The following is a 57,671-nucleotide window of genomic DNA, read 5'->3' on the forward strand; positions in this document are numbered from 1 at the left end:
AAAGACCGAGCAGCTTCCGTTTGTCCCTTATCAACCGATTCAATTCCAGAACGGATGATTTCAGCAACGTAGGCAGCGGAATTCAGGCCCATCGCCAGCGAACCAGCTACGAAAGCCGACAAGTGCAAGCCAATCGCCTGTGTTCCGAAGAAGACCATAAAGGCCTGGACCAGCAAAGGTGTTCCCCGGACATATTCAACGTAAATGTTTCCAATCGCCTTGAGGATAAAGACGGATGAAAGCTTCAAGAGGGCAAAGAAAGTTCCCAAAGTGGTTCCAATCAAGACACCGACCACAGCTAAGGCCAACGTAATGCCAGTCCCTTCAACGAAGTAGTGACCATACTTTTGCCAGTAGGACTTGTCCTTTGAGGCAAACATCTGCTTTTGGGCCTGCTTCTTCCAGTTATTGAACTGACCATTGGTCGTCACCTTATCAATGACCTGGTTGACTTGAGCCACCAAGGCTGGTGAATTCTTAGGAACAGCAATCGATGTCTGTCCGGTTGAATCCGCTGAGAACTTTGGCTCAACCACCGCAAACTTCGGATTCTGATCTGCATAGGCTTGGGCAATCGTCTTTTCAGCCACGACCCCGGCTACAACCCCTTGTGACAACTGAGAAATCAGGTTGGGATACTTTTGCAATGAAACAACCGTCGCCCCAGGAATCGTCTTAGCAGCATCTTCCTGGATGGTTTGGGTTTGTGCCCCAATCTTTTGACCAGAGAAGGCTGACAATTCACCGCTTTCATACTTGGCTTTGTTTGTTTTCAACACAATCATTGTCTGGGGTGATTTCAGATAAACATGGGAAAAGTCGACTTGTGACTCTCGCTCTGGTGTTGCTGAGAAGCCAGAAGCAATCATATCAATCTTGCCAGTTTTCAAAGCCCCCAAAAGGGCATCAAAGCCCATGTCTTCAATTTGAATTTTAACGCCTAATTTCTTAGCAATCGCCTTTGCTAAGGAGACATCGAAACCAACGATTTGATCCTTACCATCGATTTGACTATGAAATTCGTAAGGTGCATAGTCGGCTGACAAGCCAACGACCAATGTCCCCTTCTTTTGAATCCGCTCCAAAGTTGGATCTGTTTCAGCTGCACTGGCCTTGGTCGTGAAGGCTGTCGCAGATGCTAGTACAAGGGGCAAAACCAAGATGGCCAAGGTCATCCAGGTCAGCATTTTTTTGCTAATTTTTTTGAACATATTCAATCCTTTTGTTAGTCAGGGACCAACATTTTTTATTATTTTTGTTATCCGACCATTCATTTTGCAATGTCTGACATCAAAAAAGAGCTCGCAAAGTAACCAGCTCTTTTCGCACTTACCTATTCTACCAATAATAAGCCATAAAAAAAAGCCCACACAAAGTGTGGACTCCCTGAAACAGGTACCTGTAGGCCATGTTTTGTTCCAGTACTTAACAGGGATTAAGCACCTTCAGTAATCATCTATCTAAGCGTTACCGCCATACCGACCATCGTTTCATTTCACTAGGTCAGCCGCCCCTACCAAAGTTTGGGTTGCCCGCTTGTGGGGTTTACCTCGTCTCAAGTCCTAGACTTTCACCTAGGAATCCGTTTCTATGGCACTTTCAGACCTATTTTGACATAGCAAAGCCTTAGCCATTTCAGTCGCCGTCGTGGTTTGCACCACGCCTGGGTTTATTCTTTATCCCAGCACAAACACTACACCCATCGCAGAGTGTGCGAGCATGGACCTTCCTCACATGAGAAGTATCATGCGCAATTACTCAGTACCTGCCATTAAACAATTAAACCATCGTTAATCGCAATAGAAAGTTTACCACTTTTTAACTTAGTTTGCACCATTTTCTGAACCAAATACGGCTCGTTCCAAATTAGCAACGCGCTTAATCAAATCCAAGTTAGTTGGTGTTGCGCTTGGTGTCTCAACTGGAGCAGGTGCTGGCACCTCTTCAATGACCGGTGCGGGTGCAACCGGTTGGGCTTCGCGAACATGATCTTCAGCAGTCAATTCTTCTTGAGTCTGCTTCAAAGCAGTCTGCAATTGACCGACTTGCGTCTGCAATTCTTCAATGCGCTTGGTGAAAACGCCGTAATCAGAAATGATGTCATCCAAGAAACCATCAACATCATTGGGGTCGTAACCGACACCAACGCGCTTTTCCTTAAAAACGCGGTTGTAAATATCTTTTTGAGTATACTTTACTTGAGCCACAAGAAACACTCCTTTAAATTCTAATTGAACTAGGCTAATAATACCAGGAAAACCTGGCAGTAGCAAGTTTTACAGTCATGCTAGTAATACTACTGTAATTGTTTCAGATTAAACAAACGTTAATTTTTTAAATTTTATCCAACTTTTTGTCGATTATTTATTTACCAAGGCAAAAGAAACGCCCGGCACTGAGATAAAGTTGTCTTCAAGCAAGTCAATCAGTTAGAGCTACCCCCTATTTTAAGGATTTTCGCCTCCTCATTGGTCATGCTGATTTTCCTGGTAATCGTTGGCAAATTCCTGTAAGTCATCCATACTAATCGTTTCCAGTGGGTATGGAGACTGTGCCTGAAAATCTAAAATCGCTTGATAATCGTACTGGGCTTTCCCCGGAAATTCGGCATCATACAGGAGCACCGCACCATCCGTGTGGTTTAGGACAAAGTCCTGATACTGGCGCAATTGATACGGCCCCTGATAGTCCTCCTTATGGACATCGGCATAGAAATCAACCTGCTGTTTTAAATCAGCCAACCGCGTCTGGCTCGCCTCCTGCCACTGAGAACCAAAATGACCGAAGGGCAAGAGCATCGCGACCCGCAAATCCGGATAGTCTGCTTTTAAATCCAACGCCACTTCAATCGCCCAGGTCTCCACTCCGAGTTGACCGCCCGTAATTACCCATTCCAGACCTAAATCCAACTGTTCTATCATCGTTTTCTTGATAGCATACTTCAAAACCTGAACTTTGGGGTCCTTTTCCTTAAAGACACCCAATTCATATGTTCGATAACCGGTCATCCAAATCCGACTCATAATGGGTGCCACCCATCAGATTGTGATTGTTCGACTAGGTGATTACCATCTGCTGGTTGAGACTGATTTGTCTGAACCAACTTGCCCACGGTTTTCGGAAGCGCTTGTTTTGCCTGATTTTCAGCTGATTTTTTTTGATGCCGTTGTGCCCTTTGATCAGTCACCGGCTGACCAGCCCGTTTGCCAACTGACAAATCTGCCAGGTAATCGTCGAGCGCCTGCAAATAATCCAGACTGGGCATCAGGCTTGGCTTGACCAAATAACCTGCTGCCACAATATCAGCATATGGCAATGACCGATGGCCATCAAGGACCTGCCAATTGCGGACCAAATCAGGTGCTGGATAGAGGTAAGTTTCATCTAAAATCGTAAATTTGATGAGGACAAAACCAACGCCTCCTTGGGCCACCACCTCGGATAAGTGGCGCACTTGATGTTCATGGAAGTTCTTCATTGGAAACGATGTTTTGTTCTTGGTTTCCTTAGCATCAAAATCAACATAACGGCCCTGATAAACACCGTTATAATCGGTCGTTGATGGTTGCTGAAAATAAGCTTCCGTGATTTTAGCTGCTGATCGTGCCGGATAATCAACATTAACAATCGTCACCGGTGTTGGTTTCTTATAAATAACCGCAAGATGGTTGGCCAAATAGTATTCGTTGGCATCATTAATCAGGCTTTCAAGAGCCATCCCCCGTCGTCCAAAAAGGAGGCCTTTTTGCGTCTTCTTGCCGCGTTGAATTTGATTTTGCACTTGCTGCCCATCGCCATGGACACCCTTGGGATAATTCACCATCGTGTTTCCTCGAATTTCTAAGTTACACTTATTTTAACATATTACATAAATAAGGCGGATTGATGAAAATCTGATAAAATCCCTTGACTTTTTCTCATTTTATTCTAATATAAGGTTAATCATTGAGTAACAGAAGGAGAATTATTATGACGAAAGCAAAAGTAAGCGACCTCGATTTTAATAACTTGGGTTTTGGTTATCATGACTTGCCCTACCGCTATAAGGCAGAATACCACGATGGTCAGTGGCAGCCAGGCGAATTGACGACTGATTCAACCATCCATTTGAGCGAGTCAGCCGTTGCCTTGCATTATGGACAAGAAGTCTTCGAAGGTTTGAAGGCCTACCGTCGTAAGGATGGTGGCGTGAACATCTTCCGCCCCGACCGTAACGCCCATCGAATGCATAACTCAGCAGAACGCTTGTTGATGGCTCCATATCCAGAAGATAAGTTTGTTGAAGCGGTGAAGGAAGTTGTGAAGGCCAACCAAGACTTCATCCCTCCTTACGAATCTGGTGGTTCTTTGTACTTGCGACCATTGTTGATTTCAACTTCACCTGAAATCGGTGTCCACCCCGGCCACGACTTCTTGTTCACCATCTTTGCCATGCCAGTTGGTGCTTACTATCCAGGTGGTTTGGCTCCAACAGCCTTTGTGACTTCTGAATTTGACCGTGCTGCTCACGGTGGAACAGGACAAGCCAAGGTTGGTGGTAACTATGCCGCTTCCATGTTGCCTGGTGACAACGCCCACAAGGCCGGTTATTCCGATGTTGTCTACTTGGACCCACGCGAACACGAGTATATCGAGGAACTCGGTTCTGCCAACTTCTTTGGAATTACCAAGGAGGGCCAGTTCAAGACACCAAAGTCACCATCAATTCTCCCTTCCGTTACAAAATACTCACTCTTGGCCTTGGCCGAAGAAATGGGCATGAACCCAGTTGAAGAAGCCATTTCCATTCATGATTTGGATCAATTTGCTGAAGCCGGAGCCATGGGAACAGCGGCCGTGATTTCGCCCGTTGGTTCCATTACCCACGAAGGCAAGAAGCATGTCTTCTTCTCAGAAACTGAAGTTGGTCCAAAGACCCAAGCTCTCTATGACCGCTTGATTGGTATCCAATACGGTGACCAAGAAGGTCCTGAAGGTTGGGTGCAAGACGTACCTTTGGTCTAATACCCGCTTATTCAACTTATAAAATCAGGTTACCCAAATAAAACATTTGATGTCCGATTAATCAGAACGAGCCGCGAGGCTGGTTCTGATTTTTTTATGTGCAAAAATAAAAATCCCAGCCTAATGGCTGGAATTAATTTAACTTTGCTTTTGGTAGGTTGCCCCTGTTACATCACTAATGAAGGTCCGGTGGTTCTTGGTAACCGTAGCCTTTGATGTCACACCGTCGCTTCCTTCAAGGGTCAGTTTGTTATCCTTGAGCCGATACTTAACCGTCATCGTCTTTTGCCCATCCGAATAAATCGTCGCCTGATCGCCCTTAAAGGTCATTGTCACCTCAGCGTTCATATCCCGGTAACTTCCTGACAGGTGGGTTTGCTGGTAGGTAATCTTTTGGTAGGCCAGTCCAGCCAGCAAGACTGCTAATAGTCCAACCACGACCGTGACAACTCCTCGCCTTTTTTTCAAAACAAGTAAAAATTGCTTCATCCAACTCTCCTTAGGGCCAAATCAGAATTAGTTAACCCTTTCTCATCTGTTACGCTCATCTTACCACACTCCTGCAGGCCTTTTGCCGAATTTTTGTCCGAAGGAGAATCATTCTTTTCTGAAAAAATTTCAGAAAGCAATTAGTTAAGATTAGTATCGAAAAGAACCAAGTCGCGGTATCCTAGAACTAAAATCAAAACCCATTTTATGAAGGAAAGAGACAAATGGAGACCAGATTACTACTTGTCGAGGATGAGGAAGGCTTGGCCGATTCCCTCTCCACCGAATTTCAGCTAGAAGGCATCCAAGTGACCCAGGCTCACGATGGCCTGGAAGCCCTGGAAATTTTTAATGACCAACCAGATCAATTTGACGTAATCATCTTAGATTGGATGCTCCCACGCCTGGATGGCTTTAGCGTTTTACGCAAAATCCGCAAGGAAAGCGATGTCCAGATTATTATGCTGACGGCCAGGGACTACATTGGTGATAAGTTGGCCGGCCTGACCAACGGTGCCGATGACTATATCACGAAACCCTTTGAAACAGAAGAACTCCTGGCGCGCATTGAAATCGCCAAACGTCACGGCCAACGACCTCTTGAGGAAAATCAGGAATTGCGGGTTGCTGATTTAATTGTCGATATTAAGAAAAAAAGAGTTTCGAAAAACGGCATTATCATCCCCCTCACCCAAAGGGAGTTCGACCTTTTGGTTGTGCTAATGAACCATGAAAATGAGCCCTGCACCCGCGATTACCTCTTAGACACTGTCTGGGGCGTTGACTTTGAGGGCCAACCAAATATTCTTGATGTCTACATTAAAAACCTCCGCAATAAGCTTGACCAGAATGAAGACCAGCCAAAGCTGATCCATACCATTCGTGGTACGGGCTATATGCTTTCGGCCAACGTTTCTCATGGCTGATTAATCGGCACAGCAATAGCTGGCGATGCCGGCAACTGATTTGTTAGCACAGCAATAGCCGGCGGTGCCGACAGTTGTTTTGTTAGCACAGCAATAGCCAGCGGTGCCGACAGTTGATTTGTTAGTACAGCAAGCCGACGATGCCGAAAACTGATTTGCCCGTACTCATAGTGCCACGTCTCCCAACAGATGATTCGGCTGCACCCATAGCATAGCCCAAGGCGCCCAATAGCTGATTTTCCAGTATATCTGCGGCAACCAATGAAGGTACCCCACCATTGATCACAACTAAAAGACCAAAGAAAAATAAACAATCCAGCGCCAGCATCATGCTCCGCAGCCAAATCAAAATGATTATCGTCATCACCATCTCTTTTAGTCTGATGATGATTTTTGGCGTAGGCCATAAGCTCCTAAACGATGTGAAGCTCTCAACCTGGCAGATTACCGCCAGTCTGAAGAAAAATGAAATTGATAGCGACCATGATTGGGATGATTGGCGAAAAAACAGTACCGTGGACATTAACCATAGCTATATTTACGTCCATAACCTGCGCCAAGATGCCGAAGCCAGATATTACTTCTCACCGCGAGCCGATGACCTCTTGCAAAAGAAGATGATTAAAGTGCCCTTTATCAATAACTTGTATTACCGTCCCGGCTTTGGCTTCCTTTACCGACGCTTTGTTTCTTCCAATGGCATTTACTACACCTTATGGCAAAATATCGGTCCACAACTCTCCATCTTAATGCGTGTGATTGAAGTCTCAGCCATTTTACTCGCCGTCACTCTGGTTCTCGCCCCCATCTACATTCGTCGGTTAACCGCCAGATTAACGGACCCGCTCACTGACCTGTCAACTAGCACCCAAGTGGTCCATCAAGCAGAGCAATCTGGTCTAATTCAACTTCCTGTTCCCAGTCAGCCAACCGAGGTCACGGAACTTGCCCAAGACTTCAACCACCTGCTCGCTCTCCTCAACCAACGACAAGACCAGCAGAAGCTCTTTGTCATGAACGCTGCTCACGAACTGCGCACGCCGATTGCCACCATCAAGAGTCATGCACAATTAATCGACCGCCATGGTGCTGACCATCCAGAAATTATTGAAAAATCAGTGACCTACATCACCAAAGAATCACGGGCAATGCAGCAAATTATCGAAGACCTTCTGGCCATTCTGCGCGTTGAAACGCTGTCATTGGCATTAACGAGGATGAATGTCACTACGGCTGTCAGCGAAATCATGCAACCATTAGAAAAAACAATTCCTCAAAAACTGATTTTACAGCTAGAACCCAACTTGATGGCGCAGACCAACTTGGAGGCCCTCGAGCAGATTCTGCACAATTTGATTCAAAATGCTAGCAAGTATTCAAAACCCTCAGACCCAATTGTCGTTACGCTTTCGAACAAGGAAAATGGTTCTGTGGCCCTCACGGTGATGGACCAAGGCTTGGGTATTCCAGAGGCTGATAAAGCACATATTTTTGAACATTTTTACCGTAGTGACGATGTCCGTGGCTCCATCCCCGGAACCGGCCTTGGCCTGGCCATTACCAAGCAGTTCGTTGACCTGATTCACGGGCATTTGTCCGTAGCCGATAATCCGACTGGTGGAACAATCTTCACCCTTCTGTTGCCGAGTGCTATTGATACTACCGGCCAAAGCGGCCATTCGTAATCATTGATTCACATTGGCAGCATTCCTTTGCCACCCCTTTGGGTGGCTTTTTTAGTCCAATAAAAGGTTGACCTTTCTTGACCTAATTTGGAATTTAATCGATTTCACGTCATGTTACGATCTCTTACTGTCACCATCAAACCAGCCATCGCCCCATTTCACAGACTGTTTACCGACCAGCTCGCCTGTCCCATTCTGAAAAAAATTAAGCTTGGCCTTATTTTTCATAAGTAGTTCAAGATGCATATGCCAACTAAACTATTTGTTATACGTTTCGGAGGAAATACGATGAAAAATAAACAAAAAACACTCTTAAGTTTCGCCCTTATTTTAGCCTTTGCCATTCTGGCGCTCGGAGTCTTAACCAATTCAACAGCCATTACGAATTTCGATTCAACGATTAGCCAAAGCACGGCCAAATTAGTGACACCCACGAATACCGCTTTTTTTACCGTCGTAGCCGACCTGGGCAGCCCACTCGTAGCGATTACACTGACCGTCCTACTAGCTGGCTACGTTTTCTACAAAAAAGACCGCTTCCTAGCTTGTTGGATCATTTTACTCCAGTTCGGCGGTTCCGCACTGACTGAAATCATCAAGATGACTATCGCTAGGCCTAGGCCCAGCCATCAAATCATTGCCGATACCGGATTTAGCTTCCCCAGTGGCCACACTTTTTGTACGACAATTTTCGTCATTTGCCTGCTGATGGTCGTTTTGCCAAAGATTCCAGTGGACAGTCGCTACTACGTGATTATCCCTGCCTGCACTTGGATTATTTTAGTGGCCTTTTCACGTTTTTACCTGCGTGACCACTACCCATCAGACGTTGTCGCTAGCCTGCTCTTAGCAACTGGCTTTTGGTTGCGACTAGAAGGTTATCGCGACCTCCTCCACCAAGCTGCGACTGCCTTTTTAACCCGACGGCAAGCGCGTGCTTTACCAAGTAAAAACTAGTCTAAACGAAAACAGTACACTTCCTGATTTTTTATCGGTGAGCCACAGTACTAATACCAGCGTCCTGCGTATTATTTATTATTCAAGCAAGACGCTGCCCATACATAAACAAATAACTGATTGATCTCAATTCAGTCAACACGAAAGGTATCGCCAGCACCATGTCAATCACATCCAAAAGCCACAGGCCCTATTCCCTTTTGGCTGTCCTACTTGCCCTCTGCCTCATTATTAGTAGTACCGGTAGTTTTAGTTCCCAAACATCACTCGCCATTGTCAGCACCACTGTCTTGCTCCTAATAGCAAGCTACTACCTGCGGCCTTTTTTCAACCGCTTGAGCATCCGCCAAATCAGAACTATCACCTACCTAGCCCTCACGTTAATGGTTGTCGGCCAGGTGCTGATTCTGATTTTTCTACCGGTGTCCGTCTACCACGACCCTTACCGGGTCCTGTCCCAGGCCGATCAACTGGCTGCTGGTGACCACGTCTGGCAAAGTACCTATTTCTGGCGCTACCCCAACAACGTTCCGATTACCTACATCCTGTCCAAATTCTTTGCGCTGGGCCAGCTCGTCCATCTGTCCGACAACATCACGATTCACCTACTCACGATTAGCCTACTCGACACCTTTATCGTTTTAGCCTTGAAAACCTGTGCTGACCTAAAGAGTCCTCAGAGCACCTTCTTAGGCCTTCTAGCCTTTCTGACCGCAACACCCTTTGCCTACACTTATTACCTCCAGGTTTTTTATTCTGATTTGCCATCCATGTTGGCCGTCCTAGTTATTTTCCGACTTTTGTGGCGCTGGCCAAAAGCTAACACTACCAGGGCCAAGGTTAAAATCAGCCTGGATCTCACTGCCACAGCCCTACTAGGAATGCTGATGAAGCCGAATATGATTGTCCTATTACCAGCTGGATTCTTAACACTACTGATTTTAGCCATCAAGAAAGAACGGACAAAAAAGCAACTGTTACGCCCCATTCTTTTTCTCAGCTTGGAGATGACCCTAGCGATGCCAGCCACCCTATTAATTGACCGTGCTAGTTCTTATCAACCACATAGTGCCGAAGCCTTTCCTGCTAGTCATTGGGTCTTAATGGGCCTCAATAAGAGTGGGGATGGCATGTACGATGACCAAGACGTTGAAAAGGATATCAGCCTAGCGAACACCACTGCCCGTCGGCAATATGATAGCCAACAAATTGTCCATCGAATCCAAACACTCGGCCCACTGGGTCTCAGTGAACTCTGGCTCAAAAAATTAACGATTTTATTAGACGTCAGTGCCATCCAAGACTGGTATAACGGTGGCTTTGAATCGGCTCCAAAATGGTATCAAGACCATATTGCCTTTTATCAAAAAGCCATTAAAATCGGCTACGTTGTCGCTTCGATCATTCTCTTTTTCACGGTTAGCCTCCGCCTACTTTGCTGGCGACCACGCTTTCATCGTCAAAAAGACCAACTAGCTCTGCTAGCTGTTTTAACCGCCTTGGGATACCTAGCCTTCCATGTGATTTTTTGGGAAGCAGAATCACGTTATGGGCAAAATATCCTACCAGCTCTTTTCGTCCTTCTAGTCGCTTTACCAGCCCCTGTCACCCGTCGACAAAAGGTTACCGAGGTTAAAAGACAAAAACGCTGGCCTCGTGTCGCCTTTCTCATTTCGGCAACCATTGCCATCTATGCCGTTTTCCTTCAGTCCTACTCGCTATCCACCATTGTTGTGGCCGCACAACGGAGTCAGCTGTCCGTTCAATACCACGCTCAACCAACGACTATCAGCCCTGGCACAACGCTTGAGCAACAAGTTAATTTAGCCAAACCCGCTAATACTTTCTCAGTTCAAATCCAAGCCAAGTCAACCATGACTGTCACACTCCAGAACCTTCAAAGTGGGCAAGTCTGGGCCCTAACAGAAAAGGCCGATGAATTTATCCTAAACCAGCCCCTTCCCGCAGGTTCTTACCAGATTGTCATTCAAAATCAGGGACTAGTTCCTCAGTTAATTGATTTGGTTCAAACGAATAACTACACTCTGGCACCTTTTCCAGTAACGATTAACCAGGTACAAAATAAAAATGCATCACTGATTTACCTCTTTGAATGGCTCAATACGAAGCCGTCCTAATAATAGCCATTTCCCGAATAAAAAAAGACGAACCCGTCGACACTAACCTGGTCAGCATGACCGATTGTGAAGCATGGTTCGTCTTTTTGTTTTTAGTTCACGGGACATAGCAGGGCAAATAAGAAAATACTGAAAGCCATCAGCCCTAAAGCTTGGTTAATAACATGTCCAAATTTTTAAAATTCAAATCAAAATCAGTGATGACATTTGCTATTCATATCATGAATAAACTTACATAAATTCCACTTTAAGTTTCTTACCAAGCGCAGAAGCGATTTTGCTCATGGTATCAAAGCTAGTATTCTGACCATGTTCAATTCTTGCAATCGTTGATTGTGGTACATCTGCACGCTCTGCTAGTTCCCGTTGAGTCAAGCCAGCCCGTTCACGTTCGTTCATCAACGCCACTGCACTCTCAAGTTTGGCAGATTCAGCATCAAAGCCTGCCTTGAATTCAGGGTCTTTAAGTTGTTCGGCGAGATAATCGTCAAAAGAAATGTTCTTTGCCATAGTTAGTTACCTCCCAGATTATCATAGTATTCTTTTCTAAGCTCTTTGGCGTGATTAAGCTCAGAAACAGGTGTCTTCTGGGTCTTCTTCGTAAATCCGTGCGTAATCACATAATGCGAACCATCAGCATGAAAATACAAACCACGCTGAATATTCGATCATGTCGTCCGTAGCTCAAAAATACCATCTGAAATTTTTTTAATCCACATTTGGCGTGCTGCAACCTGCAACCCAAACTCTTGTGTCTTGGCAATTACGGAGACTAATTTTTGTTTTTCTACCGTCTTTAAATTGTCTAAGAATTCTTTAAATTCATTGTGTCCATTTGGCCGCGTATAGAACTCAAACTTAGGGTTTTCAATATGTTCAGTGTACAATCAACAAACTTAAATATCAATATATGCTATCAAAATATCTAGGGCACGAAATAAACAAGACTTCAGATTATTAATAACTGATTTCACATTGTCACACTGTTTTTGATTGCGTTCTCGCTCTTGCCTTTGCTGTTCCTGAGTTAACAATATCTTATACTGTTTATTTGTTTCTTAGATAGCCATTTTTTCAGCCTTCTATCAACATATTTTTATATTAACTACAAAAGCCAGTTCAGATTTCGGGTTCGTTCATAAAAAACGCCCGTATCATTCAATGACGAAGGAGGTCACGAGATGAGCTTTGTAATAACATATAACAATTATCAGGCGACAAAGTTGCACAAAGAACGAATCCAATACGAAGTTAAAAGCCCCCGGCGCGCCTTATTTCATCATTGGTAGCGAAGAAAGTTTAGATAACAATCTTGCATCCTTTGCAAAATTTTTAACTGTAAGTTTTTCAAGCACAGAGTGTTCGGTTTCGGGACTCCAGTAAATTTTTAATTTTTTCTGAGCTCGGGTAATAGCCGTATAGAGAATATTTTGTGTAATTCTCTCTTCTGTCTCCTTCGTAATTACAATCTTTACCGACTCGTATTCCAACCCTTGCGCTTTATGAATGGAGACTGCATATGCGATTTGAAATGGAATAATAGTAGAATCGTTATCTTGATCATCCTCGTCGGTACTCCGATATTTATTCACGCCAAACGAAATAATAGATTTTCCCAATGCGGATTCTCCAATAAGTTCAAAATCATACCCACTGGCCTCAAATTCATTCAATGATTCCTCGAGTTCGATTTCAAACCATATTTTTTGCTGTTCTGGTCGAATGCCAACAATTCTTCCCTTTGAGTTATTGTGAATTAACGGGGAAAAAATGTTCGATTCATTAAATAAAATCGGATCGCCCACTTTATAAGTATTTATTCCCCAAACAATACGCTTAGAAGGATTACTATTTTGCAAAAATCGGTTGATATTGTTGATTCCGTAAAGTCCATCGTAATTCAGACACAGAATAATTTCATCATCTTCGCTATGCTCATAGATAGATTCGTCCAACCTCGAGACATATCCATTCTTGACTAGCGGTTCTAGAATTGCATCATCAAGTTTGCGGACTCGATCCCAAACGGTCAGCAAATTTTTGTCATTCGTACGATATGGATGAGTTAATTCAAATATCGACGTTTTGGGTACAAATTCTTTTGCAATACTAAACCAGTTTCCGAAATAGACCGACTCAATTTGATAGATGTCACCAACAAGTACAAGCAGTTTAAAGTCAGCTTTCTCTAAAACTTTTCGCATATCTTCATTGCTGACGGTACTACACTCATCAATAAAGAGGATGTCGCAGTCCAAACGAACATTTCGACTCGAAAGAAACTTTGCAATCGTATGGTACTCACTATTTCCAGCCGTGACCTTCCTTCGCATATTATCTACAGCTGGATGCGTGTTGGCTAAGTATATCTTCGTTTTGTTGGCCCAAAAATTAGAAATATGCTTAATTAGCGTAGATTTACCAGTGCCAGCAGAGCCATATATCAATGCAACATGGGATTTGGAAAACATCTGCCGAAGAGCCTTTTGCTTGCTCTGGTCATCAATCGTATACGCTTCTCTTGATATCCACGAATCAACCGATCCTGTATATTGAGCTATGCCAGAGGCCGCCAACTGCTTTAGTGTTTTGATAATCTCCGTGGTATCGTCAACATGACTCTTGATATAGAGATGGGATTTATATTCTTCAATTTTACGGTCAGTATGCTTGTGATACAGAGAGTCATTATATTTCTTAATTAAACTATCAATATTTTCAAAACCATCAATCTTGTCTTTGGGTGTAAAAAGCTGCTCCTCTACCTCTGTATTATTTTTAATATACCTAGCAAGCAATTCGTGCTCATGCCCGGAAACGGGAATAGATTCAAACAAATCATATATTTTTGGATTGTGTCTTCGAAGAGATGTGCAATAAGGCATATCATCAAATGGGATACAGCCATAATTCAAGTAAAGATTCGATAGACGATCGCATTTTTCATTTGAATACTGCCACCTGATAACACGGTTATTCATTTTCTGAAGCAAATATCTTAATACATTGGCGCCTTGTCTATTACCGATTATAATATTTCGACACTGATCAAGCATTTCATAAATACTGACCGATTGCACACCATCTGTAATTTGCTGTTTTATAAAATCATAGTAGGTCTGATCACTGCTCACCAATTCGGTTAAGGACATCTTGACACTTGAAAGGTACCTCATCAACTCTTTGTACTCTTTGGAGTTAGTACTGTGCCTCACTCTTGGTCCAAAAATTTCAGATAGATTATCCCACTCGCACGGTCGGATAGACACCTCATATCCATCGATTACGAGAATTGACATATTCTTATCTAAGATACGAATTGTGTCATTGTGTAATGAAAATTTCACAGCATAGTTATCGACAATTTCTTGCTTTGTAAACGCAATCACTCTATCAAATTTACTTGCATTGGAATTTGCAGCAGTAAACGTGATTTCGTAGTAGATTTCTTGATTCACGAAAAAGGGCTTTACTTTTCTCACATAATACCGATCGTTATAAGTTACTGGATAACTATCTGTACTTGGATTTTCAATTTTCTCAGCAATTTTCTCAAAATAATTCGAAAGCTCGGCGTCCGTATCTATAGGAAAATCACTAATATTCTCAAGTACCTCCAAATTGAAATATTTTTTCAAGTACAATTTAATTTTTAGTAGATGCTCATAGTATTTGAGCATAAGACGTTCTGACCCATCCTTGTTAAGGGTATAATGCGACACGGACTTTTGTAGCATTTTGTGGAACCTATAAAGAAACTGTAAATCGCCCCTGCGCTGCACTTTTTTTAAGGACTCCACATTCAAATTATAGTCATTAGGATCAACATCACCACCGTTAGAACATACTTTAATTGCAACATATTCTACAAAATTACGAATCTGACCAAGTATATTCTGGCTTAAGAGGCCCCTATCAGCCACACCTAGTTGAGAAATGTTATCACATATTACACTATTTGTATCTAAAATAGCTTTATCAATTTTAAGCATTCGAATAGTTCTTCTCCTTTTCACCATAAAGATTACTCTACCACAAACAACCGGCTAATTATGACCCACACTTGCGCCGAATGCCATCTTTTCAGCTTACTCCACTACAGTTTCCACGGCGAATTTGGCAAAATCAAGCGGATACCCATATTTGCGCAACAATCTCTTAACAACATTTCGCATGCTTCCCCGAGCCAACTCACGCTGCACCCAGCTTGTCCTTTGAGCAGAGTCGTTCCTTAGATAGATTGTCAGGCGCATAGTTCTTTGACAGGACACCTTTGATACTGTCACTCTCGCTTTCAATAGAAGTCATAGCAGCATCAATGATGGTGCCGACATCTGGTATTTTGGTGGTCTCCACAATTATAGACCAACGTGCATTTTCAGGTAGCTAGAAAATATTTTCGACATCGTAAAAATCACGGTCTTCCGCATCCTCTGAATACTCGGTCGCCTCAAGTTCAGCGTGTCATTCTTCGGATGTATTGGAAACATACTTCAGAAAAATCAGTCCTAGTACAACAAGTAGACTGATCCATCGACCCGCGCAACTTGTCACAGGCTTCCCAGAGCTTATCTTAAATTTTCAGTTCATTGCTTTTGGCTGGCATCAGCTTATCCTCCAGTGGTTTCTTATTAGATTCATTTTACTCGATTTAGTCAGTGAATATTCACATTTACATAACCTTCCATTCAACAAATATTCGAGGCTGTCACGCTCTATGCCTTTACAGAACACTTAACATCCTAATTCTTGTCCCAGGACACCGGATTGCCTGGTCGTTAATGACAATTCAACGAAAATCCCCGCCAAGTTCGGTCCTATCGGCCCAAACTTGGCGGGGATTTAGCAGAGAACACATTCCCCGCCAATAATATCAATTCTATCTTTCCAAGAATGCCGTTAAATCAACATTCCGGTTTCAATTTGCATATAAGTTTTATTCCCATTCAACCGTTGCAGGTGGCTTAGCGGTAATATCGTACACGACGCGGTTGATGTGATCCACTTCGTTGACAATTCGTGAAGAAACCTTTTGCAACACATCCCATGGCAAGCGGGCAAAGTCCGCTGTCATACCATCAACAGAAGTGATGGCACGGACGGCAATCGTGTATTCGTACGTACGGTAATCACCCATGACACCAACAGACTTGTTGTTGGTCAAAACAGTGAAGTACTGCCAAACATCACCTTCCAAACCAGCCTTGGCGATTTCATCGCGCAAGATAAAGTCGGATTCACGGACAGTTTCTAAACGGTCCTCAGTGATTTCACCCATGATTCGAATACCAAGACCTGGTCCTGGGAATGGTTGACGCCAGACCAATTCGTGGTCCATTTGCAACTCTTCACCCAAGGCACGAACTTCATCCTTGAACAACTTGTTCAAAGGTTCGATCAAAGTAAAGTTCATTTCTTCAGGCAAACCACCAACGTTGTGGTGTGACTTGATTGTTTGGGCCGTATCCGTACCAGATTCAATCACATCCGTGTACAACGTTCCCTGGGCTAAGAAGTCAACGTCCTTCAACTTGATGGCTTCATCGTTGAAGACTTCGATAAATTCGTTACCGATAATCTTACGCTTTTGTTCTGGATCAGTAACACCAGCAAGCTTTGACAAGAAACGATCCTGTGCGTCAACCTTGATGATGTTCAAGCCAAACTTGCCACCCAACATGTCCATCACTTGTTGTGCTTCGTTCTTACGCAACAAACCATGATCAACAAAGATACAAGTCAATTGGTCGCCAATAGCCTTTTGCAATAAGACACCAACAACAGATGAGTCAACCCCACCTGACAAACCAAGCAAGACCTTCTTGTCACCAACTTCGGCGCGAATCTTTTCGATTTGTTCATCAATGAAACCAGCCATTGTCCAAGAAGCGTCTGCTCCAGCAATGTTGATGACAAAGTTTTTAATGATTTCCTTACCGTGTTCAGACAACGTTGTTTCGGAGTGGAATTGAACACCGTACAGACGGTCATCATCATTAGCAATCGCTGCAATTGGCGTCTTTTCAGAACCAGCAGCCACAACAAAGTTGTCAGGCAACTTTGTGACGTTGTCTGAGTGTGACATCAAGACAACTTGCTCTTCTGGTGTACCAGCAAAGAGCTTTGAAGGAGCAGTCTGCTTGATAACAGTCTGACCAAATTCCCCATTACCTGGGTTGGCTTCGACTTTACCACCCAAATGTTGGGCCATCAATTGCATCCCGTAACAAACACCCAAGACGGGAATCCCCAACTTGAATACTTCAGGGTCAATTGGATAAGCATCGTCATCATAAACTGATTTTGGACCACCCGAAAGGATAATTGCCTTAGGGTTGTATTCCTTAATTTCATCAATCGTCATCTTTGATGACTTCAATTCAGAGAAAACGCCGAGTTCTCGAACGCGTCGCGTAATCAATTGGTTGTATTGGGACCCGTAGTCCAATACTAAGATTTTGTCATTACCTGTGGTCATGGCTTAGTCTCTTTCCTGTTCAACGTAATTTGGCGCTTTTTTAGTGATTTCCACATCATGAGGATGTGATTCCTTCAAGCCGTTATCCGTGATTTGAACGAATTGTGCGGACTCTTTTAAATCAGCAACCGTATGTGAACCAGTATACCCCATTCCGGCCCGTAAACCACCATCAATTTGGAAAACAGCGTCTTCAGCAACGTCTTCTTTGGCAAGGTAATCAGAGACCATGACCAGATCAGCACCACCAGCCAAGGCCTTAACAACATCACCGGAATAATGGATACCGCCCTGAGCGATAACTGTCTTATCCAATGGGTCTGCCACTTCAGCAATGCCCATCACAGTCGTCAAGAATGGGTAATGAATGTCATCAGGCCAGTCAGAATGAACTGAACGGCCAGCGATTACGGCATCGACACCCAAGTCGAAGAGTTCCTTAGCAACTGCAGGATCTTCAATAGTTCCAACGGCCAAAGTAACCTGGCCCAATGCTGCCTTCAAATCCTTGATTTCAGCGGCAATATCAGCCGTCAAATCATCATTTAAGTAAAGGAACAAAGCAGAAACACCAGCGCCAACCAATGCTAATGCACGTTCCTTCACGTCAGCGGCCAACCAGATTTCAGCACCAACGGCCACGTGACCATCTTCAGTTACCAAAGTCTGTGGGTTCTTGTCCAAATCAACAGTTGCGGCACGCACAGCTTCAACGGCAGCTACTTGATCTGCAACAGCTTCACTAGCAGCAACCAAACCCAATCCACCAGATTGAGCCACAGCCAAAACGACTTCTTGTTGATCAGCAGCTGGATTAATTGCTGCAGCTGCCAACGGGTTATTCATAGCCAATGCGCCCAAATGCGTCTTCAAGTCGACCAAGTGTGGCAAAACATTTGAAGCTGCTGGGACCAAAAGGGTTTCGTCGTAACCCAAGCCGTGTCGTGTATTCATGTCAGTCATAATTTCTCCCGATCAAAAGTTTGTGTTCGTAAAAATTACAAAGAAGCCTGGTAGTCAAAGACGTCAGTGGTCTTCTCAACGTTTTCGGCTTGGTCAATGGCTTCTTGCACATTGTGCACGCCCATTTCGGCCATTTCCTTGCGCAAGTGGTCCAAGATTGGCATCAAAATATCAGCCAAAGTGCCCTTGTAGGCAACTCGTGCTTCAATTCCTTCTGGCACCATCTTCTTGGCTTCGTTAACTTCACCTTGGAAGTAGCGGTCCTTTGAACCATTTTCCATGGCAGCAATGGAGCCCATGCCACGGTAGAACTTAAACTTCTGGCCGTTATCTTCAAAGACTTCCCCAGGAGTTTCCTTTGTGCCTGAGAACATTGAACCGAGCATCACGGCGTTGCCACCCATGGCGATTGCCTTCATGATGTCATCAGGCGTCTTAGCACCACCATCAGCAATGATTGCCTTGCCACGGCGCTTAGCTTCCTTAGCAGCATCACGAATGGCAGACAACTGTGGTACACCGATTCCGGCAACAACACGTGTTGTACAGATAGATCCAGGTCCAATACCAACCTTCACGACGTCAGCACCAGCATCATACAAATCAGAAGCAGCGCCTTCAGTAGCAATGTTACCAGCAATGATGTTGACGTCAGGGAAGGCATCCTTGACCTCGCGCACCTTACGCAAAACACCTTCTGATTGGCCGTGAGCAGAATCCAAGATAATAGCATCGGCACCGGCATCAACCATTGCACCAGCACGGTCAACCGTGTCGTTGGTTACCCCAACGGCACCGGCAACAATCAAGCGACCCTTGGCATCCAAAGCTGCGTTAGGGAATTGATTCAAATCAACTTGGTGTTCCTTCACCTTCTTGATTTCACCTGCTTGGTCAGCAATCGTCATATTCTTATGAACAACGCCCAAGCCACCAAACTGTGCCAGGGTAATGGCAAAATTCGCTTCTGTGACAGTATCCATTGCGGCTGATAGCAAAGGAATCTTCAGCTTGAGCGTAGGCGTCAATTCCGTTTCCAAAGAAACGGCATCAACTGAAATTTCGTCTTTTCTTGGGGCGACCATTTTCATATCGTCAAAGGTCAAACCCATTGGGACGAACTTATTTTTAATCTTAAATTCTGCCATGATTCTCCTCACCATCCTGCTTACAATATAGACCAAAAAAGAGCACTTTGCAGCTACCACAGCTCCGCAAAATGCTCCGTCAAAAAACCTTTGATTCGCATTCACGGATAGTCACGACTTTTGGGGCGCGGTAGAGACTGCTGGCCATTTTCCAGCGATATATCTGTAAATTTCTCTTAAATTATTATTGATAATTGTACTCGGTTTTTTCTCATTTAGCAATAAAAATTCCCGAACATTAAATTATAAAAAGATGAGAATTTAATCCTCATCTTTTAGTTGATCCAACTGGTCAGCCAACTGTTGTTCAGCCTCCAATTGGGCGTCAATCGTGACCGCTTTTGGTCCCATTGACTTCTTCATTTGTAATTGCCGGTCGGCATCCCAAAACTCGCCTGCAACGGAAACCGTTGACAAGAAGTTAATAAAGGCCTTTGGGTCGACCTGGCGAACCGTTTCCTGCATTTCAAACAGTTCAAAACGGGATAGCACCATCATCAACGTTGTTGACTCCCGCTTCGTATAAGCCCCTTCTGATGGCAGAATGGTAATGCCACGGATCAAGTCACGGTGCAAAGCATCGATGACTTCCGGTCCCCGACTCGTCACAATCAAAGCCGTGAGCTTTTGGTAACCAGTATAAATGGCATCGATTACCCGTCCGGTTGCGTAAATCCCAATCAAAGTGTACAAAGCATTTTGCCAACCAATAAAGGAACCAGCAATCAACACAATCACAAAGTTAACTGCGTTATTAAAGGCACCAATTGATTTTCCAGTTCGCTTTTGCACAACCATCGAAATAATATCAAATCCACCCGTTGAAAAACCATAGCGCAGAGCAATTCCAACAGAAGAACCCACCAGCAGGCCACCAAAGAGTGAGGCCAGCAATGGCTGAGTCGTGAAAGGATGGACTGGCACGAAAATCAAAGCCAATGCTACCACCATCGCGTTGATAAAGGATAGGATAGTAAACTTACCACCAATTAATTTCCAACCCATAATTCCAATTGGAATATTGAAAATCAGAAAGAACAGTCCGGTTGGAATCCGTAAATGCCAAGCATCAAAGACCAACAGGGAAAGCAATTGCGAAATTCCATTAATTCCAACAGAAAAAATGCTATTGGGGATTAAGAAATAATTCAATCCAAAAACCTGTAGTCCAACGGAGATTACGAAAACAGCGCTTGTCAGCGCGGCCTTACGCCAAGATTTTGTTACAGCTTGCATGGCGAGCCTCTCTTTCAAAAAAGAATTTATCACTGTCTCTCATAATATCATAGAAAGCCTGTATCTTCAGCCTGGTAGCCAACATTTCCCAAACAAAAGAAAAGAAAACAAAAACCACGATAGATTGATTCTTGATACAAAAAAGCCAGACATTTGTCTGGCTAAGAATTCAATCATTATTTAATTTTTTCTGGCTCGTGGCCACGGTCTAGAACCTGATTTAACAGGCCAAAACGGCGATATAAGACCAGCAAAACGACAAGTCCACCAATCACCCCTAAAGCAGTTGCTAAGCCGGCACCAACCTTTGTTGCCGTCGTCAGCAAGAAAGTCTTTGAGACCCAAGTTAACAAAAAGGCAACAATGGCCATTACGGCCGCTGATAGGTAGGTCTTTAGCAAGGTATCCTGGATGGTTCTCATCGAAACTTGGTAATGCTCCTTCAGATACTTCATCATCAGATATAGCGACCAACCTAAACCAAGGGCGGTAGCAATCAAAGCCCCCATCCCCTGGAAGAGGTAAATCAATGGTGCCTGAATCACAATCTTAATTAACAAGCCATAACCAAAGGCCCGCATCACTTCTTTACCGTGTGACAAGGCCTGTAAGACAAAGGCCAACAACATAAAGAAGGACATAATAATCGTCAAAACAGCTGAGAATTGGAGCAAGTAAATCCCAGCTTGGACCGTTTGATCAATTGGATAGAAGAATCGGTACAAAGGATCCGAAACAGCGTACATACCAAGCGCAGATGGCACCAAGACTAAGGAGGTCAATCGTAAGACGGCAATTAACTGTTCCTTCAAGGCCCCCATTTGCTTAGCCGCCTTCTTGGCTGCCAAGATTGGCAAGGCCGTTGCCGCAATACTTGTGGCGAAAGAAATGACAATCATCACCAATTTATTTGGATTGGCTGAGAACAAGGCAAAGTCAATCTGTAACTGACTAAGGCTCGTATGGAAAAAGGCCTTCATCAATGGGAAGAAAGTATACTGGTCAACGAACAAGAACAAATTCGTTGACGAACCAATAACAACAAAGGGCCATGATTCCTTCAAAATATTGATGACCATCGATAGTGCTTTTGACCCGGTTGGCTGATTCTTTTGTCCTTGACTGTCATCTTGTTGATGACGACGGTGCAAAGGTTGGTCAGTGGCTGTTTGATTTTCAGCGACTGCTTGCTGGTTCGCAGCACTCATTTGTGCCAAAGCGGCTTGCTCGTCCGGCACGCCGGCAACTGGGTGAATCAACCGCGCATAGCGCACCCAGCCATAGCCCAAGACAGCCAATGAGAAGAGCGCCCCGATAAAGGCGGCAAATGTTGACTGGACAACAGCCCCAGTCCAATTACTGCTGTCATGGCTTAAGACAATCCAAGTGGCTAACAACAAGTAAATCACACGACCAACCTGTTCCCAAATATCAGACAAGGCTGAAATGTGCATTAATTGATGTCCCTGGAAGATTCCACGAACCATCGACATCACTGGGAAGACCAAAACAGCCGGTGCCAAAGAATGCAGAACTGGGACGACCTGGGCATTGCCGTTCGATAGGAGCGGCGCTGCAACGTACAACAAGGTCGAAAAGATAATCCCAAGCACTACCCCAATTTGTAGTGATCGTTTGGTAAGGGCCCATAAACCATTCTGATCCTTTTTAGCAATCAGTTGGGCCATTACCTTGGAAATGGCTGATGGAAAACCAAAGGTAGCAATTGAAAGTAAAATCGCATAGATATTATACCCTTGCGAAAAGAGGGCATTTCCCTGGTTGGCTGCCTTACCAAGCATGGCCAACCACGGCAGGATATAAACTGCTCCTAAGAGACGAGAAACAATGTTTCCCAAGGATAACCAAAAGGACCCGCGGACCAAGGCACTATTTCCGCCACCCTGACTTTGGTCAAGAGCCTGCTCATCACTGGCAGACCGTCCCAACGAAGCCACTGTTTGGTCTGCCAAAGCTGTTACGTCATCAACTGGCTGACCATCATTGCCATCTTTTTGGTTGGCCGACTGCTTTGACCGGCGCTGAAAGAAGGCTGATTTTTTAGTTGTTACTGCTGGTTGTTCTACTTTGATTTCGGATTCAGACAATGGTTTTGGATCACCTTTCGAATCGCCATTATTCAAATTCTGTTTTCGTCGCTGCGACCGTTTTGGCCAAAAAGCGACAATTTTTTCTTGCTTGGTTTTAGGGCGAAGGTTTTGCTCTAACTTGGCGAGCAACTCGTCAGCCGTTAGATGTTGGTCATCAAGCGGCGCCTGGTCTTTTTTTTCTTGACCACCCTCTTGTTCGTTATAAAAATCCTGGGTCATACCTGTATCACCTTTAATATGTATCCCATTAGGAAGGAAAATCCGTCTTCCTAACGGGCTATTCTTGGATTGTTTCGATTAAATCAGCTAAACACCAAGATAACACGTTCGCTCTTACTTCGCAACAATATTAACGAACTTACCTGGAATGGCAATAATTTTTTTGATTTCCAAGCCATCCAAGTTCTTTTGAACCTTTTCATCAGCCTTTGCTGCTGCAATCAAATCGTCCTGACTGGCATCAGCTGGTAAGACCTGCTTTGAACGGACCTTGCCGTTCACCTGGAAGATGATTTCCTTTGTATCATCGACCAAGGCTTCTTCATCATAAGTTGGCCAGGCAACATAAGTGATGGATTCCTTTGAACCCGTCAACTTTTGCCACAATTCTTCGGCCAAGTGTGGTGCAAACGGTGCTAACATTTGCACAAAGCCTTCCATGTAAGCAGCTGGAAGCTTGTCTTCCTTGTAAGCATCATTGACAAAGACCATCAACGTTGAGATGGCAGTGTTGAAATGCATGTTTTCCAAGTCTTCCGTGACCTTCTTGACCGTCAAGTTGTATTCCTTCTTGAGCGTGTCATCGGCCTTATCCGTCAACTTGTCCGTTACAGAACCATCTTCATTGATGAGCAAGCGCCAAACACGGTCTAACCAACGACGAGATCCTGTCACCCCTTCCTCAGACCATGGCTTGTTCTGAGTCAATGGGCCCATAAACATTTCATAAATTCGAAGCGTGTCAGCACCATATTCGTTGACGATATCATCCGGGTTGACCACGTTGCCCTTCGACTTTGACATCTTTTCGTGGTTAGCACCCAAAATCATTCCTTGGTTAACCAACTTTTGGAATGGTTCCTTTTCCTTCACCACGCCAAGGTCATACAAGACCTTGTTCCAGAAACGAGCATACAAGAGGTGCAAAACCGCGTGTTCTGCTCCACCGACGTACAAGTCGACGTTCTTCCAGTAAGCTAATTTCTCAGGATCGGCCAAAGCCTCGCCATTCTTCGCATCGATATAGCGTAAGAAGTACCATGATGATCCAGCCCACTGTGGCATAGTATTAGTTTCGCGACGGCCCTTCATGCCATCTGCACGAGTGACTTCCAGCCAGTCCTTGGCATTGGCCAATGGTGATTCACCAGTACCAGAAGGCTTCAATTGCTCTTCTGTCATTTCTGGCAAACGTAATGGCAATTCATCCTCTGGGACCAACGTCTGTGTGCCATCTTCCCAATGGACAACAGGAATTGGTTCACCCCAGTAACGCTGGCGAGAGAAAATCCAATCACGCAAGCGGTAGTTGACCTTCTTTTCACCGGCACCATTTTCTTCCAACCAAGCAATCATCTTGTCGATGGCCTCTTGCTTGCCCAAGCCATCTACGAAGTCTGAGTTAATGTGAACGCCCTCGCCACTATAAGCTTCCTTGTCAATGTCGCCACCTTCGATAACTGGCGTAATGCGCAAGTCGAACTTCTTAGCAAAGTCGTAATCACGCTGATCGTGCGCTGGCACACCCATCACGGCTCCGGTTCCATAAGAAGCCAAGACATAGTCGGCAATCCAGATTGGCAACAATTCACCGTTAACTGGGTTCTTTGCATAAGCCCCAGTGAAGACCCCTGACTTATCCTTATTCAAATCAGTTCGCTCCAAGTCAGACTTAGTGGCGATTTCTTCTTGATAAGCTGCCACAGCCGCCTTTTGATCAGCAGTGGTGATTTGATCAACCAAATCATGTTCTGGTGACAAAACCAGGTAAGAAGCACCAAACAACGTATCTGGACGCGTTGAGAAGACCTCAATCTTTTCACCATCATGGCCTTCGACCGCAAAGCGAATAGAGGCACCGACTGAGCGGCCAATCCAATGACGCTGCTGCTCCTTAATTGCTTCAGGCCAGTCTAAATCATCCAAGTCGTCAATCAAGCGGTCCGCATAGGCCGTAATCTTCAAAACCCATTGCTTCATTGGCTTGCGGTAAACAGGGTAACCCCCACGTTCCGTCTTGCCGTTAATCACTTCTTCGTTGGCAACAACCAAGCCACCACCTGGAAAATCAGGAGCCCAGTTGACCATGATTTCATCTTCATAAGCCAAGCCCATTTCATAGAGCTTTTCAAAGATCCACTGCGTCCATTTGTAATAGCTAGGGTCAGTTGTCTTAATTTCACGGTTCCAGTCGTAAGAGAAGCCCAATGACTTCACTTGGTTCTTAAAAGTTTGAATGTTTTGGTCCGTAAAAGTTGCGGGGTTGTGACCCGTCTTCAAAGCATACTGTTCGGCTGGCAAACCAAAAGCATCCCAACCCATAGGATGCAAAACATTAAAGCCACGAGCGCGCTTAAAACGCGATACGATATCCGTGGCCGTATACCCTTCTGGGTGACCAACATGTAATCCTTGACCAGATGGATATGGAAACATGTCTAAGGCATAAAACTTTTCCTTATCTGATTTATCTGGTGCTGCAAAGGTTTGATCCTCATCCCAAAAATTTTGCCACTTCTTCTCAATTGTTTTATGATCGTATCCCATTTTATTCCTCCATCTACTAAAAAACGCCCCATGTTAAGCCACTTGGGCCTAACATAGGGCGATTATCATCGCGGTACCACCTACGTTTTGTTCAATTTCTTGAACCTCGAAGTTGCCTTAACGCAGCAAGACGTACCGACTACTCCACTTCACCGGTAGGGGTTTCAACCGAGTTCATGATCTTAGTTGGCAAGCTTCCATCCCCGCTTACTTTCTGATGCTCCGCAATCACTACTATTGTTGAAAAGTACCTTTATTATAGCATAAATCAGTAAAAATTCGTATACTATAGATTAGAAAAGAAAAAGGAGCTCGCGATGCAAATTTCAAATCGACATTTTATTCAAAGTACACTTGAAGAAACGGTCGAACCTGGTAACCTCGTTGTGGATGGTGCTGCTGGTATCGGCTTAAACACACGCTTTCTATCGAGCCGTGTGGGCTCACAAGGCCAAGTTTTGACCTTTAGCGAAGAGAAAGAAAATGCGAATCAAATCGCTTCTTCTCTTTTTATGGCTGGTTTACAAGACCGCGTTGACGTAATCAACGGCGTTTTGACACAAGGCAAGCTGCAAGCACAAATTGGTAAAGTTTCAAAGCTTGACCTCGCCATTCTTGACTACGGCTCTGACACCGGTACTTCCCTTCCTAACCGAGAAACGCTTAACGAACAAATCACCCTTCTTTGGGACCACCTTAAAGATGACGGTCTCTTGATTGTCAACTTAACCCGTAACCAACAGGCAGCCAACTTCGACGTCTCCATTACAAATGATACGGATAAGGCTAGCTACCAAACTCATTCTGATTTAACCTATTTGATTGAACGCAAAGACGATTAGTCCCAGCATATCAACTCGTAAAATGGTATAATAGCGCCAATCAACAAAAACGGAGGCAAAATTCATGGGACGAATTGTCAACCAAGAAGAGCACATTAACACACCCTTAGAAGACCTCATCGACCTACCCATTCTTGATAGCAAGAAAGATAAGGAAGCTCGCGATAAGGCTTTGGGTATTAAAAAAGACAAATAAAGCTTAAAAAAGCCCGCTGTCTGTTCAGTAATCACTGACAGTCGCGGGTTTTTAGTTTAAATCGAGCAATTTTAAGCAAAAGAAAAAGCCCACAAAAGTGGACTTTTTGAAGAGATAATAAATTATTCTTCGATTTCAGTAACAGTTCCGGCACCAACAGTGTGGCCACCTTCACGAACAGTAAACTTCAATCCCTTTTCAATGGCAACTGGTGCGATCAATTCAACGTCGAACGTTACTTGGTCACCAGGCATAACCATTTCAACACCGGCTGGCAATTCAACAACACCAGTAACATCAGTAGTGTGGAAGTAGAATTGTGGACGGTAGTTAGTGAAGAATGGTGTATGACGACCACCTTCGTCCTTAGTCAAAACATAAACTTCGGCCATGAACTTCTTGTGAGTCTTGATTGAACCAGGAGCAGCCAAAACTTGACCACGTTCGATTTGGTCACGGTCAACACCACGGAGCAAAGCACCAATGTTGTCACCAGCTTGAGCTTCTTCCAAAGTCTTACGGAACATTTCGATTCCAGTAACCGTAGTCTTTTGGATTTCATCCTTCAAACCAACGATTTCAACTTCAGTACCAGTAGTCAAAACACCACGGTCAACACGACCAGAAGCAACAGTACCACGACCAGTGATCGTAAATACGTCTTCGACAGGCATCAAGAATGGCTTGTCATCTTCACGTGCTGGAGTTGGGATGTATGAATCAACAGCGTCCATCAATTCCATGATGACCTTAGCTTGTTCTTCATCACCTTCCAAAGCCTTCAAAGCTGAACCCTTGATAACAGGAATGTCATCGCCTGGGAAATCATATTCTGAAAGCAATTCACGAACTTCCATTTCAACCAAGTCGATCAATTCTTCATCGTCAACCAAGTCAGTCTTGTTCAAGAAGACAACCAAATGTTCAACACCAACCTGGCGAGCCAACAAGATGTGCTCACGAGTTTGTGGCATAGGACCATCAGTTGCGGCAACAACCAAGATGGCACCATCCATTTGTGCGGCACCAGTGATCATGTTCTTAACGTAATCCGCGTGACCAGGGGCATCGATGTGGGCGTAGTGACGAGCATCAGTCTCATATTCGATGTGAGACGTGTTGATCGTGATACCACGTTCCTTTTCTTCAGGAGCGTTATCGATTTCAGCGAAATCAGTAGCAGTTCCACCATCTTTTTCTGCCAATACCTTTGAGATAGCAGCAGTCAAAGTAGTCTTTCCGTGATCGACGTGTCCGATCGTACCAATGTTAACGTGGGGCTTATTGCGAACGTAAGTTTCCTTAGCCAATGTAGTTTCCTCCAATTTTATCTCTCAGTTTTTGTCCCGAGAAAATGGTATGTTTATATTTTACAACGCCTGGTCCATAAAGGCAACCATTAAACTGCGTTTTTCTGGCACTTAAGCCGACACTTATTATACTAAGTTCTCGAATCTTTGTAAACACCCATTTCCTAAGGGGTTTACTACCCTGCCAGTTCACTCAATGCCTGCAAAACCAAGTCGTGTGCCTGCTTTTGTTGGGCCTCTTCTTCCGGTACTTGTTCCTGATAAAAAGCTGACAAATCAGCATCTACCCAGGCCGTGGCATCCAAGATACTTTCTTCTAGCCGCGGGAACAATAACATGGCCTCTAAGCGTAGCTGATCAAACAAAGCCTGGTAGGCAATTGGGTCTTCTTGGCCAACCTGGTCATCTAAAGCTGCAACCAGTTTTTGAAAGGCCTGATTTGAGAACAGTGGCAAGATGGCCTGCAAATCAATTTGGTAGCGCTGTTGGTCAAGCCACTGATAGGTGACTACCCCGGTTTCCCCGAGCTCCTGCAAGTCACTCAAAAGCGTGCTGCGCATCAATGGACTGGCAAAGGGATCAACCAGTAAGAATTTCGCCCCCGTCACAAAAGTAGCTACGGGCAAGTGAAAGGCTTGTTGGTAGCGTTCCTGCTGGGCCACCATTGATTCATCGCTAAGATGGTAAAAATGCTGGGCAATCGTCTTGAGCGTCTGCCCCTGCTGGTCTTCAGCCTTCCTTTCACCATCTCGAATATGCGCTAACAAACCTTCTGTTAACTCCTGATTTGGACTCTGCAAAGCCCACTGTTGCGCGGAAACGAAGTTTTGTATTTGCAAAAGCAGGTCAAAATACAGTAAGAACAGATTTTCATGTTGGGCATAATCCGACAAAAAATCAGTAGCGTAATCTTTGGCCAGTTGGTATTGCTGGTCCTCTTTTAAAGCCAGCACCAATTGGCGATTAACGGCCAAACTTTGCTCTTCTTGGTAAACTGTCACAAATAAATCAGCTGCCTGGTGGTAATGTTCCTGGTTAAACTCGGCCTCAGCCTGATCTTTGATTTCAATCAATGTCTTTTCCAAGTGAAACTCCTTTTTACTCTAATAAGGCAACTTGCGCCTCTATTCTAACAAAGAAAAAAGGCCCTGACGGGTCTTTTTTCAAAATGATTGATAACTGCAAGTGGCTAAAAATGCCGATGACAGGAATCGAACCCGTTGAGCCATTTTCAGTTTTAATTATTGGTTTGCTGCTTGTTTCTTGGCTTGGTCTTGATTCTTTTGTCCTTTAGCCTTGTTGCCCTGATTCTTGGGCTTATTTTGCTTTGCTTGATTATTTTGCTTCTTTTGGTTGTTATTTTGGCCCGGATTCTTTTGACCCTTCTTTTGGTCTTTATTTCCGTTTGCCTTCTTGCCCTTTTGACCGGTAGTTTCCTGCCCCTTGGTGTGGTGTGGTCGGCGATTTTGGTTAACTTCCATCACCACAGGCATTACCATTGGCCGGCGACGAGTCTCGTTAAACAAGAAACGAGACAATGATTCGCGAACGCCATTCTTCAACTCGTTCCAGTCAAAGGCCTTGGCATTTTTCAAATAGTCTTCAATGGCATCAATCGTCAGCTTGCCAGCTTCCTTCATCAAGTCACGGTTCGCCTTCACATAGACAAAACCACGAGACGTCATCTTTGGCTTTGACACAACCTTGCGCTTTTTGCGATCAATCGTCACCACCGTCACAAAGACACCATCTTCGGACAAAATTCGGCGGTCGCGAAGGACCACATTGCCGATATCATTCAAAGAATCACCATCAATCATGGTTTCGCCAATCGTAAAGCCGCCCTTCTTTTCAAAGGTTTGGCCATCATAAACATACTGGTCGCCACGCTTAGCCATGATAATCTTTTTAGCTGGAATATTAACTTCCTCGGCGGCAGCCTTTGCCGTTACCATCACACGGAATTCACCAGAAACAGGGAAGAAGAATTCCGGCTTCATGAAATTAATCATCATCTGCACGTCTTCAGCTGATCCGTGGCCAGATGACCGTAAATCAGTTGAAATCTGCTTGACGTCAGCGCCCTGTTGGAAAAGCAAGTTTCGCGTCTGCGCCACGTAAGATTCAACAGCAAAGGATGGTGTTGTTGCAATAAAGACCAAGTCAGAATCACCCAAGCGGATGTTTGGATTTTCACCCTTCGCCATCTTGTGCAAGTTCTTAACGGGTTCACCCATCTTACCGGTTTCCAAAACAACGATTTGGCCAGCTGGCAACGTTTCCAAGTCTTTCAAATCAGCAAAAAGTTCTTCCTTTGGCATTGGCAAGTTCAACTTACCCAAATTCAAAGCGGCATGAACGATTTGTTCCACATCTTGCCCAGAGAAAATCAGGCGTCGATGGGTCTTTGCCGTCGCATCAATCACCTGCTGAACACGCTGAATATTAGAAGCGACAACAGCCACAATAATCCGCTTGCCCTTAGCAGCCACAAAGCTGTCTTCAACGTACTGGTGAATCTTCTTCTCACTGACCATTGGCTTACCGATGTCTTCGGTTCCAGCCGCATCAGCTAACAATGCCAAAACTGGCTTAGCACCAATTTCAGCCAAACGAGCGTAATTTGTTTGGTAAGAAGCTTCCGCCGTTTGGTCAAACTTAAAGTGACCAGTATAAACAATCTGGCCTTCATCCGTTCCCAAAACAACCCCTAAAGCTTCAGGGATGGTATGTGTGGTATTGAAGAATGACACCTTAACGGCCCCAAAATCAATTTCAGTATTTTCATTAACCACGTGAAAATCATCAAAAGCCTTTAAGTCGGCTTCGTCTTGGATGGCTAATTTGGCCAAGGCAATGGTCAATTCAGAACCAAAAATTGGCACTTGAAGCTGTTGCAACAAGTATGGCAAAGCACCAATAGAATCTGCATGGCCATGGGTCAAAAAGATTCCAGCAATTTTTTCTTGGTTATTAACGAGGTACTCAAAATCAGGGATGACAACGTCAATCCCGAGTTGTTCCGTTTCGGGGTACTTGAGTCCGGCATCTAAGATGAAAATTTCATCGTTGACCGAAACGGCATACATGTTCTTGCCGTTTTCACGCACTCCCCCAAAGGGAATTATTCTTAAATCTGTCATGTTCTATCCTTTTGTCGTTACTACTTTTTAAAGCGAATCATCTTGAAAAGGCATATTGGATTATTAGCCCCTTCTTGTCTCGATTTCAATTATATCTAGTTTAACATAAAATCCACTAGCTTGGGCAAAAGGCACCCGATTCAGCTCAAAAATTGGCAAAAAATTAGAAAATGCACATCAAAAAGAAAAAGCCAAAGCCTTGAGTGGCTTGGCCTTCAAATAAAAATCAGACTTAGAATAATCTAAGTCTGATTTTATAAATGTTAATTAAAATTAACGTTCAACCTTAACAGTTGTTTCGGTTGTTGCTGCTGTACGTTCCTGAACCAAGACAGAACCTTGTTCCAAGGCTTGCTTTGCTTGGTTAGCCAACTTAGCAAAAGTATCGAAGTCAGATACGGCCAAATCAGCCAACATCTTACGGTTCAATTCGATACCAGCCATGTTCAAACCGTGCATCAACTTTGAGTATGACAAACCGTTCATCCGGGCTGCCGCGTTGATCCGAGCAATCCACAACTTACGGAAGTCGCGCTTGCGGTTCTTACGATCACGGTAAGCGTACAAGTATGACTTGTAAACTTGTTGCTTAGCAACCTTATAATTGATGCGACGTTGGCCACGGTAACCCTTAGCCAACTTGATAAACTTTTTGCGACGTGCGCGTGAAACTGTACCACCCTTAACTCGCATGGGTAATTCCTCCTAAATAGTATTAATTAAACGACCCTTTAAATTAGAGGGTAGACAACAACTTAGCGTACTTCTTAATGGTTGTCTTGTTCATCATCCGAGTACCACGTAATTGACGACGTTGCTTCTTTGTCTTACCGTGGAAACGGTGTGATGTGTAAGCTGAGGCTGACTTAAAGCCACCCTTAGCTGTCTTCTTGAAACGCTTTGCTGAAGCGCGGTGAGTCTTCATCTTGGGCATGAGTCCATATTCTCCTATCGTTTTTCAAGTATCTAGCGACCGGTCAAAATGAATCGTGCTTAACCCTTCTTAGGAGCTAAGACCAAAAACATCTGGCGACCGTCCATCTTAGCACGTTGTTCAACCTTGGCAATATCGTCCAATTCGTTGGCCATTCGTTCTAAGACTTCGCGTCCAATATCTTGGTGAGTGATCATCCGGCCACGGAAACGCAAGTTCAACTTCACCTTGTTTCCCTTTTCAAGGAACTTGATGGCAGCCTTCTTCCGCGTTTCGAAATCACCAGAATCAATGACTGGCGACATCCGGACTTCCTTCACCTGGACAACCTTTTGGTTCTTGCGTTGTTCCTTTTGACGCTTTTGCGCCTCGAACTTGGCCTTTCCCCAATCCATGATTTTGGCAACAGGTGGCACAGCGTTGGCCTGTACAAGCACCAAATCTTGTCCCAAGTCATCGGCGATGTTTTGCGCATCACGCGTTGACATTTCTTCTTGCTTACCGTCATGAATTAATAGAACCCGACTTGCTCGGATATTATCGTTGACTAAATCAACTTGTCGTGGTTGACGTGCTATGGCTAGGTACCTCCAAAAATTTTGTTGTGAACAACGAAGAAAAAAAATGGGCAAACCGAAGTTCACCCACTTTACCTGACTGTACAAAAAGTACAACGTGTATCTGCCTAGCAACAGCAATCGTCACGAGGCGAGAAGCGGGTGCTCCTACTTGTTCAACACCCAATACTATACGCACTTTTCATCTTGAAGTCAAGACTTTTCTGATTTTTATTGAAAACTCAATCGCGTTGGCTATCCTCTACTGCCAAATTAGCCAATAACCGACCACCAAAGTGATAAACAACTAAAATAGCAAATTGAGCACCAGCAAAGAGCAGGACAAAGGCGACCATGTGTGCCGAGACAGCATCTTGCGTATTAGCCAACACAAACTTAAAGTTTGTGAAGACATCCCAAGAGTTTAACCGCAAGAACCGACCCAAATAAATACCAATCGACGAAACCAGCGAGACAATGGCCAAAAGCACCAAGACAGTTAACCCGCCTCTTTTAATAAAGAACTTTTGAATCAATAACTCCAATGAAAGAATACCTAGATAAACACCAATAAAAATTCCTGCCGATAGAACAGAATAATTAAAGTACTGATAACGGACGTCCAAAGAATCACTAATATATTGCAGATGGATAAAGTCCGTAATCATGTACATGGTATTTGGGAAAAACAGCAACCAGAGGAAGGAAAAGAATGCTTGTAGAAGCTTCGATTTAAAAATTAGCACCAACAGGGCAAAGTCCAATGGCAACAAAGCCAAAAAGACGTTCCACATTAAGAAGTCAAAATGGGTTGGTGTCACTAAGACGAACAAAATAAAGGCCAAAACGACCAGGTGAACAACTAGCATATTCATTACATTTCGTTTCGTCATCGCGTTTTTGTACCCCATTACATTCGTTTAACTCTCCCTTTTATTTCAAAGGGAAGAGATAATTTAATATCATCTATTTTAACAGAACTAAGCCCGTTCGTTAAGCCTTTTTAGCCGTTTATTTCAAAGATTTTACAAGGAAAAAGATTCCACCGGTTGACATTCCCTCATAAATTCGATAAACTTAACAGGTTGATAAATTGAACCGAAAGGAGGTGCCAGCATGGCTACCCCATCAAACAAGAATTCTAAGTCTCACAAGCGTAACCGCCGCGGACACATCGGTTTGAATGTGCCAAACATTGTTTTGGACAAGACTACTGGTGAATACCGCGTTGCTCATCGCGTCTCTCCATCAGGGATGTACAACGGTAAGCAAGTGACCGAAAATAAGTAAGTTTTAAAAAACCTCACTCTGTGTAGTGAGGTTTTTTTGTGACCAAATCAGTACCCAATCACCCGCTTTCATCACTTTTTCAATGCTGATTTCCGTTATAATAGAATTGATACCCCTTTGAAGGAGGAAAGACAATGCCCCTTGATGGCCTCTTTGTCCATTCGTTGGCCAAAGAATTAAATGAACAACTCGCTGGTGGTCGTATTACGAAAATTCACCAGCCCTACCCGAACGAAATCGTGATGGTCGTTCGCAATAATAGTCAGAACTATCCGGTCCTGCTTTCGGCTAACCCAGCCTATGCCAGAGCCCAAGTGACTCGAATTCCCTACCAGAATCCCGCCACACCGCCTAATTTTGCAATGTTCTTGCGTCGTAACCTGGAAGGCGCTCGTTTAAGCTCGGTTTCACAAGTTGAAAATGACCGAATCCTTCACTTCTCGATTAGTACCCACGATGAACTGGGTGATGATCAAACACTGATTTTAACGCTTGAGATGATGGGACGGCATTCAAACCTCTTCTTAGTCCGAGAAAAAGATCAGCGCATCTTGGAACTCATCAAACACGTCCCTGCCGATCAAAACCGTGTTCGGTCATTGATCCCTGGTGCAACCTATACGTTGCCCCCTGCCCAAAATATGACTAATCCATTTGGCCACGATTTGACGGCTTTGGCTAAAATTTTATTGGATATGGATAAGGCTGATTGGCCAAAAGCCATTCAGCAAACCTACCAGGGATTTGCCAGCCTTTCGGCCAAGAATTTGGCAAAGCATTTGAAAACTGGGGCAGATGCCATGCAGACAGCTAAGGACTGGTTGGCTCATTTCGACTCGCCACAGCCGACCCTTTATCAAATAGACAAAAAGTTTACCTTTGCCGCTTTTGATTGGGATTCTGAACAAGCGGGCCAGCCTTATGACACACTCGGTGATTTATTGGATGCCTACTTCCAGGGCCAGGCCGAAGCTGACCGTGTTAATCAACAGGCTGGAACTTTGGTTCGTCTTGTTAAAAATGAATTGAAGAAAAATCAAACCAAAGAAAAAAAGCTCCAACAAACCCTCACAGACTCGCAAAATGCCGAGACCTATAAGGTCAAGGGCGACCTACTGATTACCTATCCACACCTTGTTCATAAGGGCATGCATTCGGTTGAAATCGAAAATTACTATGACAATAACCAGTTGTTGAATATCGACCTCGACCCACGCTTTGACGGTTTACAAAATGCCAATCGCTACTTCCGTAAGTACCGTAAACTCCGTTCAGCCAAGGATTACGTCTTAGAGCAGCTGAAAACCACCGATGCGGAAATTGACTACTTTAATCAAATCGCTAGCCAATTGGCAGTGGCTTCGCCCAAGGACGTTGCTGACATCAAGGTCGAATTGATTGAACAAGGCTACCTCCGCGAAAAAGTCAAAATCAAGACCAAGGGTAAGCAGACAAAAAAGCCAAAGCATGTTCTGTCTGCTCCCGACCAATTTACGGCTAGTGATGGCACGTTGATTGAAATTGGCAAAAACAATCTCCAAAACGACAAATTATCCCTAAAAAAGGCTAACCGCCAGAACATCTGGATGCACGTCCAAAAATTACCTGGTTCCCACGTCATTGTCCATTCCGACAATCCCTCACAGGAAACCATCGAGGAAGCGGCCAAATTAGCTGCCTACTTCTCGAAAGCCCGCGATTCGGCCAATGTGCCCGTTGATTACTTACCAGCAGGAAAATTGCGGAAGCCAAACGGTGCCAAGCCTGGTTACGTTATTTTTGAAGGACAATCGACCACTTACGTCACACCCGACCCACTTTTAGTGCAAAAGTTGAAACATTCGTGATAGAATAGACTTATTCTGAATCATGTGAGGAGTAAGTAATATGCATTTCGTCAAAGAATTCAAGGCTTTCATTAATCGTGGTAACATGATTGACCTAGCAATTGGGGTTATCATTGGTGGTGCTTTCTCTGGTTTAGTCAAATCATTGACAACAAACCTGATTAACCCCTTAGTTGGCTTTTTCACCGGTGGCGGTAACGACTTAGACAGTTTGAAGTGGGTCCCTTACAAGCACCTGACATTCAAATATGGTGCCTTCTTGAATGATGTCATCAATTTCTTGATTACGGCTTTTGTTGTCTTTCTTCTGATTAAAATCATTAGTAAGTACATTATTAAGCCAAAGCAAAAAGCCGCACCGGCTCCGAGTGATGAATTGCTCGTGCTACAAGACATCAAAAAGATTTTGGCTGACCAACAGAAAACAACCAGCACCCAAACTGCAACAACAGCAGATGCAACTGACTCACAATCCCAGTCTGCCAGCGATAAATAAAGTAATATAAAAAGCCTGTCTTTTAAAGACAGGCTTTTTATGTGACCAATTAACGAATCGCCTTTAAGGCATCATCAATTTGGCCCAGGATAATTTCCTGATTTTTTGGATCTTCCAAATCGTATTTTTGCAAATCCACTTTAATCTTTGGTGATTGGTCATATGAATCGAACCATCCCTGGTAGGCTTCCCACATCTTGCGATAATAAGCCTTCAACTCATCATTGCCATCAAACTGTTCATAATCCCGACCACGCTTCTTAATGCGGGCCAAAATCGTATCAAAATCAGCATCGGCATAGACCATCAAATCAGGCGCCTTTTTTGGCAAGGCGTGCAATTCATCCATCATCCGCGTCAACAAGTTATGATAGACATCCATTTCCATATCGGAGATATTACCATCCTTATGGTTTTCCTCTGTAAAGAGTTCATCTTCATAAATTGACCGATCCAAGACATTGTTATCGTCAGCCAAGGCCTTTTTAATCATCTCAAAACGACGGTTCAAGAAGAAAATTTGGAGCAAGAAACCATACTGCTTTGGATCCTTGTAGTACAGTGGCAAAACCGGATTATCCCCCACTGGTTCAAAAAAGGCCTGCGTTTCAAAATGGTCTGCAATCAAACCAGTCAACGTTGTTTTCCCAACACCAATCATTCCTGCTGTAATAATCACCATACATGCTCCTCTGTTTTGTGGCCAAGGCCTTCCTTTCTCACTGGAAAGAATCCCTCAGCTTGCGCTCTTGTGACAAACGGTTGCTTACACCGCATTTAACCAGTTCTTTATGCTGAAACTAGCAGGGCCAGAGCTTTTGAAATCAGCTCCTCTGTCTTTCCCTTTTCACCGGCCAAGGCCTTCTTCACCTTTTTAATATCCTTTTGGGCATAACCCAAGGCTTCCAAAGCCGCCATGGCATCGGCCAGGTTCTGGCTATCGCCGGCAACCAAGCGATTAGAATCAGACAAGTCTAGACCTAAGCTAAGCTCTTGTCCTTGAGCTAAGTTCACAAAGTCCGCCATCTTCCCCTTCAAATCCAGGATAATCTGCTGAGCTGTCTTCTTCCCAACTCCTGGAAACTGAGTCAAATAGCCAACTTCATCCTGATCAATGGCCGCCACCAAGGAAGCTGGGTCTGCACCAGCCAGGATGGCCAAGGCTGATTTGGGCCCAATGCCTGAAACATTTAATAACTTGTTGAACAGTCCCTTTTCAGTCATCGAAGCAAAACCATAAAGGGTTAACTCCGTTTCGCGAACAATTTGTTCCACGAAAACTTGGGCTTCCTGGTCAACGGTGTAGTGATAAGGATTGGCCGGAAAAATTTTGTAGCCAATCCCATCCTTACTTTCTAAGACGATATAGCCTGGCCAGACCTGGGTAATCACACCCCGCAAGTATTCATACATAATAACTCCTGGATATCTATTTTACCGTAAAGCAGATTACGGAACTAAGTTAATTTTTTGCTTTTTCGTATCGAAATAGCCAACTTCGTCATTGCTAGCATCAGCCCAAGATTCAAACTTCATGAACTTGGCATTCGTGATGATGCGCTTCGTAGTATCAGGGAAGAGACAGGTAATAATCGTAATTTTTGCCTTATCGTCATCACGGTCATCCGGATTCAAAACGGATCCATCGTTTTCATCAACACCAACCTGACCGGTAATCTGATAAGTAAAGACCCCATCACCATTAGCCAGATAGATTGATTGACCATTTAACCAGCTTGAGCTCCCCGCTTGACCGCTTTCGTAATAAGGCGCATTCTGATTAAGCTTCTGTTGCAGAGCGGAAAAAGCCGTATAACCATTATCCCAATTATGAGCAGCCAACGTATAGTTTCCCTGTCCCATTGTTGGTACAGGCGTACCTTTTTGCGCCGTATTAGCCCCAACATTCAAGGCAACGGCTGAATAGGCATTATCGTAAATCGGTAGTAAAATCGATAGTTTTGGAATAGCCACAAAGCCTTGTTTTGTTAACCCTTTAGCACTTTGATCTTGAGCACTAATTTTGCTGGCAATCTGTTGTCGATCATTTTGGCTATAAATCTTTGTTTGACCAAACAATTGCTTTGGAACCGTTTTTACTGGACTTAATGCAGGCTGTGATTCAGCCCAGCTGTAACCCAAAAAAGCGATAATACCAATAATTATTAACCAAAGCAGGCGTCGAACCCACTTTCTCATGCGGTCAGTCATTTGGCTTTCTCCTCCTGACAGTTTTTCATTGTCTCATGATGCTGATTTTTTCTGTAGGATAAATCAGCATTAAAACGTTTGACTTAATGCCACTATTATAGCATAAAAACAGATTGGTCTAGTTGCCCCCGTTTGACCGAACAAACATGGTTTTTAGCACTAAAAAAGCAATCATTCGATTGCTTTTAAATGTTTATCACTAAATGGTAACAGGTTTTACACCAATAGCTCAGCTAGACTCGATAACTGATTTTTTCTTTGCTTACAGGATGTCAGCCAAAATCGTCTTCAAGACCCCGTCATTGTTGGAATCAGCAACTGCTTCCTCAAACCCATAGGTAAAGAGTTCAGGATCGGCATTCGGCATCACGAAGGGATGACCAACCAATTGCAGCATCTCCAAATCATTCAGGCCGTCACCAAAGGCAGCCATCTCCTCTGGCAGGATCCCTAGCTGATCACCTAAATCCTTTAAGGCGACACCCTTGTTAACAGCTGGGTTGACCAAGTCAACGGCACCATAACCCGAAGTTGTGACGTGGATTGGTAGTTGACGGTTATTGACCGCTTCCATGAAGGGACGCTCAAAGTCTGGTAAATCGACCGTCATCTTCAAAATCGGTTCGTTAATCTCGCTTAAACTGTCAACAATTCTCAAATCCTTGAAATACTGTTGCGCCTTGCGATCACCATACCCCAATGCGGCCATCTCTTTCAGCATAAATGCCTGAGTGACCCCAGTGAAGACTAGGCCCATTGAGACTCTGTCGCGATTAGCTAAAACAGTTTCCACAATCGGCTGAAAAGCGGCCGTCTCAATTGGGTAAGTCTTCATGATTTCACCCTGTTCAACGACTTCAGCACCGTTGTTAGCAATCAACGTAAAGTCTTGGTTGGCCCCGGCAAAGTATTTGGCCACCTTATCTTGATGATTACCAGTCGCAACCACAAAGGTTACATTCTTTTTCCTGGCTAAATCGACCATTACCTGGTAAGCCTGGCGGTCAAAACTTTTGTCCGCTCGTAAAAAGGTGGCGTCTAAATCAGTTGCAATTAGTTTAATCGTCATCATTTTCCTATCTGTAGCTACGTTCAAAAACTGGGATATGTCGCCCCTTTTCTACCATAGGCAATGACTGCCGCCGGTCACCTGCCATCGTTTCACTAACAACAGGCAATAATTATTTTTTGCCACGCTTCTTCTTTAACTTCTTCATCTTCCGGGCTGCTTGCTTCATGGCAAAATTTTGTACCTTTTGGCCAAAGTTACCACTTGGCATACCACCGCCCATGCCGCCCATCATTTGGGACATATCCATTCCGGTTTGTCCCATCATGGATTCCATACCGGAGAAGTTTCCGTTTGAGGCTTGGTTCATCATCTTGCGCATCTGATCGAATTGCTTAATCATCTTGTTGACTTCGACAATTGGCCGCCCAGCACCGGCTGCCAAACGACGGCGGCGAGATGGGTTCAACAAATCGGGATCCTCTCGCTCGGCCTTCGTCATCGATGAGATAATCGCTTCCATATGGGCAAACTGCTTCTCATCAATTTGCAGGTTCGCTAAAGCGGGATTACCGGCCATTCCAGGAATCATCTTCAGCAAATCTTCCATTGGTCCCATGTTTTGGACCTGGTGCAGTTGGTCGATAAAGTCGTTGAAGTCAAAGGTGTTCAGGCGCATCTTTTCGAGCTGCTCTGCCTGCTTCTTTTCGTCAACTTCTTGCTGAGCCTTTTCGATAAAGGTCAGCATATCCCCCATGCCCAAGATTCGTGAAGCCATTCGGTCTGGATAGAAAACGTCCAAATCAGTTGGCTTTTCACCTTGACCAACAAACTTAATTGGCTTACCCGTGACGTCACGGATTGATAGGGCAGCTCCACCACGGGTGTCACCATCCAACTTGGTCAAAACGACACCAGTCAAGTTCAACTCGTTGGCAAAGCCTTGAGCTGTTTCCGTAGCGTTCTGTCCGGTCATCGCATCGACCGTCAAGAGGACTTCATCCGGTTGAGCAATCGTTTCGATGTCCTTCAATTCGGCCATCAATTCGGCATCGATTTGCAAACGACCCGCCGTATCAATCAAGACGTAATCGTTCTTATTTTCCTTGGCCTGAGCCAAACCAGCCTTAACAATTTCGCGTGGGTCAACGTCCGTCCCCTGTGAAAAGACTGGAACATCCAAATCTTTTCCCAAGATTTCCAACTGATCAATGGCGGCTGGACGATAAACATCGGCCGCAATCAAAAGTGGACGGGCGTTATTTTCACGCTTCAACTTATAAGCTAATTTTGCAATGGTGGTCGTCTTACCAGCCCCTTGCAAACCGGCCATCATAATGATTGTCGGAATTTTTTCTGATTTGTTGAGCGGAACAGCTTCATCCCCCATCAAGGCCGTTAATTCATCATTAACAATCTTGATGACCTGTTGGGCTCCGTTCAAACCTTCCAAAATTTCTTGGCCCTTCGCCTTTTGGCGAATTTGGTCGATGAACTTCTTCACTGTTGAGTAAGAAACATCGGCCTCCAGTAAGGCTAAGCGGATTTCACGAAGAGAGGCCTGCAGGTCTTCTTCTCTAATCTTGCCCTGACCAGTTAGGTTTTTCAACGTCTTGGAGAGGCGCTGTGTCAAGTTTTCAAAAGCCATGATTGCTTGGCCGGGCCACTTTGGCACCGGCTTCCCCCTTAATTAATTTCTTGGTTGACCAGTTGGTCTAAAATTTGCTTTAGGTGTTGATCGTTTTGGTAATGCTCGGCAACGTAGTCCAGCAAATCCTGTTCCTGCGCCTGACGGTGGACTGAATCCTTGTAGAGGCCCAAAACAGCCTCGTAATGTTCCAAAGAGTCAACGCCACGCTTCAAGTTATCCGAAACGGCTTGCCGGCTAACAACTTCGGCCTCGGCGATTTCAATGATGGAGTAATCATCCTCAAAGTACGCCCGCAAGTAGTTTTGTTGCTTAACCGTCAGCAACGGTCCGTAAAACGGTAATAGTGCATTCACCTGATTTTTTTTGTCTAAATCCATCGCTTAGACCAAGTCCTTAAACATGCCATAAACAAAGTCTTCGGCCGAAAAGACGCGTAAATCAGTGGCCTTCTCACCAAAGCCAATCCATTTGACTGGCAAATGAAGGCTGTCACGGATGGCAAAGACGATGCCACCCTTGGCAGTCCCATCCATCTTAGTTAAGACGATGCCAGTCACATCAGAAGAGTCTTGGAACAACTTCGCCTGCTGCAAGGCATTTTGCCCTGTCGTCGCATCCAAGACCAGCAAGACTTCTTGTGGTGCATCTGGCAAAACCTTCTTCACCACCCGATTAATCTTTGATAATTCCTGCATCAAATTGACATTGTTTTGCAAACGACCGGCCGTATCAACGAACAAGACGTCATAGTGCTCTTCTTTAGCTCGTTCAACCGCCGTATAAACAACAGACGCTGGGTCAGCCTTTTCAGGGCCAGCAACAACTGGCACATCAGCCCGGTTACCCCATTCCTGCAGTTGCTTTACCGCACCGGCACGGAAGGTGTCCGCTGCCGCCAAAAGGACCTTCTTACCCTCTTTTTTGTAAGTTGAAGCTAATTTTCCAACAGTTGTTGTCTTGCCGACACCGTTCACCCCAACAAAGAGAATCACGGTTGGTTGACCGGCTGGCGCAAAGTGCATTGACTGGTCTTCGTTTTGACCTTGAGCATCATATTGCGCCACCATTTGTTCAATAATCAAAGAACGGATTTGGTCCTTATCCTTGATGTTTTGAACCTTAACGGCCTCACGCACTTGGTTGGAAATTTGGATGGCCAAATCAAAGCCTAAATCAGCCCCAATCAAGGTATCCTCTAATTCTTCAAAAAAGTTTTCATCAACCGAGCGGAAATTGGCCAAAAAGCGGTTAAACCGTTCGGCAAAGCCGTTCCGTGACTGCTTCAAGCCGCGGTCATAAACCTCTTGGTTGGATTGTTCGTCTTGGTGCTGGTCTTCGTTCTGGTCTTGCTTTTGACCCTGGTCCTGATTGTGGCCAGTAGCAACAGCTTGGTCGCCGTCAGGCTCATCCTTGCCGTTTTCTGTAACTACTTCAGCCGGTTCGTGCTTGGCTTCGTCATGACCAGCGGTTGCCGATACATGGGTGTCAGCTGCATCTTTCGCAACAGGCTGGGCCTGTTGGTCCGTTGCCGCCACGTTTGCGTTCTTCTCAGCCGGCTGATTTTGGTCAGCATCAGTTACCTGTTTCTCTGATTCGCTTGGTGCTGACTCAGGCGTTGTCTGCTGATCAACTTCGGCTGACTGATTTTCCTGATCAACCTTTTTTTTCTTAAAAATATCAAAAAGTCCCATAGACTACTCTCCTATGTGATTAAGCGAGTTGTTGGTGTGCCTCTTCCAGATTAACCGCAACCATCTTTGACACCCCTGCTTCTTGCATTGTAACACCATACAGAATTTTAGCGGCAACCATCGTTCCCTTTCGGTGCGTAATGGTGATGAATTGGGTATCGCCGGCAAAGTTTTTCAAATAGGCCGCAAAGCGATCGACGTTTGCCTCGTCCAAGGCCGCCTCGGCTTCATCCAAAACGGCAAACGGTACCGGGCGAACCTGTAAAATCGCGAACAGCAACGAAATGGCGGTCAAAGCCTTTTCGCCACCGGACAGCAACGACATTTGCTGGAATTTCTTACCAGGCGGCTGCGCCTTGATGTCAATTCCGGTTGTTAATAGGTGCTCTGGGTCGGTCAACTCGATTTGAGCCTGACCACCCGCAAACATCTTTGTAAAGACATCTGAGAAATTAGCCGCAATGGCATCAAAGGTTTCCTTAAAGCGAATCTGAACCTCTTGGTCCATCTCATCGATGGTATCCTGCAAGGTTTGCTTGGCCGCTTTCAGGTCTTCTGCTTGGTTCGTCAAGAAGTCGTGGCGGTCTTTAATTTCATCGTACTCCTGGATGGCAGCGATGTTCACGGGCCCCAACGCATCGATGGCCTTCTTTGTTTCGGCCAAAGTTTGGTCAATTTCTTGGTCAGACAAATCAGAAGCAACCACATCGTCCTCTGATTCTACAGTCAAGCCATAAGTCTGCCGCAACGTTGCAATTTGCTTGGCCAAGCGTTCTTGGCTACTTTGCAAACGATGGTTAGCGGCTGATTGATCAACAACCTCGTTATTCAACTCTTCTTGGGCCAAGGCGAGCTTTTCTTCCTCTTCCTTAACCGTCGCTGATAACTTGGTCCATTGTTCGGCCAGTGAATCAGCCTTTTCCTGAGCCTCTGTTAAGGCAGTCGAAAAATCCGTCACCGCCTGGCTCAGTTCTTCCGCGCTCTTCGCCTGGTCAAGGCTTTCTTGCATCTGCGCCGCCTGCTCCTGCAATGACAACAAATGCTCTTGCACCTTTGTTAAGGCTTCGGTCAAACGATTCTGATTTTCTTCCTGAGCAGCACGCTGGGCCGAAACCTTGGCGAGTTCTGCTTGGAATTCAGCTTTTTGGTCCTGATAAGCCTGTTGGTCCTTAGTTAAATGGTCCAACTCGGCGGTCAAATCAGCAGTTTGTCCCTCGATTTGACCCTTCTTATCCTCGTTTTCAGTCAACGCCGCTTGGGCCATCGTCTGCTCCTGCTCAGCGTCCTCTTTGGCTACCTGCAAATCTGCTAGGTCCAAAGATAACGTTTGAACACTGGTTTGATGGCGGTCGACGGTATCCTTTAAGCTGGCCAATTCATAATCAACCTGCTGTCCCTGAGCAACAAAATCGCGACTTTTTTGCATCAAGTCCGCCAACTTTTCCTGCCAGGTGTTAACCTGATTTTGACTTTGGCTACGCTTTTCAGCCAGGTCATCAACCAGTGCCTGTTGCTTGACCAGTGCCGCTTCTTTTTCCTTCAAATCAGCCTGCCGTGACAGAACAGATGGACCCTGACGGAAGTTGGCACCACCGGTAATCGAACCACCGGCATTGACCAACTGACCGTCTAATGAAACGACCCGCAAACGATTTTGACAAGCCCGAGCGACGCGAGTGGCTGCATCCAAATTTTCAACAACCAGCGTTGTTCCCAATAGCGAAGACAGAATATTTTCCATCCCAACTGGCACGGAAACTAAGTCGGCAGCTAAACCGATATAGCCATTTTCACGGCTAGCAGCAGCAACATCGCGCGCCTGACGAGGGCGAATCGTATCAATCGGCAAAAGGGTTACTCGCCCCTTTTTGTTCTTAGTCAGGTAAGCAACAATTGACTTAGCTGTTTGAGTTGAGTCCACTACAATTTGCTGTAAGGCTCCACCCAAAACGGTTTCAATTGCCTTAGTATAGGATTTTGGCACCGTTAACAATTCGGCAACGACGCCCTTAATACCTGGAAAGTTTCGTCGCACAGCCGGTACCATCAGGTTCTTAACGCCCTGATAAAAACCAGCATAATCATCCAAGGAAGCTTCCGCCTGATAACGTGACCGCTGCTGGTCGAGAGCGTAGGCCGCCTCTTGCCAACTTTTTTGTTGGTCCTGAGCCGTTGTCTTAGCGTCTGCTAAGGCATCCTCTGCTTGCGCCACCTGAGCTTCGAAAGGATTTTCGCCAGTCGTTTGGTCCGGATGTTCTTTTTGATAGGCTGCCAAGGCGCTTTCTGCAGCATCCAAGTCGCCCTGGGCCTTCGTCATCGCCGTCTTTTTCAAAGCTAACTGGGCTTCAGTTTGGGCCAAAGCCTTCTCTTGATAAGTCAGCTTATTATGTAAGGAAGCAATTTCCTGCATTGTTGCCACATAAGCATTGCGATTTTCGGCCAATTCGTTTTGAACTGCGTCGACCTTCGTCGCTCCGTGGTCCTGGTCGATTTGCTTGATGGTCTGTTTTAATGACCGTTCTTGGTTAACTAAGGCCGTCAATTGGCCCTGCACCTGCGTTAAATCAGCCTGGGTTTCTTCGACTTGAGCCTGATCGTCTTTTTGTTGCTCGGCTAAATGAGCCAAATCGCGGACCAGAGTGGCCTGCTCTTGTGAGGCCAGCTTCTGATTGCCAATCAACCGTTCTTTTTCCTGCGTCTTGGCAACAATCTCTGCCTGTAAGGCATCACGGTCGTGTTGGATTGCCTCTAATTGGCTACGGGTTTGACTAAGGCCATCTTGAATCGAACTTACCTGGGCTTGCTGCTTTGCAACGGCTTCCTTGGTTTTGCCGGCTTCCTGGCTTTGATCAGCAACTTGTCCTTGTAACGACAAAATCGACCGGGTCAATCGCACCTGGTCTAATTTTTCAAAGCTTTCGCGTTTAGCTAAGTAATCCTTGGCCTTTAAAGCCTGGTCAGCCAAAGGGGTCAGTCGGCCTTCCACTTCGGCAATAATATCATCAACACGGTCCAAGTTATCTTCCGTGGCAGCCAAGTCCTTTTCGGCCTTGTCCTTGTTTTGCTTATACTTGTAGACACCGGCAACTTCTTCAATAATGCCCCGTCGTTCTTCTGGCTTCGCCGAAAAAATCTTCTCGACCTGGCCCTGGGAGATAATTGAAAAGCCATCCCGACCAAGGCCTGTATCCATAAAGAGTTCATGGATGTCCTTGAGTCGGCATTCCGTCCCGTTTAATTGGTAAGAAGATTCCCCAGTCCGATACAGCCGTCTTGTAATTCGAATTTCGATAAAATCAGAAGCAATATAATGGTCAGCATTGTCAAAGGTAATCGAAACTTCCGCCCGGTTTAAGGGCTTCCGGTTTTTTGTGCCACCAAAAATAACGTCGGCCATTTTATTGCCTCGCAAATCTTTAGCCGACTGTTCCCCCATCACCCAGCGGATGGCTTCAATAATATTTGATTTTCCAGAACCATTTGGACCAACAATCCCAGTCATTCCCTGCTGGAAGTCAATCACGGTTTTATTGGCAAAAGACTTAAAGCCAATAATTTCCAGTGTCTTTAATTTCATGGGCGTTTTGTGTACTCTTGTATGTTATTTGGCAGTTAAATCTTGATAGGCCTTTTGTGCGGCCGCCTTTTCCGCATCCTTGATGGACTGACCTGACCCATGGGCCAAAGTCTTGCCATCGACCGCAACAAAGACTTCAAAGATCTGACTGTTGTCTTCGTTACGAATTTCATTCTCAATTTGATAAGTAATATCAACAGATCCCTGAGCCTGCAACTTTTCTTGCAAGCGGGACTTAAAGTCAATAAATTGGTCAAAGAAGTTTTCATCGATGGCCGCAAAGACCGTTTGGTTCAACAATGAAACCACGGCAGCCTGGCCCTGATCTAAGAACAAGGCCCCGATAAAGGCTTCCCAGATATCCTCCAAAAGTGAAGGACGTGACCGGGCACCGTTCATTTCCTCACCCTTCCCCAAACGAATGGCTTCGTTAAGGTGGATGACTTGGGCGAAGTGAGCAAAGGACTTTGTTTGAACCATGGTGATTCGCATTTCAGTCAATTGGCCTTCATCCCAATCAGGATAACGCTTAAAGAGGTATTCCGTCACCGTTGCCTGCATGATGGCATCACCCAAAAACTCGAGCCGTTGGTAATCCCGGCCCTGTTCCTTAGGGTGCTCATTCAAGTAATTGCGTTGGGTCAAAGCCTCTTGCAAAAGGTTTAAGTTATTAAAACTAATTTGAAACTTTTCTCTTAAAAAGTTACTAAAGTCAGATGGTGACAAGGTGTTTTCCTTTCAAAATTCAGTTGTTTTTATTATAACAGATTTTTAGGTCAGCTTTTGTTGCAAAACAGGGCAAAAAAACCAAGGATCAGCACTTTGGCTTTCCTTGGTTTTTAACTTTTATTTTTCAGCTTCAACAACTTGAACAATTGAATCAACATAGGCGCTGACCAACTCTTCAGTTTTGGCTTCCGCCATTACTCGCACAATTGATTCCGTCCCGGAAGGACGAACCAGTACTCGACCATCACCGGCCATTTGCTTTTCAACCTGGTCAATCTTAGCCAACAGGGCTGGATTTTGCATCATTGCTTGCTTATCCGGCACCTTCACGTTCACTAATTTTTGTGGATATAATGTGACATCGGCTGCCAATTCTGACAGTGACTGCCCAGTCTCCTTCATCACAAAGAGCAATTGCAAGGCCGTCAACAAGCCATCCCCAGTCTTGGCCCAGTCACGGAAAATAATATGACCGGACTGTTCACCACCAAGGTTGTCATCATCTTCAACCATCTTTTCCATGACATAGCGGTCACCGACCTGAGTCTGGACAGATTTGATTCCTTGAGCTTCCAACGCTTTATAGAAACCAATGTTAGACATCACAGTTGAGACCACAGTTTGGTGCTTCAAACGGCCTTGGTTGTTCATAAAGCGGGCAGTGATATACATAATCTTATCACCATCCACAATTTCACCGTTTTCATCAACAGCGATTAAACGGTCTCCGTCCCCATCAAAGGCCAAACCAGCTGAGAACTCCCCTTCTTTGACCATATCAATCAAAGCTTCTGGATGAGTCGAGCCAACCTGGTCGTTGATATTCAAGCCGTCTGGTTCTGTCCCCATTGTTTTGAAATCAGCTCCCAAATCTGCAAAAAGACGTGGTAGAAGGTCAAAGGTCGCCCCATTGGCTCCATCTAAGGCTAACTTAAAGCCAGATAAGTCACCAGGGATAGTCTTCTGTAAGAAAGCCAAGTATTTCTGAGCACCTTCTTGGTAATGAGAAACAACACCCAACCCCTTAGCGCTTGGTCGCGGTAAGTCTTCATAGCCATCGCCGTCTAAGAGTGCTTCAATTTCGCTCTCAAGTTCATCTGAAAGCTTAAAACCGTCTTGGCCAAAGAACTTAATACCGTTATCGGCGGCTGGATTATGGGATGCCGTAATTTGAATGCCGGCATCCGCTTCCAAAGCTTCAACCAAGTAAGCAACGGCTGGCGTAGTAATGACGCCCAAATTCAACACGTCAACGCCCACAGAAAGCAAGCCGGCAATCAACGCCTCTTGCAACATTTCAGAAGAAATCCGAGTATCTTGACCAACGATTACAACTGGGCGTCGATCAGGATTATCGTTGTGGCGAGTCAAAATTGCCCCACCAGCACGACCGAGTTTCAAGGCTAATTCAGGCTTTAAGCCTTCATTAGCAATGCCTCGGACCCCATCTGTTCCAAAGTATTTTAACTGCGATTCTGTCATTTTTTATTTATCTCCACTTATGGTTGGCCAATAATTTTTAGCGCAAACAAATCAGACCTTATGACTTTGGACTAATCGTCACCTGAACACCTTGATCCGACAGGCTATCAACGCCACTCGGTTTCGTCAGGCTCACGGTCTTGGTTACTTTGCTAGTAATATTGGACAGGTCCAGACTAACAGGCAAAGAATCAATGCTACTTAGTGTATCACTTGAGCCAGCAATTGTCACGGAACTCGGGCTGAAACTAATGTTAAAATTGTCCGTTGAACCGTCACTCGCCTGACCTACTAAGCTCACTTTCTTAGTAGTTGACGACGACCCGCTCGTACTTGATTGTGAACTGCTACTACTGGCACTGGAACTAGAGCTTGAACTCGATCCAGAACTAGAAACCGTCATCGACACTTGGGCCGTTTGCTGCGATAAGGTTACCTGAACAGCATCGCCATTCTTATCGTAAGCCGTTAATTTAGTCGATTGTGTCACGTTAGATTTGGTGCTCTTGTTTAAGGCTACATCGGCACCAACATGATCAACAGCTTCCACGTTTTCCTTTGGTCCAGTGATTGTCACTGTTTTGGGATCAACCGTTGTGTTGGTCACCTGGTAGCCAGAAGCAATCTTTGAATCATCATACTGAACTTGAACATCCTTCTTAGCGGAATCCTTTTCTGCCAAGGTGACTGTTACAGTCTGAGGACTGGCGGTCGCTGTCAACGATGAGCTAACACCAGTCAAAGCAACGTTAACAGTATGTTGTCCAACCCCTAAGCCACGCAAATCAGCCACAGCTTGAATTTCATTATGACTTTGAGCCGCCGTTACTAAGGCTGATGAACCCTGAAGGGTCACACCAACAGAACTTGGCGCCCCAACAATGACATAATCTGAAGAATTAAATTGTACCGTCAAAGGTGACGTAATCGTTGCCTTTTTTTCAGGCAACAGCGATGTATACTGATTATTATTCGATCCCGAGTAGCTCGGCTTTGTTGACAAAACATAAGCGGTAATTAAGAGTGCCAACAAAAATGAAAAAGCCACGTTCACGATTTTTGATGAAGTCCACTTATTCATGATTTCTTCCCCCGGAACATTTGTCCCAGCAAGGATTTCTTGCTCTTCTTACCAACTGGCTCAATCCACTGCTTTTCAAAGAAGTTTAAGTAGGAGTCGCGATCCATATTGCGCAGCAAGTCTCCCCGCTGGGTAATGGAAATTTCACCAGTTTCTTCTGAAACAACCACCGTGACGGCATCTGTTGCTTCTGAAATTCCAACAGCTGCTCGGTGCCTAGTTCCCAATTCCTTTGGAATTCTCGTTGATTCCGATAGTGGCAGGTAGGCAGCAGCAACCGCTACCCGGTCATTGTTAATGATCACCGCCCCATCATGCAAAGGCGTATTGGGAATAAAGATATTAATCAATAATTGCCCTGTCACCTTGGCATCGAGGGTAATCCCAGTCTTAATATACTCTTCTAGAGTATCTTTGCCATTAATCGTAATCAAAGCACCAATTCGACGCTTTGACATATACTCCAAAGCCATATCCAAGCCCTTAATCAATTCGCGCGCCTGTTCATTGTCAATGTGATGGCGACGAACCGTTAAGCGCCGACCCAAATTTTCAAGGCCACGTCTGATTTCTTGTTGGAAAATAACGACCAGGGCAATTGGTGCCCAAGTGATCAATTGATCCATTAACCAAGAAACGACAACCAGGCCGGTATACCAAGCGACGACCTTGATTAAGATAATGGCACCAACTCCAAAAAGGATTTGTAATGCACGGGTTCCTTCAACAAAGGTAATTACCTTATACAACAAGAACCAGATAATCAATACATCTAATAGGTGAACCAGGTTACTACTGGTCATGTATGCCCAAATTCCCATTTCTACTCCTCATTGCGGCCAACCAAAACTCTGGTTTCCGCATAGTTTATTACTTGTCTTAAATTGATACTCGTTTGCCGTGAGATCCGTTTTTGCTCATAGAGTTGCTGGGTGAAATCTCGTTCCGCATTTAGTGCCTTTAATTCCAGCTCTAATCGCATGCGATCGTCTTCTTCTTGTTGATCAAATGTCGAGACCGCCTTGGTCTTTTCAATTTGAAAGCGGTAGATCACAATTAAATTATACGCTTCTTGCCGTAAAACGCGCTGCATCACGGTATCACCAACTTGTTTCTCCACATATGCTGAGATGGCCGCAATCCCAGCCTTTAGTAGTTCACGAGTGGCATGGTCGGCCTCTTCTTGCACCCGATCATTTTCTTCTTCAGCCAGCCAAATTCGCACCTTAACGGCCAAACGACGCAACAACCACTTTAATCGCTTATTAGCAAAGAAATCACGAGTTGTTCCCAAATCAGCCTCAATTTGATCAAGACGCCGATCTTGCAAAGAATAGGTAATGGGCGTAATTTCTTCATCAACTAACAATTGTTGGAGGCGATTACGTTCCGCCTTCAAAGCGACTTCCTGTAACTCCAAGTCCTTCTCAGCGGCAAAATCATGTTGATCCTCATCCTCATGAAGCTTCCGTCGTAATTGGCGGACTTTTTTTTGCCGCCGAGTGATTAGTTCATGGACAATTCGCCGATTTTGATTATTTTGCACATCCCGTAGGGCCTGAATGCCAACTCGCATAATCCAGAGGCGTGCCTGATCTTCTGATAAATCAGCCCGGTGTTCCTCCGGCAAATCATCATCAACCTCCGTTGCGCCTTCCGGTTGAGTGAAATCGTGCTTCGTTGTCTGCTTCGTCACAACTGGTAGCATGACAGAAGCCACTACCAAAGAAAAAATGACCACTACCGCCGCAATAAAAATCATTAAATCACGGCCAATAAATAGCTCGCCTTTGTAGGTGACCACAGGGATAGTCAAGACCGCGGCCATCGTAACAACACCTCGAACCCCTGTCAAACCCGATACAATGGCTGATTTAAAAGAAACCACCTTCGCCTTATGCCGCAACCTCTGGCCGATTTGAATGGCCAAAGCCCACAACACGCGTAAAGAAAAGATGATAAACCAGACTAGTAAGCCGTAAGCCAATGCCTGTAAGTTGGAAATATTGGTATCTTCTAAGATGTTGTGCAAGGCATTTGGCAAGGTAACGCCAAGTAAGACAAAGATTAGGCCATTTAAGACGTAAACTAAGACCTCCCAAGCGTGGACCGAAACAATCGTTGCTTCGGCCGATAAAAGACCAACGTGGCGGTCATTTAAGATTTTGGCAGTAATTCCACCCGTCACAACGGCAATCAAACCAGAAGCGTGCATGGGATACTCAGCTACCCAATAAATAATAAATGGTAGCAAAATTGTAATCACTGTATAGAAAACAACATCAGCTAAGCCAAAGCGTGAGACGGAATCCCGCAGCCAAATAATCAGCGCCCCAATAATAACGCCGGTCACAATCCCGGCCATGGTCATCCAAGCAAAGTTTAACAAAGCATCCGTTAATAAGAAAGTCCCAGCTACTACTGCTTTGATAGCCGTATTAAACGAAACCAAACCGGTCGCATCGTTGACCAGGCTCTCTCCTGTCACCACATGTAAAAGGTTTTCAGGGAGTTTAACCCGTTTGGCAATCGCTTGCACCGCGATTGGATCCGTTGGGGATAGCACAGCTGCCAATGCCAGCGAAGCAGCAATCGGTAATTCTGGAATCAAAAAGTGAATCAACCAGCCACCCAAAATCGTTGTCACTAAGACGAGCCAAATGGCATTCATCAAAATTGGCACCCTCAATTTCCACAATTCCCTTTTTGGAAAGCGCCAGGCGTCGTTAAACAGAATCGGAGCCACAAAAAGCATCATAAACCAGTGGGAATCGACTTCGATATAGGTGCCACCAATCGTGGCCAATAAAAAGCCAATCACAATTTGAAACAGTGAAATCGGGACGGCTGGAACAAAGTGAGAGATGATGCTTGAGATGGCGACACCAATCACTAAGACAATCATTAACTCAATAATATCCATAGGCTACCGATCTCCTAAAATACGAACTTCAGGTTCTAGGCGAACATGGTTCTCCTCAAAAACTTTTTCTTGAACAAGGTGAATTAAGTCTTCATAGTCATTACCCGTTCCTTGATCCATGTTGACCATAAAACCGGCATGCTTCTTCGATACTTCAACTCCACCGACACGTGTACCTTGCAATCCGGCATCCATAATCAACTTGCCAGCGAAGTAGCCAGTTGGTCTCTTAAAGACGGAACCATTCGATGGCCATGACAAGGGTTGCTTGTTGGCACGGGCAAGGTTAACCTGATCCATTTTTTCTTGAATAGCCTGTTGGTCACCAGGTGCCAGGTCAAAGGTTGCCTGGACGATAACCCCGCCGTTTTCCTGAAAAACAGAATGACGGTAGCCAAACTCTAATTCATCCTTTGTAAAAGTCTTTAAGCTTAAATCAGGCATCACTGCTAATACAGAGGAAACGACCATATCGGCTTGTCCACCATAAGCACCGGCGTTCATGAAGACCGCCCCACCAACGGAGCCGGGAATCCCAGCCGACCATTCCAATCCAGTTAAGGACTTATCACGGGCTAAGGCGGCCAACCAAATAATGTCACAGCCAGCCTGGGCTAGCAGTTGATTATTTTCTTGCTGAACGGCCTTGAGTTCGGTCGTCAAAATCACCAAACCTCGTAGGCCACCAGAACGAACCACCAAGTTTGACAGCCGACCAAAAACATGAACAGGTAGGTGTTCTTGCTTGGCCCAATCCAGCAAGGCGGTCAACTCAGCTATTGAAGTCGGAATCGCCAAATAATCCGCTACGCCACCAGCTTGAGTATAGGCATAAGGTGCAATTTCTTGCTCTTTTTGTATTAAACCTTGGGCAATTTGCATAGTATTCTCCATTAGTATCCTATCTTCTCTATCATACCAAACTTTACCGTTTTCATAGGAAGAAAAAAGACGGCGCAAGAGCACCGTCTTTCTTGAATTCGTTTCAGCTATTCGGACAAAAAATCACCTTAACGGTACTTCTTGCCCATTCCTGCTAGCAGCTTGCGTAAATAACGATCGCCAGCTGGTCGGTAATTCCGGTGGTCAGGGCGACGCAATATCGCCGATAATTCACCATTTGAGACCTTCGCCCCTGCCAATGCCAATAATTGTTGCAACTCATCTGATGTGTAGGACATGGCAATTTTGATTTTCTTGATGGCAACATTATTGACCAAATCAGCCTTGGTCATATCAAAGGTAGGTGGCACTACTTGCCCATCTTTGTTCAGGCGTTCACCACGCTTATCAATCACCAAGCCATTCAAAAAAGCCTCCAAATCATGAGCCGAAAGTGCCTGATCTGGTTGACTATCATCTTCTTGTTTGGTCAAAATTCGGTCTAAATCCTTTTGCGTAATTTTGACACCACCCATGGCAAAAAGTCGAATGACATCTTGATTAGATAAATCAAGGGCATAGCGCAACCGAATTATTGTATCGTTATAGTTCATGAATTTTCCTTTGAAAATACGGTTAGTCGAGCAAATTTCTCACCCGAAATAAAAAGTTCATTATAAATATTGCCTAAACCAGCTTAAAATGGATGGGTATCGTACGTCTGCCACGATCCATGTGAATCCTGGATACGCTTAAACATCCGCTCCATCTCCTTCAGAGTAAACGAAGTCAAAACTGGCCGACCATGAGGGCAATTATATGGATTTTCAGCTTGTGCTAAATCACGTAAGAGCGTCTTCGCTTCTTCATCTGAAATATGCCAATTGGCCTTAATCGCCCGCTTACAAGACATCATAATCGCAGCCTTTTCACGAAAGGCTGCTACAGTAAGCTTACCATCATGAAGCACCCAGTCAATCATTTCTTCAATGGTGCTTTCAGCCTGATCAGCTAAAATCCAGGCCGGATGCTCATACAAAGCAATCGTATTTGGCCCAAATTCTTCCAGGTGCAAACCAACCTGCTCAAAAATTGCATGAAAATCAGCAATCTTTAACATATCTGCGGTCGAATAAGTCAGAGTAATCGGAGCCAGCAATTGCTGCTGGTCCTCGCCTACCTGGCCAACCACCCGTCGATAATACTCATAATTCAAGCGTTCTTGAGCGGCATGCTGGTCAATTAAGTACAAATGATCCTGGTCTTGGGCAAAAAGAAAGGTCCCGTGCATCTGACCAATATAATCCAAACTAGGAAAACCCGTCTTTTTGTTGGCTTCATCACTTAAATCCAAATCTTGGTTAACTGGCTTAGGAGCCGCTTTAGGCTGGTCCTGATTTTGCTGCCCGCTCAGCCCGTCGTTTTGCTGTGAATCGAGATCCAATCCCATGGCCTGGCTGGCTAGTGCAGCCAGACCAGTATCAGCATGAGCATACAGGCCACCATTCACTTGGGCATCGCTAGTTGACGGGTCAGTGGGAACATCTTGCTGGTAAGCTGCTAACGGTTCAGCAACCTTCGACTGAGGTTGGTCTTCGTCCGCAAAAGCCGGCCGGTATTCTTCTTTGGCATAACGGCTGGCAAAATCAGCAACTTTCACATCGGCTAGTTGGTTTTCGTCGTCAATCTCAACCACCCGGTCAGCCTTAACCGGAACAGAAAGGACCTCTTTGGCCGACTTCTTCACGGGAACGGTCGACTCATCTACCGCTGCACCCGAACTTTCCTCTGTCTCACCCTGTCCCAAGTTATCAAGTGCAGCAGGAATCAGGTTTTCACCACTCAATCGGTCGGCAATGACCTGCGTAATCAGCTCCGTCAGCTCCCCCTCTTCACTCAAACGAATCTCGGCCTTCTGAGGGTGAACATTGACATCAACCAACAGTGGGTCCAGCTCAATATTGATGACACCAATTGGAAAACGGCCAACCATCAATTTTGAACCATAACCTGTACTAATCGCATTTGAAACAGAGAAATTTTTGACAAAACGGTGATTTACCAAAACGGCAAAATAAGACCGGGAAGACCGGGTCTGTTCTGGTAAGGACAAGTAGCCATTCACCTTAAAATGGTCAGAAGCGCCCTCAAAAGCAACCATTTTTTCAGCCGTTTTTCGGTCATAAACAACTGCCAAGACCTGCCGCAAATCGCCATTACCCGGTGTTCTCACTAAAGTCTTACCATTATGACTCAGTGTCAAGGCAACATTTGGGTAAGCCATGGCCAAGTGATTGATGGTTTCCACCATCAGAGACATCTCGGTCTGTGGCTTTTTCAAATACTTTAGCCGAGCCGGTGTATTGTAAAACAGCGAGCGAACCGCCACAATGGTCCCAAAGCGACCGGCGGTTGGACCTTCTTGGGCCACCTGGCCACCTTTGACCTGATAAAGGAAACCGGTTTCAGCTGTCTGAGTCCTGGTCTGCAAAGTAACATCAGCAACCGCCGCAATCGATGGCAAGGCTTCACCACGGAAACCCAAAGTCATGATATTAAACAAATCATGCCGGTCTTGTATTTTCGAAGTCGCGTGGCGAACAAAGGCCAGTGGTACTTCTTCTTGATCAATTCCCTGACCGTTGTCGATCACCTTAATTAAATCTAGACCACTATTTTCAATCACAACTTCCACTTGAGTGGCATTAGCATCAATCGCGTTTTCAACCAATTCTTTGACCACGGAAGCGGGACGTTCAATCACCTCGCCGGCCGCAATTTGGTTGGCCAATAATTCAGGCAGTTCATGAATTTTAGTCATTTTCTTGCCTCATTTCCTGTAATTTGGCAATCAAGTTCAGGGCTGCCAACGGAGTCAACTGGTTAAGGTTCACCCGATCGAGTTCATCAAGGGCTTTCTGGTCAGCCGGATTAATTGGATCCACTTCTACTGGTGCTGGCATTTCCTTAGCAGGCGCAATCTCAAAGAGCGGGATATCTTGTGCCAAACCATCTCCAATTGGCAGTCCCCCAGTTGAAGCACTCGTCACCGCTTGACTAGCAGTGCTAGTAACAGCAGCGTTTGAATTCACAAAAGACGTCTCTTCAACACCTTCTACTTGCCCCGCTCCCTGCGCTTCCAAGGCCTTTAAAATCGACTCGGCATTTGTTAAGAGCGACTTAGGTAATCCTGCCAAGGCAGCTACCTGGATTCCATAAGAACGGTCGGCTGCTCCTGGCTGAACCTGGTGTAAGAAATGCAAGGTCCCATCGTCTGTTAGCTGCGCCCCAACATGGACGTTTTGAATGGCCGGATGACTAGCTGCCAAGGCCGTTAACTCATGGTAGTGGGTCGCAAAAATCGTGGTCGCATGGAGATTTTGATCCAAGTACTCAATAATTGCCTGTGCCAAAGCCATTCCATCATAAGTGGCCGTACCACGTCCTAATTCATCAAATAAAATCAGTGACTGTGAGGTTGCACCCTGCAACGCCAAGTTTGCCTCGGCCATTTCAACCATAAAGGTTGACCGACCGTTAACAAGGTCATCATTGGCCCCTATTCGGGTAAAGATTTGATCAAAGATTGGTAAAATCGTCTCATCGGCTGGCACGAATGCCCCCATTTGGGCCAACACCACGATTAAGGCAACCTGGCGCATGTACGTTGACTTACCAGCCATATTCGGTCCGGTTACCAGTTGAATCTTGGTTTTTTCGTCAAAGAAGACATCATTGGCAACATATTCACCGGGTCCCAAGAGAGATTCAATCACCGGATGACGGCCCTGCTTAATCGTTAATGCCCGGTCGCCATCCGTTTTAAACGATGGCTTGGTAAAATGACGGTTTTCAGCAACATCAGCCAAGGCAGCCAAAACATCAAGTCGGGCAATCTTTTGCGCTAAAGTCTGCAATC

Annotated in this window: 47 protein-coding genes, 1 other RNA gene, 3 pseudogenes, 1 riboswitch and 1 other annotated feature (2 of these 53 cut by a window edge); of the genes and pseudogenes, 10 read left to right on the plus strand and 41 right to left on the minus strand. The window is 45.0% G+C overall.

What is annotated here, in order from left to right; all coding sequences use genetic code 11:
- The 5 genes and pseudogenes from FT12353_RS01455 to recU form a co-directional block, all read right to left on the minus strand.
- On the minus strand, positions 1-1,211 hold the 5' portion of the coding sequence (locus FT12353_RS01455) for an ABC transporter substrate-binding protein/permease (RefSeq protein WP_203617447.1). It extends 277 nt beyond the left edge of the window; 1,211 of the gene's 1,488 nt are visible here — the first part of the coding sequence; the start codon lies at positions 1,209-1,211; the stop codon falls past the left edge of the window.
- A 186-nt stretch (positions 1,212-1,397) separates the two neighbouring features.
- An RNA gene (gene rnpB, locus FT12353_RS01460) (RNase P RNA component class B) lies at positions 1,398-1,766 on the minus strand.
- Positions 1,767-1,823: 57 nt separating this feature from the next.
- On the minus strand, positions 1,824-2,207 hold the full coding sequence (locus FT12353_RS01465) for a cell division regulator GpsB (RefSeq protein ID WP_047974255.1): 384 nt from the start codon (positions 2,205-2,207) through the stop codon (positions 1,824-1,826).
- A 258-nt stretch (positions 2,208-2,465) separates the two neighbouring features.
- Entirely contained in the window at positions 2,466-3,023 is a 558-nt protein-coding gene (locus tag FT12353_RS01470; protein ID WP_059393476.1) for an SLOG family protein, read from the minus strand.
- A 191-nt stretch (positions 3,024-3,214) separates the two neighbouring features.
- Positions 3,215-3,823 (minus strand): annotated as a pseudogene (gene recU / locus FT12353_RS01475) (Holliday junction resolvase RecU); the annotation flags it as partial.
- A 146-nt stretch (positions 3,824-3,969) separates the two neighbouring features.
- Here recU and FT12353_RS01480 point away from each other — a divergent pair.
- The gene (locus tag FT12353_RS01480; RefSeq protein ID WP_203617453.1) at positions 3,970-5,004 is read left to right on the plus strand and encodes a branched-chain amino acid aminotransferase; all 1,035 of its coding nucleotides are present in this window, start codon (positions 3,970-3,972) and stop codon (positions 5,002-5,004) included.
- Positions 5,005-5,142: 138 nt separating this feature from the next.
- Here the strand turns inward: FT12353_RS01480 and FT12353_RS01485 are convergent, their stop codons facing one another.
- Complete coding sequence (locus FT12353_RS01485) at positions 5,143-5,493, minus strand: hypothetical protein (RefSeq protein WP_168778199.1); 351 nt, start codon at positions 5,491-5,493, stop codon at positions 5,143-5,145.
- A 224-nt stretch (positions 5,494-5,717) separates the two neighbouring features.
- Between FT12353_RS01485 and FT12353_RS01490 the strand changes: the two genes are divergently transcribed.
- Positions 5,718-6,419: a response regulator transcription factor gene (locus FT12353_RS01490; protein ID WP_203617456.1), complete on the plus strand. Its 702-nt coding sequence runs from the start codon at positions 5,718-5,720 to the stop codon at positions 6,417-6,419.
- A 121-nt stretch (positions 6,420-6,540) separates the two neighbouring features.
- Here FT12353_RS01490 and FT12353_RS01495 read toward each other — a convergent pair whose 3' ends face one another.
- Positions 6,541-6,783 (minus strand): hypothetical protein, encoded by a 243-nt coding sequence (locus FT12353_RS01495; protein WP_203617460.1) that lies wholly within the window; start codon positions 6,781-6,783, stop codon positions 6,541-6,543.
- On the opposite strand from FT12353_RS01495, the gene FT12353_RS01500 reads away from it, so the two are divergent.
- The 3 genes from FT12353_RS01500 to FT12353_RS01510 all read left to right on the plus strand — a co-directional run bounded on the left by FT12353_RS01500 (position 6,770) and on the right by FT12353_RS01510 (position 11,199).
- On the plus strand, positions 6,770-8,104 hold the full coding sequence (locus FT12353_RS01500) for a sensor histidine kinase (RefSeq protein WP_239061153.1): 1,335 nt from the start codon (positions 6,770-6,772) through the stop codon (positions 8,102-8,104). The two genes, FT12353_RS01495 and FT12353_RS01500, sit on opposite strands and share 14 nt — an antisense overlap.
- A gap of 288 nt (positions 8,105-8,392) precedes the next feature.
- Positions 8,393-9,061 carry a phosphatase PAP2 family protein gene (locus tag FT12353_RS01505; RefSeq protein WP_203617466.1) on the plus strand — a complete coding sequence of 223 codons (669 nt, stop codon included), beginning with the start codon at positions 8,393-8,395 and terminating at the stop codon, positions 9,059-9,061.
- Between the two features lie 161 nt (positions 9,062-9,222).
- A complete protein-coding gene (locus FT12353_RS01510) occupies positions 9,223-11,199 on the plus strand; it encodes a glycosyltransferase-like membrane protein (RefSeq protein ID WP_506256319.1) in 1,977 nt (658 codons plus the stop codon).
- Between the two features lie 231 nt (positions 11,200-11,430).
- Here FT12353_RS01510 and FT12353_RS01515 read toward each other — a convergent pair whose 3' ends face one another.
- From FT12353_RS01515 to leuS, 10 genes and pseudogenes are all read right to left on the minus strand, one after another.
- Positions 11,431-11,709 (minus strand): helix-turn-helix domain-containing protein, encoded by a 279-nt coding sequence (locus tag FT12353_RS01515; RefSeq protein WP_203617474.1) that lies wholly within the window; start codon positions 11,707-11,709, stop codon positions 11,431-11,433.
- Between the two features lie 2 nt (positions 11,710-11,711).
- A pseudogene (locus tag FT12353_RS01520) lies at positions 11,712-12,071 on the minus strand (type II toxin-antitoxin system RelE/ParE family toxin).
- A 399-nt stretch (positions 12,072-12,470) separates the two neighbouring features.
- Positions 12,471-15,191 carry an ATP-dependent DNA helicase gene (locus tag FT12353_RS01525; protein WP_203617477.1) on the minus strand — a complete coding sequence of 907 codons (2,721 nt, stop codon included), beginning with the start codon at positions 15,189-15,191 and terminating at the stop codon, positions 12,471-12,473.
- A gap of 96 nt (positions 15,192-15,287) precedes the next feature.
- Positions 15,288-15,425, minus strand: a pseudogene (locus tag FT12353_RS08565) (type I restriction enzyme endonuclease domain-containing protein); the annotation flags it as partial.
- A gap of 710 nt (positions 15,426-16,135) precedes the next feature.
- A complete protein-coding gene (gene guaA / locus FT12353_RS01535) occupies positions 16,136-17,677 on the minus strand; it encodes a glutamine-hydrolyzing GMP synthase (protein ID WP_203617480.1) in 1,542 nt (513 codons plus the stop codon).
- A 3-nt stretch (positions 17,678-17,680) separates the two neighbouring features.
- The gene (locus tag FT12353_RS01540; protein ID WP_203617494.1) at positions 17,681-18,640 is read right to left on the minus strand and encodes an IMP dehydrogenase; all 960 of its coding nucleotides are present in this window, start codon (positions 18,638-18,640) and stop codon (positions 17,681-17,683) included.
- A gap of 35 nt (positions 18,641-18,675) precedes the next feature.
- On the minus strand, positions 18,676-19,788 hold the full coding sequence (gene guaB, locus FT12353_RS01545) for an IMP dehydrogenase (protein ID WP_203617497.1): 1,113 nt from the start codon (positions 19,786-19,788) through the stop codon (positions 18,676-18,678).
- An 88-nt stretch (positions 19,789-19,876) separates the two neighbouring features.
- Positions 19,877-19,973: riboswitch (purine riboswitch) on the minus strand.
- Between the two features lie 76 nt (positions 19,974-20,049).
- Positions 20,050-21,024, minus strand: a complete 975-nt coding sequence (locus FT12353_RS01550) for a YitT family protein (RefSeq protein WP_203617500.1) — start codon at positions 21,022-21,024, stop codon at positions 20,050-20,052.
- 176 nt (positions 21,025-21,200) lie between these two features.
- Entirely contained in the window at positions 21,201-23,354 is a 2,154-nt protein-coding gene (locus FT12353_RS01555; RefSeq protein WP_203617503.1) for a putative polysaccharide biosynthesis protein, read from the minus strand.
- 114 nt (positions 23,355-23,468) lie between these two features.
- The gene (gene leuS, locus FT12353_RS01560) at positions 23,469-25,901 is read right to left on the minus strand and encodes a leucine--tRNA ligase (protein WP_203617517.1); all 2,433 of its coding nucleotides are present in this window, start codon (positions 25,899-25,901) and stop codon (positions 23,469-23,471) included.
- A gap of 317 nt (positions 25,902-26,218) precedes the next feature.
- Between leuS and FT12353_RS01565 the strand changes: the two genes are divergently transcribed.
- Complete coding sequence (locus FT12353_RS01565) at positions 26,219-26,743, plus strand: hypothetical protein (protein WP_203617520.1); 525 nt, start codon at positions 26,219-26,221, stop codon at positions 26,741-26,743.
- A 64-nt stretch (positions 26,744-26,807) separates the two neighbouring features.
- A complete protein-coding gene (locus tag FT12353_RS08570; RefSeq protein ID WP_275403531.1) occupies positions 26,808-26,939 on the plus strand; it encodes a hypothetical protein in 132 nt (43 codons plus the stop codon).
- Positions 26,940-27,061: 122 nt separating this feature from the next.
- Here FT12353_RS08570 and tuf read toward each other — a convergent pair whose 3' ends face one another.
- The 7 genes from tuf to FT12353_RS01600 all read right to left on the minus strand — a co-directional run bounded on the left by tuf (position 27,062) and on the right by FT12353_RS01600 (position 33,794).
- Positions 27,062-28,249, minus strand: a complete 1,188-nt coding sequence (gene tuf, locus FT12353_RS01570) for an elongation factor Tu (protein ID WP_059393490.1) — start codon at positions 28,247-28,249, stop codon at positions 27,062-27,064.
- 176 nt (positions 28,250-28,425) lie between these two features.
- Positions 28,426-29,334, minus strand: a complete 909-nt coding sequence (locus FT12353_RS01575) for a type I restriction endonuclease subunit R (protein WP_203617523.1) — start codon at positions 29,332-29,334, stop codon at positions 28,426-28,428.
- A gap of 156 nt (positions 29,335-29,490) precedes the next feature.
- A complete protein-coding gene (locus tag FT12353_RS01580; RefSeq protein ID WP_203617526.1) occupies positions 29,491-31,392 on the minus strand; it encodes a ribonuclease J in 1,902 nt (633 codons plus the stop codon).
- Positions 31,393-31,665: 273 nt separating this feature from the next.
- Complete coding sequence (gene rplT, locus FT12353_RS01585; protein ID WP_203617529.1) at positions 31,666-32,085, minus strand: 50S ribosomal protein L20; 420 nt, start codon at positions 32,083-32,085, stop codon at positions 31,666-31,668.
- Between the two features lie 43 nt (positions 32,086-32,128).
- The gene (rpmI, locus tag FT12353_RS01590; protein ID WP_047974238.1) at positions 32,129-32,326 is read right to left on the minus strand and encodes a 50S ribosomal protein L35; all 198 of its coding nucleotides are present in this window, start codon (positions 32,324-32,326) and stop codon (positions 32,129-32,131) included.
- A 59-nt stretch (positions 32,327-32,385) separates the two neighbouring features.
- On the minus strand, positions 32,386-32,958 hold the full coding sequence (infC, locus tag FT12353_RS01595) for a translation initiation factor IF-3 (RefSeq protein ID WP_373299298.1): 573 nt from the start codon (positions 32,956-32,958) through the stop codon (positions 32,386-32,388).
- Positions 32,937-33,063: a sequence feature (ribosomal protein L20 leader region), on the minus strand. (Overlaps the previous gene by 22 nt.)
- Before the next feature lie 62 nt (positions 33,064-33,125).
- Entirely contained in the window at positions 33,126-33,794 is a 669-nt protein-coding gene (locus tag FT12353_RS01600) for a DUF1361 domain-containing protein (RefSeq protein ID WP_239061154.1), read from the minus strand.
- Between the two features lie 205 nt (positions 33,795-33,999).
- On the opposite strand from FT12353_RS01600, the gene rpmF reads away from it, so the two are divergent.
- From rpmF to mscL, 3 genes are all read left to right on the plus strand, one after another.
- Positions 34,000-34,173 (plus strand): 50S ribosomal protein L32, encoded by a 174-nt coding sequence (gene rpmF, locus FT12353_RS01605; protein ID WP_047974236.1) that lies wholly within the window; start codon positions 34,000-34,002, stop codon positions 34,171-34,173.
- Between the two features lie 134 nt (positions 34,174-34,307).
- The gene (locus FT12353_RS01610; RefSeq protein ID WP_203617532.1) at positions 34,308-36,020 is read left to right on the plus strand and encodes an Rqc2 family fibronectin-binding protein; all 1,713 of its coding nucleotides are present in this window, start codon (positions 34,308-34,310) and stop codon (positions 36,018-36,020) included.
- Between the two features lie 40 nt (positions 36,021-36,060).
- Positions 36,061-36,516: a large conductance mechanosensitive channel protein MscL gene (mscL, locus tag FT12353_RS01615; RefSeq protein WP_059393495.1), complete on the plus strand. Its 456-nt coding sequence runs from the start codon at positions 36,061-36,063 to the stop codon at positions 36,514-36,516.
- A gap of 49 nt (positions 36,517-36,565) precedes the next feature.
- Here mscL and FT12353_RS01620 read toward each other — a convergent pair whose 3' ends face one another.
- The 17 genes from FT12353_RS01620 to mutS form a co-directional block, all read right to left on the minus strand.
- The gene (locus tag FT12353_RS01620) at positions 36,566-37,198 is read right to left on the minus strand and encodes a deoxynucleoside kinase (protein WP_059393496.1); all 633 of its coding nucleotides are present in this window, start codon (positions 37,196-37,198) and stop codon (positions 36,566-36,568) included.
- A gap of 107 nt (positions 37,199-37,305) precedes the next feature.
- Entirely contained in the window at positions 37,306-37,929 is a 624-nt protein-coding gene (ruvA, locus tag FT12353_RS01625) for a Holliday junction branch migration protein RuvA (protein ID WP_203617535.1), read from the minus strand.
- A 36-nt stretch (positions 37,930-37,965) separates the two neighbouring features.
- On the minus strand, positions 37,966-38,727 hold the full coding sequence (locus FT12353_RS01630; protein WP_168778182.1) for a class A sortase: 762 nt from the start codon (positions 38,725-38,727) through the stop codon (positions 37,966-37,968).
- A gap of 262 nt (positions 38,728-38,989) precedes the next feature.
- Positions 38,990-39,799, minus strand: coding sequence for an HAD-IIB family hydrolase (locus FT12353_RS01635; protein WP_239061155.1), 810 nt, complete (start codon positions 39,797-39,799; stop codon positions 38,990-38,992).
- Positions 39,800-39,908: 109 nt separating this feature from the next.
- Positions 39,909-41,384 carry a signal recognition particle protein gene (gene ffh / locus FT12353_RS01640; RefSeq protein ID WP_203617837.1) on the minus strand — a complete coding sequence of 492 codons (1,476 nt, stop codon included), beginning with the start codon at positions 41,382-41,384 and terminating at the stop codon, positions 39,909-39,911.
- A gap of 38 nt (positions 41,385-41,422) precedes the next feature.
- A complete protein-coding gene (ylxM, locus tag FT12353_RS01645; RefSeq protein WP_059393500.1) occupies positions 41,423-41,764 on the minus strand; it encodes a YlxM family DNA-binding protein in 342 nt (113 codons plus the stop codon).
- Positions 41,765-41,767: 3 nt separating this feature from the next.
- Entirely contained in the window at positions 41,768-43,078 is a 1,311-nt protein-coding gene (gene ftsY / locus FT12353_RS01650; protein WP_203617538.1) for a signal recognition particle-docking protein FtsY, read from the minus strand.
- 19 nt (positions 43,079-43,097) lie between these two features.
- Entirely contained in the window at positions 43,098-46,655 is a 3,558-nt protein-coding gene (gene smc / locus FT12353_RS01655) for a chromosome segregation protein SMC (protein ID WP_203617552.1), read from the minus strand.
- Between the two features lie 24 nt (positions 46,656-46,679).
- Positions 46,680-47,381 carry a ribonuclease III gene (gene rnc / locus FT12353_RS01660; protein WP_203617555.1) on the minus strand — a complete coding sequence of 234 codons (702 nt, stop codon included), beginning with the start codon at positions 47,379-47,381 and terminating at the stop codon, positions 46,680-46,682.
- 120 nt (positions 47,382-47,501) lie between these two features.
- Positions 47,502-48,866, minus strand: coding sequence for a phosphoglucosamine mutase (gene glmM, locus FT12353_RS01665; RefSeq protein ID WP_059393504.1), 1,365 nt, complete (start codon positions 48,864-48,866; stop codon positions 47,502-47,504).
- A gap of 58 nt (positions 48,867-48,924) precedes the next feature.
- Entirely contained in the window at positions 48,925-49,947 is a 1,023-nt protein-coding gene (locus FT12353_RS01670; protein ID WP_203617558.1) for a CdaR family protein, read from the minus strand.
- A complete protein-coding gene (cdaA, locus tag FT12353_RS01675; RefSeq protein WP_203617561.1) occupies positions 49,944-50,768 on the minus strand; it encodes a diadenylate cyclase CdaA in 825 nt (274 codons plus the stop codon). The genes FT12353_RS01670 and cdaA overlap by 4 nt, the downstream gene beginning before the upstream one ends.
- 2 nt (positions 50,769-50,770) lie before the next feature.
- Entirely contained in the window at positions 50,771-52,870 is a 2,100-nt protein-coding gene (locus FT12353_RS01680; RefSeq protein WP_203617564.1) for a cation:proton antiporter, read from the minus strand.
- 3 nt (positions 52,871-52,873) lie between these two features.
- A complete protein-coding gene (gene murB / locus FT12353_RS01685) occupies positions 52,874-53,752 on the minus strand; it encodes a UDP-N-acetylmuramate dehydrogenase (RefSeq protein WP_203617567.1) in 879 nt (292 codons plus the stop codon).
- Positions 53,753-53,880: 128 nt separating this feature from the next.
- Entirely contained in the window at positions 53,881-54,366 is a 486-nt protein-coding gene (locus tag FT12353_RS01690; RefSeq protein WP_203617570.1) for a YehS family protein, read from the minus strand.
- Positions 54,367-54,449: 83 nt separating this feature from the next.
- Complete coding sequence (mutL, locus tag FT12353_RS01695; RefSeq protein ID WP_203617584.1) at positions 54,450-56,573, minus strand: DNA mismatch repair endonuclease MutL; 2,124 nt, start codon at positions 56,571-56,573, stop codon at positions 54,450-54,452.
- A protein-coding gene (gene mutS, locus FT12353_RS01700) for a DNA mismatch repair protein MutS (protein WP_203617587.1) crosses the window boundary here: on the minus strand, positions 56,566-57,671 show its 3' end. It continues 1,630 nt past the right edge of the window; the window shows 1,106 of its 2,736 coding nt (coding positions 1,631-2,736); the start codon falls outside the window, past its right edge — the gene reads right to left on this strand; its stop codon occupies positions 56,566-56,568. Before mutS ends, mutL begins: the two co-directional genes overlap by 8 nt.

Origin of the sequence: Fructobacillus tropaeoli, assembly GCF_016860625.1 — a bacterium.
Lineage (GTDB): Bacteria > Bacillota > Bacilli > Lactobacillales > Lactobacillaceae > Fructobacillus > Fructobacillus tropaeoli.

Bases quoted from the DNA above. Each gene is read 5' to 3' on its own strand.
- mutL (WP_203617584.1), bottom strand. From the start codon at position 56,573: ATGACTAAAATTCATGAACTGCCTGAATTATTGGCCAACCAAATTGCG.
- rplT (WP_203617529.1), bottom strand. From the start codon at position 32,085: ATGCGAGTTAAGGGTGGTACAGTTTCACGCGCACGTCGCAAAAAGTTT.
- FT12353_RS01670 (WP_203617558.1), bottom strand. From the start codon at position 49,947: ATGAATAAGTGGACTTCATCAAAAATCGTGAACGTGGCTTTTTCATTT.
- ruvA (WP_203617535.1), bottom strand. From the start codon at position 37,929: ATGTATGAATACTTGCGGGGTGTGATTACCCAGGTCTGGCCAGGCTAT.
- FT12353_RS01620 (WP_059393496.1), bottom strand. From the start codon at position 37,198: ATGGTGATTATTACAGCAGGAATGATTGGTGTTGGGAAAACAACGTTG.
- smc (WP_203617552.1), bottom strand. From the start codon at position 46,655: ATGAAATTAAAGACACTGGAAATTATTGGCTTTAAGTCTTTTGCCAAT.
- guaB (WP_203617497.1), bottom strand. From the start codon at position 19,788: ATGGCAGAATTTAAGATTAAAAATAAGTTCGTCCCAATGGGTTTGACC.
- FT12353_RS01480 (WP_203617453.1), top strand. From the start codon at position 3,970: ATGACGAAAGCAAAAGTAAGCGACCTCGATTTTAATAACTTGGGTTTT.
- FT12353_RS01555 (WP_203617503.1), bottom strand. From the start codon at position 23,354: ATGACCCAGGATTTTTATAACGAACAAGAGGGTGGTCAAGAAAAAAAA.
- leuS (WP_203617517.1), bottom strand. From the start codon at position 25,901: ATGGGATACGATCATAAAACAATTGAGAAGAAGTGGCAAAATTTTTGG.
- FT12353_RS01630 (WP_168778182.1), bottom strand. From the start codon at position 38,727: ATGACTGACCGCATGAGAAAGTGGGTTCGACGCCTGCTTTGGTTAATA.
- ffh (WP_203617837.1), bottom strand. From the start codon at position 41,384: ATGGCTTTTGAAAACTTGACACAGCGCCTCTCCAAGACGTTGAAAAAC.
- FT12353_RS01515 (WP_203617474.1), bottom strand. From the start codon at position 11,709: ATGGCAAAGAACATTTCTTTTGACGATTATCTCGCCGAACAACTTAAA.
- FT12353_RS01540 (WP_203617494.1), bottom strand. From the start codon at position 18,640: ATGACTGACATGAATACACGACACGGCTTGGGTTACGACGAAACCCTT.
- FT12353_RS01510 (WP_506256319.1), top strand. From the start codon at position 9,223: ATGTCAATCACATCCAAAAGCCACAGGCCCTATTCCCTTTTGGCTGTC.
- FT12353_RS01600 (WP_239061154.1), bottom strand. From the start codon at position 33,794: ATGGGGTACAAAAACGCGATGACGAAACGAAATGTAATGAATATGCTA.
- FT12353_RS01470 (WP_059393476.1), bottom strand. From the start codon at position 3,023: ATGAGTCGGATTTGGATGACCGGTTATCGAACATATGAATTGGGTGTC.
- murB (WP_203617567.1), bottom strand. From the start codon at position 53,752: ATGCAAATTGCCCAAGGTTTAATACAAAAAGAGCAAGAAATTGCACCT.
- rpmF (WP_047974236.1), top strand. From the start codon at position 34,000: ATGGCTACCCCATCAAACAAGAATTCTAAGTCTCACAAGCGTAACCGC.
- FT12353_RS01680 (WP_203617564.1), bottom strand. From the start codon at position 52,870: ATGGATATTATTGAGTTAATGATTGTCTTAGTGATTGGTGTCGCCATC.
- FT12353_RS01500 (WP_239061153.1), top strand. From the start codon at position 6,770: ATGATTATCGTCATCACCATCTCTTTTAGTCTGATGATGATTTTTGGC.
- FT12353_RS01580 (WP_203617526.1), bottom strand. From the start codon at position 31,392: ATGACAGATTTAAGAATAATTCCCTTTGGGGGAGTGCGTGAAAACGGC.
- FT12353_RS01505 (WP_203617466.1), top strand. From the start codon at position 8,393: ATGAAAAATAAACAAAAAACACTCTTAAGTTTCGCCCTTATTTTAGCC.
- FT12353_RS01525 (WP_203617477.1), bottom strand. From the start codon at position 15,191: ATGCTTAAAATTGATAAAGCTATTTTAGATACAAATAGTGTAATATGT.
- FT12353_RS01610 (WP_203617532.1), top strand. From the start codon at position 34,308: ATGCCCCTTGATGGCCTCTTTGTCCATTCGTTGGCCAAAGAATTAAAT.
- cdaA (WP_203617561.1), bottom strand. From the start codon at position 50,768: ATGGGAATTTGGGCATACATGACCAGTAGTAACCTGGTTCACCTATTA.
- FT12353_RS01485 (WP_168778199.1), bottom strand. From the start codon at position 5,493: ATGAAGCAATTTTTACTTGTTTTGAAAAAAAGGCGAGGAGTTGTCACG.
- FT12353_RS01495 (WP_203617460.1), bottom strand. From the start codon at position 6,783: ATGACGATAATCATTTTGATTTGGCTGCGGAGCATGATGCTGGCGCTG.
- guaA (WP_203617480.1), bottom strand. From the start codon at position 17,677: ATGACCACAGGTAATGACAAAATCTTAGTATTGGACTACGGGTCCCAA.
- FT12353_RS08570 (WP_275403531.1), top strand. From the start codon at position 26,808: ATGGGACGAATTGTCAACCAAGAAGAGCACATTAACACACCCTTAGAA.
- FT12353_RS01690 (WP_203617570.1), bottom strand. From the start codon at position 54,366: ATGAACTATAACGATACAATAATTCGGTTGCGCTATGCCCTTGATTTA.
- FT12353_RS01565 (WP_203617520.1), top strand. From the start codon at position 26,219: ATGCAAATTTCAAATCGACATTTTATTCAAAGTACACTTGAAGAAACG.
- ftsY (WP_203617538.1), bottom strand. From the start codon at position 43,078: ATGGGACTTTTTGATATTTTTAAGAAAAAAAAGGTTGATCAGGAAAAT.
- rpmI (WP_047974238.1), bottom strand. From the start codon at position 32,326: ATGCCCAAGATGAAGACTCACCGCGCTTCAGCAAAGCGTTTCAAGAAG.
- glmM (WP_059393504.1), bottom strand. From the start codon at position 48,866: ATGACAGAATCGCAGTTAAAATACTTTGGAACAGATGGGGTCCGAGGC.
- FT12353_RS01550 (WP_203617500.1), bottom strand. From the start codon at position 21,024: ATGCAAGCTGTAACAAAATCTTGGCGTAAGGCCGCGCTGACAAGCGCT.
- ylxM (WP_059393500.1), bottom strand. From the start codon at position 41,764: ATGGATTTAGACAAAAAAAATCAGGTGAATGCACTATTACCGTTTTAC.
- FT12353_RS01635 (WP_239061155.1), bottom strand. From the start codon at position 39,799: ATGATGACGATTAAACTAATTGCAACTGATTTAGACGCCACCTTTTTA.
- FT12353_RS01490 (WP_203617456.1), top strand. From the start codon at position 5,718: ATGGAGACCAGATTACTACTTGTCGAGGATGAGGAAGGCTTGGCCGAT.
- mscL (WP_059393495.1), top strand. From the start codon at position 36,061: ATGCATTTCGTCAAAGAATTCAAGGCTTTCATTAATCGTGGTAACATG.